52 protein-coding genes and 2 pseudogenes (2 of these 54 running past the window's edge) are annotated in these 56,627 nt (G+C 66.4%); 16 read left to right on the top strand and 38 right to left on the bottom strand.

Translation table 11 applies throughout. From position 1 onward, the window contains the following. From lysS to ACCQ10_RS09805, 3 genes are all read right to left on the bottom strand, one after another. On the bottom strand, positions 1–218 hold the 5' portion of the coding sequence (lysS, locus tag ACCQ10_RS09815) for a lysine--tRNA ligase (protein ID WP_372362949.1). It extends 1,300 nt beyond the left edge of the window; only the first 218 of its 1,518 coding nucleotides appear in the window; its start codon is at positions 216–218; the stop codon falls past the left edge of the window. A gap of 211 nt (positions 219–429) precedes the next feature. Beyond that, positions 430–1,555 (bottom strand): peptide chain release factor 2 gene (prfB, locus tag ACCQ10_RS09810; protein ID WP_104581439.1). Its coding sequence is split into 2 segments (ribosomal slippage): positions 430–1,479 and positions 1,481–1,555, totalling 1,125 coding nucleotides; the frame shifts between segments, so codons are not numbered across the junction. 257 nt (positions 1,556–1,812) lie between these two features. Continuing rightward, the gene (locus ACCQ10_RS09805; RefSeq protein ID WP_372362948.1) at positions 1,813–2,763 is read right to left on the bottom strand and encodes a LytTR family DNA-binding domain-containing protein; all 951 of its coding nucleotides are present in this window, start codon (positions 2,761–2,763) and stop codon (positions 1,813–1,815) included. A gap of 161 nt (positions 2,764–2,924) precedes the next feature. Here ACCQ10_RS09805 and ACCQ10_RS09800 point away from each other — a divergent pair, with 161 nt between their 5' ends. Continuing rightward, positions 2,925–4,136, top strand: coding sequence for an acyltransferase family protein (locus tag ACCQ10_RS09800; RefSeq protein WP_372362947.1), 1,212 nt, complete (start codon positions 2,925–2,927; stop codon positions 4,134–4,136). Positions 4,137–4,221: 85 nt separating this feature from the next. Here the strand turns inward: ACCQ10_RS09800 and recJ are convergent, their stop codons facing one another. The 13 genes and pseudogenes from recJ to ACCQ10_RS09735 all read right to left on the bottom strand — a co-directional run bounded on the left by recJ (position 4,222) and on the right by ACCQ10_RS09735 (position 18,291). Then, positions 4,222–5,961 carry a single-stranded-DNA-specific exonuclease RecJ gene (recJ, locus tag ACCQ10_RS09795; RefSeq protein WP_372362946.1) on the bottom strand — a complete coding sequence of 580 codons (1,740 nt, stop codon included), beginning with the start codon at positions 5,959–5,961 and terminating at the stop codon, positions 4,222–4,224. Continuing rightward, complete coding sequence (locus tag ACCQ10_RS09790; RefSeq protein ID WP_372362945.1) at positions 5,958–6,878, bottom strand: phosphoglycerate mutase; 921 nt, start codon at positions 6,876–6,878, stop codon at positions 5,958–5,960. Before ACCQ10_RS09790 ends, recJ begins: the two co-directional genes overlap by 4 nt. A gap of 16 nt (positions 6,879–6,894) precedes the next feature. Further along, complete coding sequence (greA, locus tag ACCQ10_RS09785) at positions 6,895–7,359, bottom strand: transcription elongation factor GreA (protein ID WP_184442499.1); 465 nt, start codon at positions 7,357–7,359, stop codon at positions 6,895–6,897. Between the two features lie 8 nt (positions 7,360–7,367). Then, positions 7,368–10,610 (bottom strand): carbamoyl-phosphate synthase large subunit, encoded by a 3,243-nt coding sequence (carB, locus tag ACCQ10_RS09780; RefSeq protein WP_372362944.1) that lies wholly within the window; start codon positions 10,608–10,610, stop codon positions 7,368–7,370. Positions 10,611–10,613: 3 nt separating this feature from the next. Next, on the bottom strand, positions 10,614–11,039 hold the full coding sequence (locus tag ACCQ10_RS09775) for a four helix bundle protein (protein WP_068835657.1): 426 nt from the start codon (positions 11,037–11,039) through the stop codon (positions 10,614–10,616). After that, positions 11,039–12,193: a glutamine-hydrolyzing carbamoyl-phosphate synthase small subunit gene (carA, locus tag ACCQ10_RS09770; protein WP_372362943.1), complete on the bottom strand. Its 1,155-nt coding sequence runs from the start codon at positions 12,191–12,193 to the stop codon at positions 11,039–11,041. Before carA ends, ACCQ10_RS09775 begins: the two co-directional genes overlap by 1 nt. 239 nt (positions 12,194–12,432) lie before the next feature. Further along, on the bottom strand, positions 12,433–13,149 hold the full coding sequence (dapB, locus tag ACCQ10_RS09765) for a 4-hydroxy-tetrahydrodipicolinate reductase (protein WP_047696246.1): 717 nt from the start codon (positions 13,147–13,149) through the stop codon (positions 12,433–12,435). A 218-nt stretch (positions 13,150–13,367) separates the two neighbouring features. Continuing rightward, entirely contained in the window at positions 13,368–14,087 is a 720-nt protein-coding gene (locus ACCQ10_RS09760) for an MOSC domain-containing protein (RefSeq protein ID WP_372362942.1), read from the bottom strand. Next, the gene (locus tag ACCQ10_RS09755) at positions 14,084–15,286 is read right to left on the bottom strand and encodes an aminotransferase-like domain-containing protein (protein ID WP_372362941.1); all 1,203 of its coding nucleotides are present in this window, start codon (positions 15,284–15,286) and stop codon (positions 14,084–14,086) included. Before ACCQ10_RS09755 ends, ACCQ10_RS09760 begins: the two co-directional genes overlap by 4 nt. An 85-nt stretch (positions 15,287–15,371) precedes the next feature. Next, positions 15,372–15,871 (bottom strand): annotated as a pseudogene (locus tag ACCQ10_RS09750) (nuclear transport factor 2 family protein). Between the two features lie 59 nt (positions 15,872–15,930). Further along, positions 15,931–16,185 (bottom strand): DUF6587 family protein, encoded by a 255-nt coding sequence (locus ACCQ10_RS09745; protein ID WP_228335396.1) that lies wholly within the window; start codon positions 16,183–16,185, stop codon positions 15,931–15,933. A 1-nt stretch (position 16,186) separates the two neighbouring features. Continuing rightward, complete coding sequence (gene feoB / locus ACCQ10_RS09740) at positions 16,187–18,046, bottom strand: ferrous iron transporter B (protein ID WP_372362940.1); 1,860 nt, start codon at positions 18,044–18,046, stop codon at positions 16,187–16,189. Next, positions 18,043–18,291: a FeoA family protein gene (locus ACCQ10_RS09735; RefSeq protein ID WP_039415340.1), complete on the bottom strand. Its 249-nt coding sequence runs from the start codon at positions 18,289–18,291 to the stop codon at positions 18,043–18,045. Before ACCQ10_RS09735 ends, feoB begins: the two co-directional genes overlap by 4 nt. A 114-nt stretch (positions 18,292–18,405) precedes the next feature. Here ACCQ10_RS09735 and ACCQ10_RS09730 point away from each other — a divergent pair, with 114 nt between their 5' ends. From ACCQ10_RS09730 to ACCQ10_RS09705, 6 genes are all read left to right on the top strand, one after another. Then, entirely contained in the window at positions 18,406–19,203 is a 798-nt protein-coding gene (locus ACCQ10_RS09730; RefSeq protein ID WP_184557432.1) for an enoyl-CoA hydratase-related protein, read from the top strand. Continuing rightward, positions 19,200–19,589 (top strand): VOC family protein, encoded by a 390-nt coding sequence (locus ACCQ10_RS09725; protein ID WP_039410283.1) that lies wholly within the window; start codon positions 19,200–19,202, stop codon positions 19,587–19,589. The genes ACCQ10_RS09730 and ACCQ10_RS09725 overlap by 4 nt, the downstream gene beginning before the upstream one ends. A gap of 109 nt (positions 19,590–19,698) precedes the next feature. Next, positions 19,699–20,595: a hydroxymethylglutaryl-CoA lyase gene (locus tag ACCQ10_RS09720; RefSeq protein ID WP_228313900.1), complete on the top strand. Its 897-nt coding sequence runs from the start codon at positions 19,699–19,701 to the stop codon at positions 20,593–20,595. 134 nt (positions 20,596–20,729) lie between these two features. Further along, positions 20,730–21,500, top strand: coding sequence for an SDR family NAD(P)-dependent oxidoreductase (locus ACCQ10_RS09715; RefSeq protein ID WP_372362939.1), 771 nt, complete (start codon positions 20,730–20,732; stop codon positions 21,498–21,500). 98 nt (positions 21,501–21,598) lie between these two features. Further along, positions 21,599–22,165 carry an elongation factor P-like protein YeiP gene (gene yeiP, locus ACCQ10_RS09710; RefSeq protein WP_047696273.1) on the top strand — a complete coding sequence of 189 codons (567 nt, stop codon included), beginning with the start codon at positions 21,599–21,601 and terminating at the stop codon, positions 22,163–22,165. Then, the gene (locus ACCQ10_RS09705; RefSeq protein WP_372362938.1) at positions 22,165–22,551 is read left to right on the top strand and encodes a hypothetical protein; all 387 of its coding nucleotides are present in this window, start codon (positions 22,165–22,167) and stop codon (positions 22,549–22,551) included. The genes yeiP and ACCQ10_RS09705 overlap by 1 nt, the downstream gene beginning before the upstream one ends. A gap of 98 nt (positions 22,552–22,649) precedes the next feature. Here ACCQ10_RS09705 and ACCQ10_RS09700 read toward each other — a convergent pair whose 3' ends face one another. The 3 genes from ACCQ10_RS09700 to ACCQ10_RS09690 are packed head-to-tail and all read right to left on the bottom strand — an operon-like array spanning position 22,650 to position 26,269. Next, complete coding sequence (locus ACCQ10_RS09700; protein ID WP_372362937.1) at positions 22,650–24,527, bottom strand: DUF7844 domain-containing protein; 1,878 nt, start codon at positions 24,525–24,527, stop codon at positions 22,650–22,652. Then, positions 24,524–24,817, bottom strand: coding sequence for a DUF2388 domain-containing protein (locus ACCQ10_RS09695; RefSeq protein ID WP_115004571.1), 294 nt, complete (start codon positions 24,815–24,817; stop codon positions 24,524–24,526). The genes ACCQ10_RS09700 and ACCQ10_RS09695 overlap by 4 nt, the downstream gene beginning before the upstream one ends. 33 nt (positions 24,818–24,850) lie before the next feature. Beyond that, entirely contained in the window at positions 24,851–26,269 is a 1,419-nt protein-coding gene (locus tag ACCQ10_RS09690) for a D-2-hydroxyglutarate dehydrogenase (RefSeq protein WP_372362936.1), read from the bottom strand. Between the two features lie 208 nt (positions 26,270–26,477). On the opposite strand from ACCQ10_RS09690, the gene serA reads away from it, so the two are divergent. Continuing rightward, the gene (gene serA, locus ACCQ10_RS09685) at positions 26,478–27,719 is read left to right on the top strand and encodes a phosphoglycerate dehydrogenase (protein ID WP_372362935.1); all 1,242 of its coding nucleotides are present in this window, start codon (positions 26,478–26,480) and stop codon (positions 27,717–27,719) included. 592 nt (positions 27,720–28,311) lie between these two features. Here the strand turns inward: serA and ACCQ10_RS09680 are convergent. After that, on the bottom strand, positions 28,312–28,896 hold the full coding sequence (locus ACCQ10_RS09680) for an NUDIX hydrolase (RefSeq protein ID WP_372362934.1): 585 nt from the start codon (positions 28,894–28,896) through the stop codon (positions 28,312–28,314). A 139-nt stretch (positions 28,897–29,035) separates the two neighbouring features. Here ACCQ10_RS09680 and ACCQ10_RS09675 point away from each other — a divergent pair, with 139 nt between their 5' ends. The 6 genes from ACCQ10_RS09675 to ACCQ10_RS09650 all read left to right on the top strand — a co-directional run bounded on the left by ACCQ10_RS09675 (position 29,036) and on the right by ACCQ10_RS09650 (position 36,000). Further along, a complete protein-coding gene (locus ACCQ10_RS09675) occupies positions 29,036–30,508 on the top strand; it encodes an amino acid permease (protein ID WP_047696287.1) in 1,473 nt (490 codons plus the stop codon). Positions 30,509–30,584: 76 nt separating this feature from the next. Beyond that, entirely contained in the window at positions 30,585–32,015 is a 1,431-nt protein-coding gene (locus ACCQ10_RS09670; RefSeq protein WP_039410257.1) for an amino acid permease, read from the top strand. 802 nt (positions 32,016–32,817) lie between these two features. Next, positions 32,818–33,471 (top strand): methylthioribulose 1-phosphate dehydratase, encoded by a 654-nt coding sequence (locus tag ACCQ10_RS09665; RefSeq protein ID WP_039410254.1) that lies wholly within the window; start codon positions 32,818–32,820, stop codon positions 33,469–33,471. A 35-nt stretch (positions 33,472–33,506) separates the two neighbouring features. Then, the gene (locus ACCQ10_RS09660) at positions 33,507–34,073 is read left to right on the top strand and encodes a 1,2-dihydroxy-3-keto-5-methylthiopentene dioxygenase (protein ID WP_039410252.1); all 567 of its coding nucleotides are present in this window, start codon (positions 33,507–33,509) and stop codon (positions 34,071–34,073) included. 2 nt (positions 34,074–34,075) lie between these two features. After that, positions 34,076–34,774, top strand: coding sequence for an acireductone synthase (gene mtnC / locus ACCQ10_RS09655; RefSeq protein WP_372362933.1), 699 nt, complete (start codon positions 34,076–34,078; stop codon positions 34,772–34,774). A gap of 206 nt (positions 34,775–34,980) precedes the next feature. Continuing rightward, the gene (locus ACCQ10_RS09650) at positions 34,981–36,000 is read left to right on the top strand and encodes a C13 family peptidase (RefSeq protein ID WP_372363092.1); all 1,020 of its coding nucleotides are present in this window, start codon (positions 34,981–34,983) and stop codon (positions 35,998–36,000) included. Between the two features lie 384 nt (positions 36,001–36,384). Here ACCQ10_RS09650 and ACCQ10_RS09645 read toward each other — a convergent pair whose 3' ends face one another. The 11 genes from ACCQ10_RS09645 to hisS all read right to left on the bottom strand — a co-directional run bounded on the left by ACCQ10_RS09645 (position 36,385) and on the right by hisS (position 47,612). After that, positions 36,385–37,971, bottom strand: coding sequence for a calcineurin-like phosphoesterase C-terminal domain-containing protein (locus ACCQ10_RS09645; RefSeq protein WP_372362932.1), 1,587 nt, complete (start codon positions 37,969–37,971; stop codon positions 36,385–36,387). A gap of 168 nt (positions 37,972–38,139) precedes the next feature. Beyond that, entirely contained in the window at positions 38,140–38,760 is a 621-nt protein-coding gene (gene hisIE, locus ACCQ10_RS09640) for a bifunctional phosphoribosyl-AMP cyclohydrolase/phosphoribosyl-ATP diphosphatase HisIE (protein WP_372362931.1), read from the bottom strand. Next, positions 38,750–39,526, bottom strand: a complete 777-nt coding sequence (hisF, locus tag ACCQ10_RS09635) for an imidazole glycerol phosphate synthase subunit HisF (RefSeq protein WP_039410238.1) — start codon at positions 39,524–39,526, stop codon at positions 38,750–38,752. Before hisF ends, hisIE begins: the two co-directional genes overlap by 11 nt. Continuing rightward, positions 39,520–40,254, bottom strand: coding sequence for a 1-(5-phosphoribosyl)-5-[(5-phosphoribosylamino)methylideneamino]imidazole-4-carboxamide isomerase (hisA, locus tag ACCQ10_RS09630; protein ID WP_047696296.1), 735 nt, complete (start codon positions 40,252–40,254; stop codon positions 39,520–39,522). The genes hisF and hisA overlap by 7 nt, the downstream gene beginning before the upstream one ends. Further along, positions 40,251–40,853: an imidazole glycerol phosphate synthase subunit HisH gene (gene hisH, locus ACCQ10_RS09625; protein WP_039564180.1), complete on the bottom strand. Its 603-nt coding sequence runs from the start codon at positions 40,851–40,853 to the stop codon at positions 40,251–40,253. The genes hisA and hisH overlap by 4 nt, the downstream gene beginning before the upstream one ends. Continuing rightward, positions 40,850–41,977 carry a bifunctional histidinol-phosphatase/imidazoleglycerol-phosphate dehydratase HisB gene (hisB, locus tag ACCQ10_RS09620; RefSeq protein ID WP_372362930.1) on the bottom strand — a complete coding sequence of 376 codons (1,128 nt, stop codon included), beginning with the start codon at positions 41,975–41,977 and terminating at the stop codon, positions 40,850–40,852. Before hisB ends, hisH begins: the two co-directional genes overlap by 4 nt. Continuing rightward, a complete protein-coding gene (hisC, locus tag ACCQ10_RS09615; protein ID WP_372362929.1) occupies positions 41,974–43,065 on the bottom strand; it encodes a histidinol-phosphate transaminase in 1,092 nt (363 codons plus the stop codon). Before hisC ends, hisB begins: the two co-directional genes overlap by 4 nt. Beyond that, a complete protein-coding gene (hisD, locus tag ACCQ10_RS09610; RefSeq protein ID WP_280297571.1) occupies positions 43,062–44,357 on the bottom strand; it encodes a histidinol dehydrogenase in 1,296 nt (431 codons plus the stop codon). Before hisD ends, hisC begins: the two co-directional genes overlap by 4 nt. Beyond that, positions 44,354–45,268, bottom strand: a complete 915-nt coding sequence (gene hisG, locus ACCQ10_RS09605) for an ATP phosphoribosyltransferase (protein ID WP_039564177.1) — start codon at positions 45,266–45,268, stop codon at positions 44,354–44,356. The genes hisD and hisG overlap by 4 nt, the downstream gene beginning before the upstream one ends. 9 nt (positions 45,269–45,277) lie before the next feature. Beyond that, positions 45,278–45,604 carry a YerC/YecD family TrpR-related protein gene (locus ACCQ10_RS09600; RefSeq protein ID WP_047696305.1) on the bottom strand — a complete coding sequence of 109 codons (327 nt, stop codon included), beginning with the start codon at positions 45,602–45,604 and terminating at the stop codon, positions 45,278–45,280. Positions 45,605–46,202: 598 nt separating this feature from the next. Next, positions 46,203–47,612 carry a histidine--tRNA ligase gene (hisS, locus tag ACCQ10_RS09595; protein WP_372362928.1) on the bottom strand — a complete coding sequence of 470 codons (1,410 nt, stop codon included), beginning with the start codon at positions 47,610–47,612 and terminating at the stop codon, positions 46,203–46,205. Between the two features lie 208 nt (positions 47,613–47,820). Between hisS and ACCQ10_RS09590 the strand changes: the two genes are divergently transcribed. Next, positions 47,821–48,486, top strand: coding sequence for a Crp/Fnr family transcriptional regulator (locus tag ACCQ10_RS09590; protein ID WP_372363091.1), 666 nt, complete (start codon positions 47,821–47,823; stop codon positions 48,484–48,486). Between the two features lie 74 nt (positions 48,487–48,560). Here ACCQ10_RS09590 and ACCQ10_RS09585 read toward each other — a convergent pair whose 3' ends face one another. Continuing rightward, positions 48,561–49,310 carry a murein L,D-transpeptidase catalytic domain family protein gene (locus ACCQ10_RS09585; RefSeq protein WP_372362927.1) on the bottom strand — a complete coding sequence of 250 codons (750 nt, stop codon included), beginning with the start codon at positions 49,308–49,310 and terminating at the stop codon, positions 48,561–48,563. A gap of 102 nt (positions 49,311–49,412) precedes the next feature. Then, on the bottom strand, positions 49,413–50,717 hold the full coding sequence (thrC, locus tag ACCQ10_RS09580) for a threonine synthase (protein WP_228313886.1): 1,305 nt from the start codon (positions 50,715–50,717) through the stop codon (positions 49,413–49,415). A gap of 158 nt (positions 50,718–50,875) precedes the next feature. Between thrC and ACCQ10_RS09575 the strand changes: the two genes are divergently transcribed. Next, positions 50,876–51,190, top strand: coding sequence for an EthD family reductase (locus ACCQ10_RS09575; RefSeq protein WP_104581407.1), 315 nt, complete (start codon positions 50,876–50,878; stop codon positions 51,188–51,190). A 74-nt stretch (positions 51,191–51,264) separates the two neighbouring features. Here ACCQ10_RS09575 and ACCQ10_RS09570 read toward each other — a convergent pair whose 3' ends face one another. The 5 genes and pseudogenes from ACCQ10_RS09570 to ACCQ10_RS09550 all read right to left on the bottom strand — a co-directional run. After that, a complete protein-coding gene (locus tag ACCQ10_RS09570) occupies positions 51,265–52,233 on the bottom strand; it encodes a homoserine kinase (RefSeq protein WP_372363090.1) in 969 nt (322 codons plus the stop codon). 41 nt (positions 52,234–52,274) lie between these two features. Further along, positions 52,275–54,782 carry a bifunctional aspartate kinase/homoserine dehydrogenase I gene (thrA, locus tag ACCQ10_RS09565; RefSeq protein ID WP_372362926.1) on the bottom strand — a complete coding sequence of 836 codons (2,508 nt, stop codon included), beginning with the start codon at positions 54,780–54,782 and terminating at the stop codon, positions 52,275–52,277. A gap of 684 nt (positions 54,783–55,466) precedes the next feature. Further along, complete coding sequence (locus ACCQ10_RS09560; RefSeq protein ID WP_372362925.1) at positions 55,467–55,967, bottom strand: TspO/MBR family protein; 501 nt, start codon at positions 55,965–55,967, stop codon at positions 55,467–55,469. 99 nt (positions 55,968–56,066) lie between these two features. Next, positions 56,067–56,147: pseudogene (locus ACCQ10_RS09555) on the bottom strand (IS5/IS1182 family transposase); the annotation flags it as partial. Between the two features lie 369 nt (positions 56,148–56,516). Further along, on the bottom strand, positions 56,517–56,627 hold the 3' portion of the coding sequence (locus ACCQ10_RS09550) for a hypothetical protein (protein ID WP_372362924.1). 81 nt of this gene lie beyond the right edge of the window; only the last 111 of its 192 coding nucleotides appear in the window; its start codon lies beyond the right edge, outside the window — the gene reads right to left on this strand; the stop codon is at positions 56,517–56,519.

Below are 56,627 nucleotides of genomic sequence, written 5' to 3'. Positions count from 1 at the left end.
GCCATGCGCACCGGGCGCCCGCTGGCCTCCAGCGCCTCTGCGGTCCAGGTCTGCGCATCGGCGAATTCGGCCTGCAGATCACCGGCGAAGTGTTCGCGCACGAAGTCGTTCGGATACGCGATGCCCTGGCCGCGCAACGCGCCCAGTTTCGCGCGACGCTCGGCGATGAGGCTGTTCTCGTCGACGGGAAGTTGCGGCGCGGGGGTCTGTTCGGTCATGGCGGAAATCGGTCTGCGATAGGTCGGGCGCGTGCCCGGTGGGGAGTGAGGAGCCGGCAGCGCTGGCTCCTGTTTTTACAGTGCGACGATGACGGCGGACGATCGACTGGATCGTCCGCCGTAGCGCGGGTGTCGTGCGACCCGGACATAGCGCACAGGCCGCCTCGTCATGCCGCGCCGCCGGCAGCTTGATGCCGACGGCGTACCGCGATCAGGCATCCAGGCGTTTGGAACCCGCTGCCAGACCCGCCTTCAGGCTGGCCTCGACGAATTCGTCCAGATCGCCGTCCAGCACTTTCTGCGTGTCGCTGCGTTCGATGCCGGTGCGCAGATCCTTGATGCGGCTCTGGTCGAGCACGTAGTTGCGGATCTGGCTGCCCCAGCCGATATCGGACTTGGTCGCTTCCAGTGCGTCGCGCTCGACATTGCGCTTCTGCACTTCCAGCTCGTACAGCTTGGCGGCCAGCATCTTCATCGCGTTGTCGCGGTTCTGGTGCTGGCTGCGGCCGGTCTGGCAGGCGACCACGGTGTTGGTCGGAATGTGCGTGATACGCACGGCCGATTCGGTCTTGTTGACGTGCTGACCACCGGCACCGGAGGAGCGATACACGTCGGTGCGCAGATCGGCCGGGTTGATGTCGATCTCGATGTTGTCGTCCACCTCCGGCGATACGAAGACCGAGGTGAAGCTGGTATGCCGGCGGTTGTCCGAGTCGAACGGCGACTTGCGCACCAGCCGGTGCACGCCAATTTCGGTCTTGAGCCAGCCATAGGCGTACTCGCCCTCGATACGCACGGTGGCCGACTTGATGCCCGCCACTTCGCCGCCGGAGACTTCCATCAGCTCGGTCTTCCAGCCGCGCGACTCGGCCCAGCGCAGGTACATGCGCAACAGGATTTCGGCCCAGTCCTGCGCCTCGGTGCCACCGGCGCCGGCCTGGATGTCGACGAACGCATTGGCGCCATCCATCTGCCCGGAGAACATGCGCTGGAATTCCAGCTTTTCCACGTGCGCCTGGTACTTGTCCAGATCGGCGATCACCGCCACCGCGGTGTCTTCGTCCTGCTCGCTGTCGGCCAGCTCGAGCAGATCGCCGGCATCGGTCAGGCCGGCCAGCACGTCGGCGATGCCGATGACGGTCTTTTCCAGCATGGAGCGCTCACGTCCCAGGGCCTGGGCACGTTCGGCGTCGTTCCATACGTCCGGGCTTTCCAGCTCCCGGCTGACTTCCTCTAGACGCTCTTTCTTGGCGTCGTAGTCAAAGATACCCCCTGAGCGAGAGCACGCGATCGTTGAGATCGGTGATGCGCTGGCGGATCGGATTGGTTTCGATCATGACGGACTTCCGGCAAACAAGCTGGTTAGTTTAGCAAGCGGGCGGCGGCGGCGGAACGCGGTGGCGTCTGCCCGGCCATGCCGCGCAACGGGGACGGCGACGCGCACCTGCCCTCTCGCGCCCGCTCGACCAGTGCGACATCGCCAGCGTTGCGCGCCGGTGTCGCAACGGCTGCGACGCCTGGCGCGCGACGCCGGAACCGCTGCGCGATACGCCGTGCGTTCCCGGGCATCTTCCTGCCCAGACCGGGTTGCCGGTCAGCGCACCGGCAGTGGCTCGGTCCTGGACCCGGCCGCGGCCTGCCCGGCGTGCGCGCGCAGCGTGACCAGATGGCTACGACTGCAGGGCAACACGGTGGCGTCGCGCAGGTGCACGCGCGCGTCGCCCGAATCGGCCGGCTCAATGGCCTGAACCTGCCCAAGATTGACCAGATAGCTGCGATGGATGCGCACGAACACGGCCGGGTCCAGCCTGGCCTCGATCGCCGCCATGGTGCTGCGCAGAGGATAGTCATGCCCGCGCACGCGCAGGTTGACGTAGTTGCCCGAGGCCTGGATCCATTCGATATCTGCGGTAGCCACCAAAAAATCCCGACCGAGCTTGCGCACCAGAAAGCGCTCCGGCCGGTCCAACGGCTCCACTGGTGGCCCTTCCTCCGGCGCGGCGAGCAGATGCGCCTCGCCCTGGCGGCGCCGCGCGTACCAGCTCAAGATGTGCTGCAACGCCACCAGCAGGGCAAAGGTGCGCAGATCCTTGGACAGCTCGTACATCCACTGCAGCCCGCCCCCGAAGTCGTAATGGGTACCGGCCATGGCGTAAATCGACTTACGCAACACCACCATGCCGGCCACATGCGCCAACCACCATCCCAGCGCAGCCGCCGCATACAACGGCAGGCGCCGCCGCCAGGCAGCGGCCTCCAGCGGCCATCGGGCACACAGAAAGAGCACTGCCGGCAACAGCAACAGCGCCGCGGTGGCGCTGCTCAACTCCCAGCTCAACACCTGCCACAGCACGATCGCCTCGCCATCGCGGCGCCCTGCCAGCCACGCGCTCAGCGTGTTGCCCAATGCACTCAGGTAGAACACCAGCAACCAGATCGTCACCGCCCAGCGCGTGGTGAAGTGGCGCACTCCGTCCCTAGGTGTCGGCGGGCGTGGCCCGGTCGTTTCCATTGCACACGTCCGCAGTTGGCAGCTGGCGATCATAGAGGCCTGCGCGACGGGGCGAAACCGTCACCCCAGCCGCCCCCGTTCGTCCCTGGGACGGCACAACTGGTCACTGCGCCGGGGCACTTCCACCCCTGACACCTATGCCCTCGCGAGCCGGCGGGCAGGATGCACCCACTTCTCCCGTTACCGACCGCACCATGACCGAGCGCCGCCACGATATCGATGCCTTGCGCGTCTTCGCCTTCGCCCTGCTGATCCTCTATCACGTAGGCATGGCCTACGTGGCCGGCTGGGATTTCCACCTGAAGAGCGCCTACACCACCGACTGGCTGCAGCCGCCGATGATTGCGCTCAACCGCTGGCGGATGCCGCTGCTGTTCCTGATCTCGGGCATGGCAATCGGCCTGGCGCGGGCCGAGCGTGCGCCGTGGCAGTTCGCGTGGCGGCGCTGCGGGCGCTTGCTGCCGCCACTGTTGTTCGGCATGTTCGTCGTGGTGGCCGTGCAGGCCTACTGCCAGGGCGTGAGCAACGGCAAGGTGGTCCCCGGGTTCGGCAGCTTTCTGCTGCGCTACTGGCAGCTGCGGCCGTGGCCGGCCGGCAGCTTCGATGGCTGGGAACATGGCATCACCTGGAACCACCTGTGGTACCTGGCCTATCTGCTGCCCTACACCTTGGTGTTGATGGCGATGATTGCGCTGGGCCGCGCCTTGCCGGTCACCCTTCCGCGCCTGCCCAGCTCCATTGCGGGCCCGGCCGTGCTGCTGGTCCCCATCCTCTGGGAAGCCTTCTGCGTGCTGTGGGTGATGCCGCGCCATCCGCCGACCCATGCATTGGTTGGCGACTGGTTCGTGCATGCCGAATCGTTTCCGCTGTTCGTGCTCGGGTATGTGCTGGCCCATCGCGCACGCTTCTGGGACTGGGTGGTGCAATTGCGCTGGCCGACCCTGATCGCGGCGCTGCTGGCGATCACGCTCGAACTGGGCATCCGGCATCTGGGGCGTACGCTCGATCCTGCACAGCTGTCCGACATGCTGGCGACAGTACGTTGGGACGTGGTGGAACGACTGGCACGTGCAGCCTATACCTGGCTGGCCCTGCTCACGCTGCTGGGCTGGGCAAGACAGCGTCTGAATCGCCCGTTTGCCTGGCTGCCGTACTGCACCCAGGCGGTGTTCCCCTGGTACATCCTGCATCAAAGCCTGATCATCCTGGCGCTGTACTGGCTGGCACCGCTGCACTTGGGCCCCTGGCTGGAGCCGGCGCTGGTGCTGCTTGCCACCGTGGCGGGATGCCTGCTGTTGCACGAATACCTGATCCGCCGCGTGCGCTGGCTGCGGCCGCTGTTCGGCATGACGGCGCGAGAACCACAGGCCGCCACGCCTGCAACGACGCCTGCCTTGGTGGGGTGATGACTGGCAGCGATGCCCCGCCACTGCGGCATGCCGCGCCCGCAGCAGGTTGCATTGCCAACGCCGCCCAGGCCCGGCGGCGCACTCACCCAGATGACGACGCCGGCTCGCAATGTTCGACGATCAACTGCACCGCCGTGCCGCCGCGGTAGTCGTCGCTGACCAGACGGTACGCCAGCCGCACCACGCGCGCGGGCTCGCTGCCGCGCCAGCCGTTGAAGTGGATGGCGTTGAGCGGCTCGGGCCGGCCGGGACAGCGCAAGGTCAGTTTGAGATGGCGCTCCTTGAGCACACGGTATTGCAATACTTCGAACCGACCATCGAACAAGGGCTCGGGAAAGCCCTGCCCCCATGGCCCGGCCACGCGCAGCGCTTCGGCATGCACGTGATCGAGTTCGTGCGCGGCCAGTTCGCCGTCGCTGTGCAATTCGGCATGCAGCAGCGAGGCGTCCACCATCGCCTGCACCTGTGCTTGAAAGGCCTGTTCGAAGGTGGCCAGCGCCGCGTGGTCGATGCTCAGCCCGGCAGCCATCGCATGGCCACCGAACTTCTGGATCAGGCCGGGATGGCGCGCGTCCACCGCCGCCAGCACATCGCGGATGTGCAGGCCGGGGATCGACCGCGCCGAGCCACGCAGCTGGCTGCTGCCGGGCTCCGCTGGCGCCAGCGCGATCACCGGACGGTGCAGCCGGTCCTTGAGTTTGGAGGCGACCAGGCCGATTACGCCCGGGTGCCAGTCGGCATCGAACAGGCAGGCGGCCATCGGCAACGCACCATCGGCATCCAGCACCACCTTGGTGACGGCCTGCTCGGCGTCGTCGGTCATCAGCTGCTGCACCGCACGGCGCTCGGCATTGATGTCTTCCAGCGTGCCGGCAATCTCGCGCGCGCGGCTCCAGTCTTCGCTGAGCAGCAGTTCGATGCCCAGTGCCATGTCCTCGAGCCGACCGGCCGCATTGAGACGTGGCCCGAGCGCAAAGCCGATATCGCTGGCACTCAAGCGTGCGACATCGCGGCCGCTGGCATCGATCAATGCTCGCAGGCCGATGCAGCCCTTGCCTTCGCGCAGCCGACGCAGGCCGGCCGACACCAGGGCACGGTTGTTGGTGTCCAGCGGCACCAGGTCGGCCACCGTGCCGACGGCTACCAGATCCAGCAGTACCGACAGATCGGGTTCACTGCGGTCGGCAAATGCACCGCGTGCGCGCAGCGTGCTGCGCAAGGCCAGCAACACGTAGAAGATCACGCCGACCCCGGCCAGGGTCTTGCTGGGAAAGCTGTCTTCGGCCAGGTTCGGGTCGACGATCGCATCGGCTGGCGGCAACACCTCCCCCGGCAGATGGTGGTCGGTGACCAGCACCGTCCAGCCGCGCGCCTTGGCTGCGGCCACACCGGCATGGCAGGCGATGCCGTGATCGACGGTGACCAGCACATCCGGCTGCAGCGCGGCCAGTTCGTCGACCAAGGCCGGCGACAGGCCATAGCCATGCACCATGCGATTGGGCACGGCGTGGTGCACATCCAGCGCCCCGAGCATGCGCAAACCACGCACACCCACCGCGCAGGCGGTGGCGCCATCGCAATCGAAATCGCCCACCACCAGGATGCGCCGTTGCTGTGCAATCGCATCGGCCAACAGGTTGGCGGCCACATCGCTGTTGTGCAGCAGCTGCGGCGACAGCAGTTGCCCCAAGCGCGGCTGCGCGCCCTGCGCGTCGCGCACGCCGCGCGCGGCATAGAGACGGCGCAGCAGCGGCAGCATGGCATCGGGCCATTGCCCGGCCGGCCCCGCAGGCCGCCGGACGATCCGCGGGCTGGACGTCATTGCGCCAGCTGCAGGCGCGGCGTTCGCCAGAACCGCCAACGTTGCGTGCGTGCCAGCGACAGCGTTTCACCGTCCTGGAAATCCAGCACCAGCCGATCCAGCTCGCCGCGCGCCATTGCCGCCAATAGCGGTGCCACCGCCTCGTCGCCAAACTGCTGCAATGAGCGCAGATGGCGCAGATCCACCAGCGCATCCACGCGCTGTTCGCCGTGCGCATCGGCACCGGCGGCAAGCGCCAACGCACGCAGCAACGACTCGCGGCTGCGCACCTGACGATGCGGCGATGTCACTGCACGCGGCGGCACACCGCCACCCCAGAACCACAGTGAATTGATCGCCGGCTTGCCGCTGGCCACGCGGCCCTCGTTCCAGGGATGCTGATGCAGCAGCACCTGCGCCTCCGTCAGCAAGGCACGCCAGCGCCGGCCTGCATCGCCTGCCGGCAGATGCTCGAACAGGTCGTCGCCGATTGCGACATCCGGCGGCACGAAATCCGGCAACGTCGCGTCCGGGGACAACCGCAGATACCAGCGCGACGGCGTGGGCGCGTCGAGCAGGAAACCGGCATCGCCGAACATCGGCTTGAGGAGCGGCAGCAACACCGCCACATCCTCGGCGGTGGGACCGAGCGCTTCGCCATAGCCCATCAGACGGGCGCCCTGCATGTCCGGCACCACATAGGCTGGGTCGGCACGTACCCAGGTGGCGCCGGCGGCATCGCCCGCATCCAGCTGGCGGGTCAACGCAGCCACCGGCCAATGCGCCGGGGTCAGGGTGAAATGACGCTGCAGCTGCGCCACCTCACCACTTACGGCCTGCTGCTGGTCGGCGCGCGCCAAGGCACGCGCCACCAGCGCATTGCCCAGGGTTCCGGGCAGACGGCGTTTTTCCGGCAGCAGCAGCGTGGCGGTGGTCATCGCGCGGTAGTGCCGCTCAGTCCAGGTACGCGACGCTGACCACTTCGTACTCGCGCTGGCCGGCCGGCGCATCGATGGTGACCGAATCGCCCTCCAGCTTGCCGATCAGCGCACGCGCCAGCGGCGAGGAAATCGCGATCAGGCCCATCTTGATGTCCGCTTCCAGGTCGCCAACGATCTGGTAGCGCTTTTCTTCGTCGGTCTCGGTATCTGCCAGCGTCACCGTGGCGCCGAACACGATCTTGGTGCCGGCCGACAACTTGGTGATGTCGATGATCTCGGCATGCGAGAGCTCGCTTTCCAGCTGCTTGATGCGGCCTTCGATGAAGCTCTGCTGCTCGCGCGCAGCATGGTACTCGGCGTTTTCCTTCAAATCGCCGTGCGCACGCGCTTCGGCGATCGCGTTGATCACCTCCGGGCGCTTGACCGACTTCAACTGCTCCAGCTCTTCGCGCAGGCGCTGCGCGCCCTTCAACGTCATGGGTGCTCTCATGCTTCCAGCTCCTTGTGCAGTTCCTGCAGCGACCACACGGGGCCGGTGCCACGGAATTCCAGCGATTGCACCAGCGCCTTGGCGCCGGCGACAGTGGTCGAATAGGTCACGCGATGCTGCAACGCTTCACGCCGGATCGAGAACGAATCGGAGATGGCAGCGCGACCTTCGGTGGTATTGACGATATAGACGATCTCGCCGTTCTTGATCGAATCGACGATATGCGGGCGGCCTTCGGCCACCTTGTTGACGATCTCGCAGCTCAGCCCGTTCTGCTGCAGCCACGCACCGGTGCCGCGCGTGGCCACCAGGGTGAAGCCACGCTCCACCAGCGCCTGCGCCACCGGCAACACGCGCTGCTTGTCGGGGTCGCGCACCGACACGAACGCCTTGCCCACCGGCGGCGCCTTGATGCCGCCGGCTTCCTGCGCACGAGCGAACGCGGCACTGAAGCTGCGGCCCACGCCCATCACCTCGCCCGTGGAGCGCATTTCCGGCCCGAGGATCGGGTCGACGCCCTGGAACTTGGCGAACGGGAAGATCGCCTCCTTCACCGAGTAGTAATCCGGCACGATTTCCTTGGTGGCGCCCTGCTCGGCCAGCGTCTTGCCGGCCATGCAGCGGGCGGCGATCTTGGCCAGCGGCATGCCGATGGCCTTGGACACGAACGGTACGGTACGCGAAGCGCGCGGATTCACTTCGAGCAGATAGACGATGTCGTCGCCGGCATCGTTGACCTGCACCGCGAACTGGGTGTTCATCAGGCCGACCACGTTCAGGCCTTCGGCCAGCATCACCACCTGGCGACGCAGTTCGGCCTGGGTCTGCGGCGAGAGCGAATACGGCGGCAGCGAGCAAGACGAATCGCCCGAATGCACGCCGGCCTCTTCGATATGCTCCATCACCCCGCCGATCAGCACGTTGCCGTCCTTGTCGGCAATGATGTCCACGTCCACTTCCACCGCGTTGTCCAGGAAGCGGTCCAGCAGCACCGGCGAGTCGTTGGAGACCTTCACTGCATCGCGCACATAGCGTGCCAGGTCGGATTCGCCGTAGACGATTTCCATCGCGCGGCCGCCCAGCACGTAGCTCGGGCGCACCACCAGCGGGTAACCGATCTCGCGCGCCAGCACCAAGGCTTCGTCGGCGTTGCGGGCGATGCGGTTCGGCGGCTGCTTCAGGCCCAGCTTGTCGACCAGCTGCTGGAAACGCTCGCGGTCTTCGGCCAGGTCGATCGAATCCGGGCTGGTGCCGATCACCGGCACGCCATTGGCTTCCAGCGCACGCGCCAGCTTCAGCGGAGTCTGGCCGCCGTACTGCACGATCACACCCTTGGGCTGCTCCAGCTCGACGATTTCCAGCACGTCTTCCAGCGTCAGCGGCTCGAAGTACAGGCGGTCGGAGGTGTCGTAGTCGGTGGAGACGGTTTCCGGATTGCAGTTGACCATGATGGTTTCAAAGCCATCATCGCGCAGCGCCAGTGCCGCGTGCACGCAGCAGTAATCGAACTCGATGCCCTGGCCGATGCGGTTGGGGCCACCGCCCAGGATCATGATCTTGTCGCGATCGGTCGGCAGCGCCTCGCATTCGTCCTCGTAGGTCGAGTACAGATAGGCCGTGCTGGTGCCGAATTCGGCAGCGCACGAATCCACGCGCTTGTAGACCGGCCGCACCTTCAGCGCGCGGCGCAACGTGCGCACCGATTCTTCGTTGCTGCCGATCAGCTGCGCCATGCGCGCATCGGAGAACCCGGCACGCTTGAGCATGCGCAGGCACGGTGCATCCAGCGCCGCCATGCCGTCGTCGGCCAGCTGCTGTTCGTGGCTGATGATTTCTTCGATCTGGTCCAGGAACCAAGGGTCGATGAACGACAGCGCATACACATCGGCCACCGTCATGCCGGCACGGAAGGCATCGGCGACGTAGAACAAACGCTCCGGGCCCGGTGCCTTGAGCTCGCGCTTGAGCGTGGCGATGTCGTCTTCGCTGCTCAGGTCCAGGCCGGTCGGATCCAGGCCGATCTTGCCGGTTTCCAGGCCACGCAGCGCTTTCTGCAGCGATTCCTGGAAGGTGCGGCCCATCGCCATCACCTCGCCCACCGACTTCATCTGCGTGGTCAGGCGCGCATCGGCCTGCGGGAATTTTTCGAACGCAAAGCGCGGAATCTTGGTGACCACGTAGTCGATCGACGGCTCGAACGAGGCCGGGGTCAGACCACCAGTGATCTCGTTCTTCAATTCGTCCAGCGTGTAGCCCACTGCCAGCTTGGCGGCGACCTTGGCGATCGGAAAACCAGTGGCCTTGGAGGCCAGCGCCGAGGAACGCGACACACGCGGGTTCATTTCGATGACGACCACGCGGCCGGTGGTCGGGCTGATGCCGAACTGCACGTTCGAGCCGCCGGTATCCACGCCGATCTTGCGCAGCACCGCGATCGAGGCATCGCGCAGGCGCTGGTATTCCTTGTCGGTGAGCGTCTGCGCCGGCGCCACGGTGATCGAGTCGCCGGTGTGCACGCCCATCGGGTCGAGGTTTTCGATGGCACAGACGATGATGCAGTTGTCCGCGGTATCGCGCACCACTTCCATCTCGAATTCCTTCCAGCCCAGCACCGACTCTTCCACCAGCACTTCGGTGGTCGGCGAGAGCTCCAGGCCGCGACCGACGATCTCGATCAGCTCTTCGCGGTTGTAGGCGATGCCGCCGCCGCTGCCGCCCAGGGTGAAGCTGGGGCGGATGATGGTCGGGTAACCGACCCGGGTCTGGATATCCAGCGCTTCTTCCAGCGTGTGCGCCACTTCGGCCTTGGGGCATTCAAGGCCGATCTCGCCCATCGCCACGCGGAACAGCTCGCGGTCTTCGGCCATGCGGATCGCTTCGCGCTTGGCGCCGATCAGCTCGACGTTGTACTTCTCCAGCACGCCGTGATCGGCCAGATCCAGCGCGCAGTTCAGCGCGGTCTGCCCGCCCATGGTCGGCAGCAGGGCGTCGGGCTTTTCCTTGGCGATGATCTTCTCGACCGTCTGCCAGTTGATCGGCTCGATGTAGACGGCATCGGCCATGTTCGGGTCGGTCATGATGGTGGCCGGATTGCTGTTGACCAGCACCACCCGGTAGCCCTCGTCGCGCAGCGCCTTGCACGCCTGCGCGCCGGAGTAATCGAACTCGCAGGCCTGGCCGATGACGATCGGACCAGCGCCGATGATCAGGATGGTTTTTAGGTCGGTACGACGTGGCATTTTTCAGTAATCCTCAACGTTTTCTGAGATGCGGGACCCGGGACCCGGGACCCGGGACCCGGATTCAAGCCGACGCTGCAATGACTGCTGCAATCTGGAAAGCATTTGGCTGACGCGCTCGCACAGCTCCAGCGCCGCGATCAGTTCTGCGTGTTGCCCCATTCCAAGTCGCTCGACCAGCAACAGTTGCGTCTGCAATTCAGCGCACGAGCCCATGGCAATCGCGACGAAGCGCGCGTAATCCCGGGTGGTGCTGCGTGCGTTGCCTTCCGCGATATTGGACGGAATCGATACCGCCGAACGCTGGAGCTGCGAGGTCAAACCGTAGCGCTCCACCTGCGGCAGCGAGGTGCCAAACGCATACACTGATTCGGCAAGCTGCATCGACAGCTGCCAGACCTCCAGCTCCCGGAAATGGGAGACAGCCATCAGGCTGCCTTTTCCGGGTCCCGGGTCCCGGGTCCCGGGCCCCGCATCAACTCCACGAACCGATCGAACAACGGCCCCACATCGCGCGGACCGGGCGAGGCTTCGGGGTGGCCCTGGAACGAGAACGCCGGTGCGTCGGTCAGCGCGATGCCCTGGTTGGTGCCATCGAACAGCGAACGGTGGGTCACCCGCACATTGGCCGGCAGGCTGCTTTCATCCACTGCAAACCCGTGGTTCTGCGAGGTGATCATCACCCGGCCGCCGTCCAGATCCTGCACCGGGTGATTGGCGCCGTGATGGCCCGTGGTCATCTTCACCGTCTTCGCGCCAGCGGCCAGCGCCAGCAACTGATGGCCCAGGCAGATGCCGAAGGTCGGCACCTTCTGCGCGACCAGCTCCTTGATCGCGTCAATAGCGTAATCGCAGGGCTCCGGGTCGCCCGGGCCATTGGACAGGAACACGCCATCCGGCTGCATCGCCAGCACCTCGGCCACCGGCGTGCGCGCCGGTACCACGGTGACGTCGCAACCACGGTCGGCCAGCATGCGCAGGATGTTGAGCTTGACGCCGTAATCGTAAGCAACAACTTTGTGCTTCAGCTCGGCCCGCACGAACGTGTCGGAGTTGAGATCCAGCGAGCCTTCCTGCCAGCTGTAGCTGGTCTCGGTGGAAACCACCTTGGCCAGATCCATGCCTTTCAGGCCGGGGAACTTGCGCGCGGCTTCCAATGCCTTTTCGATGTCGATCTCGCCGGCCATCAACGCGCCGTTCTGGGCGCCCTTCTCACGCAGCAAACGGGTCAGCTTGCGGGTGTCGATGCCGGAGATGGCCACCACGCCGCGCGCCTGCAGCCATTCCGGCAGGGCCACCTGGCTGCGCCAGTTGCTGGGACGGCGCGGCACATCGCGCACGATCAGGCCGGCGGCCCAGATCTTGCGGGCTTCGTCGTCCTGATCGGTAAAGCCGGTGTTGCCGATATGCGGATAGGTCAGCGTGACCATCTGGCGGGCGTAGGAGGGATCGGTCAGGACTTCCTGGTAACCGGTCATGGCGGTGTTGAACACCACTTCACCGACGGAAAGCCCGTTGGCGCCTACGGATTCGCCCTCGAACACGGTGCCGTCTTCGAGGACAAGGATTGCGGGTTGGGTCACGTGGGGTCTCGCTCTGGCTGCCTGGGACTCCGATGCGCTTCCGGCCAAATTCCGGTTGCAGCAAAGCGCGGACGCGGTGCTGAGGACCGGTCCGACGCTGGTTCGGGCAAGCGAGAATTGTAAAGGCAAGTGCCCCCGCATGCCACCCTGTCGCGCAGCCGAAGCGGCAGACGCCGCGCCGGAGCGGCATGAATGCGCTGCCGCGCCTGGCAACCGTTCACGCGCGGTTGCGTGGCGCGTTACAGCACCAGGTCGCGCACCCGATAGCTACCGGCCGGCCTCCCGATCAGGCGCTTGGCTGCATGCAGGGCGCCGCGCGCGAAAATGTCGCGATTGGTTGCGCGATGCACCAGCTCCACCCGTTCGCCAAGGCCGGTGAACTGCACCGTGTGTTCGCCCACGATATCGCCGGCGCGCAGGCTGGCAAAGCGCGGTTGCGCACCGCTGCCGGTGGCCGCTTCGCCCAGCGTCAGTGCGGTGCCGGAGGGTGCGTCCTGCTTGTGCACGTGATGGGCTTCGATGATGTCGCAGTCCCATCCGGGCAAGGTGCCGGCGGCGCGCTCGACCAATTCGGTGAGCACCGCCACCCCCAGGCTGAAATTGGACGCCCATACCAGCGGAATCTGCCGCGCGGCATCGAGCAAGGCGGCGCGCTGCGCCTCGTCCAGCCCGGTGGTGCCGGAGACCAGCGGCTTGCCGCGCTGCGTGCATAACGCCAGGACCGGCGCAAAGCCCTGCGGCAGGCTGAAGTCGATCGCCACATCGAAGGCCGGCGCACCGCCCAGCTCGCTGGCGGCAAAGAACGGCACGCCGTCGACCACCCGCTGCGAGGGCGAGCGCCCCACCACTGCGCCGACGACATGCAAGCCATCGTCTTCGGCCGCCAGGCGCAACAAGGCCTTGCCCATCCGCCCGGAGGCACCGTGGATCAACACTTTTACAGGAGACGTTGTCATGCCCGCAGGCTAGCGATGCGGTGTGGGTTGCACAAGGTGCTGGGATTCGGGATTCGGGATTCGGGAATCGTAAGAGCGGTGTGCGGTGGCTGAGCCGTTGGTGCGGCTGGTGAGGTTTGGCGGTTGTTGGGTGTGGTGTGGCTGGGAGCGCGGGGGCTTGCGGTGGCGTGGCGCTTGCTTGAGGGATTGCCGCTCACATCGACCGGCGCGATGCTTGCTCAGCCGTCCATGCCGTCCAGACGCTTGGCCCAGCTTTCGACTTCGCTGCGCTGCAGGCGACGCTCGAACAACGCGCGCCACGAGGGCACCAGTGGCAATGTCAGCACATCGGAGATCGCGGCGGTATCGACGGTGCGTGCGTACAGCACCTGCTGCAGTCGGGCCAATGTCCATTGCGGATGCGGTCGCTCCTGCAACGTGAGCATGTCGCCGGCGGCCACCGCGCCGGGTTGCAGCACGCGGTAATACCACCCGGTGCGTCCGCTGCCCTGCACCCGGCGCGCCATCTCGCGCACGCCGAAGCGGTCCGACAGCTTCCAGCATGGCTGGCGCACCTGCGAGACCTCCACTACCGCCGTGCCCAATGTAAAGCGATCGCCAAGACAGACCGTGGCCTCGGTCAGGCCGGTGCTGCTCAGGTTCTCGCCGAAGGCGCCGGCAGCTTCCAGCAGCGCATGCGCGCCAAGCTCGCTGCGCCAGGCGGCGTAGTGGTCGCGCGGATAGTGATGGATCGCCTTGTCCGGCCCGCCATGGACGCGCCGGTCGCCCTGCTCGTCGCCAACCAGACCGTCCACCGCAACCTGCACCGAACCCCGCACCGCGCGCTTGTCGATCGCGCTGCGGCTGCCGGGGCGCGTGAAGTCGCGTGCCACGCCGATGGCGACGCTATCGATCCGCGTTGCGGTCGGCGCGTCCTGCAGCGTAGCGGGCGCGCTCATGCGCCCTGCCCCGGCAGCTCGGCCAGCGCCTCGCGCAGCACCTCGCCGAGCACCTGAATGCCCGCATCGATCTTCTCGCCCGGCACGGTGACGAACGACAGGCGCAGGGTGTTGGCTTGCGGGAGCGTCGCAAAAAACGGTGCGCCGGGCACGAACGCGACATTGCGTGCGATGGCGCGCGCCAGCAGTGCGGTACCGTCCAGCCCGGGCGGCAGGCTCACCCACAGGAACATGCCGCCTTCGGGGCGATTCCATTGCACCTGGGGCGGAAAATGCCTGTCCAGCGCTTCCAGCATCAGGCTGCATTGGCGCGCATACAGCGCGCGGATCTGCGGGATGTGGGTGTCCAGAAAGTCGTCCTGCAGCGTCTGGTAGACCACGCGCTGGGTGAACGACGGTGTATGCAGATCGGCTGCCTGCTTGGCCTGGATCAGTTTGCCCAGCACGGCCTCCGGCGCCACCACATAGCCCAGCCGCAGACCGGGCGCGAGCACCTTGGAGAAGGAGCCCATGTAGATCACGCCGTCCGGATTCATCGACAGCAGGCTCGGTAGCGGCTCACCGCTGTAATACAGCTCGCCATACGGATCGTCTTCGACGATCGGCACACCCGCCTGCGCGGCACGCTCCACCAGCGCCTGGCGCCGGGCCAGCGGCAGACGGCGGCCGGTGGGATTCTGGAAGTTCGGCAGGCAATACAGAAAGCGCGCATCGGCCAGCAGGGCCGAATCCAGCGCGTCCACCACCACACCCTCCTCGTCCGAGGGCATGCCGACGAAGCTGGGCTGGAACAACGAGAACGCCTGCAACGCGCCCAGATAACTGGGCGTTTCCACCAGCACCTTGCTGCCTTCGTCGATGAAGACCTTGCCCAGCAGGTCCAGGCCTTGCTGCGAACCGGTGGTGATCAGCACCTGGCTGGGCCGGACGGCCGCGCCATCGCGACTGAGCCGGGCCGCCACCCATTCGCGCAATGGCGCGTAGCCCTCGGTGGGCCCGTATTGCAATGCGGCCTGCGGTGCATCGCGCAATACCTGATCGCTGGCCGCGCGCATGCGCTCGACCGGAAAGGTCGCCGGCGATGGCAGGCCGCCGGCGAAGGAAATGACCTCCGGCCGCTCGGTCACCTTGAGGATTTCACGAATCGCCGAACTGGTCAGCGCCTGCGCACGTCGGGAGATCTGGAAGGAGGTTGTCATGGCACAAGCATAGCGAACGCCAGCGACTGCGCCGCTGTGCACTGCAGCGATACATTGCTCGCCATTTGCCGGGCGCGACGCCCGCTTACTGGTACGCGGGGCCGACCCAGGCCGTGCCTTCGCTGCGTTCGATCAGGGTCTTCCACCGTTTGCGGATCAATGTGTCGCGCGAGCGGAAGGTCATGCGCAAGCCCGGCAGGCCGAGTGTGGCACGCGTCTCCACCAGCGCCGACCGCGCGTCCGGTGCAATCTCGATCTTGGTGATCGACTGCTTGTAGTCGATCAGTTCTTCCGGCTCAGCCACATGGCGCATCTGGCTGAGCACCTGCGCCCATTCGCCATTGGACTTGCAGTACTTGGCGCGATTGGTGGTCTCGCGCTTTTGATGGGAATCCATGCGGTACAGGACCACCATCTCGAATTCCGGCGCGGTCATCGCACACAGGGCCCACCATCCTGGCCCATCATCGCCTTGTCCTGGGCGGCGTAGAAATCACGCACCTGCTTTTCGTCGAGCGCATTGCCACCATAGTTGTAGAACCCCGCAACGGCGGCCAGCACCGCCAACAACACCAGCAAACGCATCACCGCCCCTTGTTTCGCCGTGTCCTGCGGCCGGGCAAGTGTAGCCGACGTTGGGTGCGTCAGTGCTTGCGCGGCGGCGTCGGGCCGCAGCTATCGCAGCCGCCGCAGGAGGCTGCACCCTGGGTAGCCGGCGGCGCCACGCGACGGCCAACCGCCTGCATCCAGGCAGGTCGCCCGGTGCGCAGCAGCGCGAGCGCGAGCGCGCCGCGTAGCCGGCGCAAGGTGCCGGGGAACTGCTTTTTCATCACCACCCACAGGCTGGCCAGCACCGCGATGGCGATGACCACGTATTGCACCGTGAGCGAAAGATCCATGTCAGCCTGCACCCAACAGGACGGCCAGTTGGTAGGTCACCAGCGAGGCCAGGTAGGCCAGGGCGAACAGATACATCGCGCTGATGGTCATCTGCTTCCACGAGTTGGTTTCGCGCTTGATCGTGGCCAGCGTGGAAATGCACATCGGCGCGTAGATGTACCAGACCAGCAACGACAGCGCGGTGGCCAGCGACCAGCCGTCGCTGATCAACGGCGACAGCGCCTGCGCTGCGGCATCGTCATCGGCGGCCGACAAGGCATAGACCGTGGCCAGCGAAGCCACCGCCACTTCGCGCGCGGCCAGTCCGGGGATCAGCGCAATGCAGATCTGCCAGTTGAAGCCCAACGGCGCGAAGAACACCGCCATTGCGTGGCCGATGCGGCCGGCAAAGCTGTAATCGATGGCCGGCAAGGTTGCATTGGCGGGCGCCGCCGGAAACGACAACAGGAACCAGAGCAGGATGGTCAGCGCCAGGATGATGCCGCCCACCCGCTTGAGGAAGATCCAGGCCCGCTCCCACAGGCCCAGCGCCAGGTCGCGCAGCTGCGGCACGCGGTAGGACGGCAACTCCAGCATCAGCGGATGCTCGCTCTTGTCGCGGCGCCACTTCTTCATGGTCCACGACACCAGCAGCGCACTGACGATGGCCGCCGCATACAGCCCGAACAGCACCAGCCCCTGCTGGTTGAAGATGCCCCACACGGTTTTCTGCGGGATGAAGGCACCGATCAGCAGCGCATACACGGGCAGCCGCGCCGAACATGTCATCAGTGGCGCGACCATGATGGTGGCCAGCCGGTCGCGTGGGTCCTGGATGCTGCGGGTGGACATGATGCCCGGCACCGCACACGCAAAGCTCGACAGCAACGGAATGAACGAGCGCCCCGACAACCCGGCCGCGGCCATCATGCGATCCAGCAGAAACGCCGCGCGCGGCAGATAGCCGGATTCTTCCAGCGCCAGGATGAAGGCGAACAGGATCAGGATCTGCGGCAGGAAGATGATCACCCCGCCCAGGCCGGCGATGATGCCGTCCTTGAGCAGGCTGTTGAGCGGGCCTTCCGGCAAGGTGGCGCCCACCCACTCGCCCAAGGCGGCAGTGCCGCCGTCGATCAGATCCATGACCGGCGTGGCCCAGGCGTACACCGCCTGGAAGATCAGGAACATCACCACCGCCAGCGTGACCAGGCCCCAGATCGGGTGCAGCAGCCAACGGTCCAGCGCGTCGTCCACACGCGAGGTGCGGGTCGGCATGCTGACGGCCGCACTCAGAATTTGGCGCACCTGGGCGTGGTAGTTGCCGTCCGCCGGCGGTGCTGCACTGGGCGCGTGCAGGCTGGCGGCCTGCGCGTCGATGCGCTCGACCAGGGCCTTGGCCCCACCTCGCCGCACTGCCACGGTTTCGACCACCGGCACGCCCAGCGCCTGTTCCAGCGCCGCCAGATCGATGACGATGCCGCGCCGCTGCGCGGCGTCGACCATATTCAAGGCCACGATCATCGGCCGGCCCAGCTCGCGCAGCTCCAGCGCAAAGCGTAGGTGCAGGCGCAGGTTGGTCGCATCCATCACGCACACCAGTACGTCCGGTGCGGGTTCGCCGGGATAGAAGCCACGGCACAGGTCGCGGGTGATCGCTTCGTCCAGGCTGGCCGGCTGCAGGCTGTAGGCGCCGGGCAGATCCAGCACCGCAAAGTCGCGCCCGGACGGGGCACGGAAGTGGCCCTCCTTACGCTCGACGGTGACGCCGGTGTAATTGGCCACCTTCTGGCGGCTGCCGGTGAGCTGGTTGAACAAGGCGGTCTTGCCGCTGTTGGGGTTGCCGACCAATGCCAGCCGCAGCGGAACGCTGGCCGCGTTCATGCCGATACCCCCTCTTGGCGCACCTGTACGCGCGCCGCCTCGCTGCGACGCAACGCAAACCGGGTGTAACCGACCTGCACCAGCAAGGGTTCGCGCCCCACCGGCCCGGTGGCCAGCACGGTCACTTCCTCCCCTGCGACAAAGCCAAGCTCGCGCAAGCGCCGGGCGATCGTGTCGTTGGGAAGACGATCCTCCACAGAGTCCACAATGGCGGCGCGATGCAAGGGCATGTCGGACAGCGTCACAAAGACGGCCTGATTGTTAGGAATGGTTCTCAATTCTAGCATCGACGCACCGCGTCATGGCTCCGACGACCCATACCGCTATGATGGTTCGCATCTCATTCATGGACGTGCGCAATGCAGGACACCGGCTTGATCGTCGAGGACCAGGGACCGGTCCGCACCTTGCGCCTGCACCGACCAACGGTGCATAACGCCTTCGATGCGACCTTGATCGGCGCCCTTACCCAGGCCCTGCAACAGGCAGCCGACGCAGCCCACATCCGCGTGGTGGTGCTGACCGGTGCCGGCGATGCATTTTCCGCCGGCGCAGACCTCAACTGGATGCGCGGCATGGCCAGCGCCAGCGAGGCCGCCAACGCTGCCGATGCAATGGCGCTGGCACAGCTGATGCGCACCCTGGACGAACTGCCCAAGCCCACCATTGCCCGCGTCAACGGCGCCGCGTTCGGCGGCGGCGTCGGCCTGGTGGCGTGCTGCGACATCGCCATCGGCTGCACCGAAGCGCGCTTCGGCCTGACCGAGAGCAAGCTGGGGCTGCTGCCGGCGGTGATCTCGCCGTATGTCATCGCGGCGATCGGCGCGCGCCAGGCGCGCCGCTGGTTCGCGACCGCCGAGATCTTCGACGCCGGCACCGCGCAGTTGCTGGGGCTGCTGCACCAGCTCGTGGCGGCCGACCAGTTGGACATCGCGGTGGAGCGACAGGTGCGCCTGCTGCTGGCCGCTGCGCCACTGGCCGCCAGCAGCGCCAAGACGCTGGTGCGTTCGGTACTGCCGCCTGCCGACCGCGACGCGATCGATGCCGCCAATGCTGCCTGGATCGCACGCCTGCGGGTGTCGCCCGAAGGCCAGGAAGGTCTTGGGGCCTTTCTCGACAAACGGGCGCCAGCATGGGTGCCGGAGAGCGTGGCATGAGCGGGATCGACCACGTTGGCATCGCCTGCGGCGACCTTGCCGCCAGTGTCGCGTTCTATCGCGCGGCGCTGGCCCCGTTGGGCATGACCCTGCTGGTGGAATTGAGCGCGGCCCAGACCGGCAGCCGCGCGCACGCCGGCTTCGGCATCGAGCGTGCAATCGTCTGGCTGGGGTCCGATGCGCAGGCTCCCGGCACCGCGCATTTGGCACTGGCCGCGGCCGATCGCGCCAGCGTGGACGCCTTCCACCGTGCAGCGCTCGCCGCAGGCGGCCGCGATCACGGCGCGCCCGGTCTGCGCCCGCATTACCACCCGCACTATTACAGCGCCTTCGTGCTCGACCCCGATGGCAACAACCTCGAAGCGGTCTGTCACCGCGCCGCATGAGCACCGTTCCGATGTCCTTAGGCACTGTATCTCCCTGCGCGGACGTGGGCGTACATGAGACCGCTGTTGCGTCGGCCGCGCCCGGGCATGCATGCAGGAACGTGGGCGCATGAGCGACTTCGTCCGCATTGTCGAAGTCGGCCCGCGCGATGGACTGCAGAACGAAGCGCAACCGGTCGCCACCGCCGACAAGATCGCGTTGATCGATCAACTCTCGGCCACCGGCCTGCGCAGCATCGAGGCGACCAGCTTCGTCAGTCCGCGCTGGGTGCCGCAGCTGGCCGATGCCGCCGAGGTCTTTGCCGGCATCGGCAAGGCGCCGGGCATCGCCTACCCGGTCCTGGTGCCGAACCTGCAGGGCTATGTGCGTGCCCATGCCGCAGGCGCGCGCGAGGTAGCGGTGTTCACGGCTGCATCGGAAGCGTTCAACCGCACCAACACCAATGCCGGCATCGACGAATCGATCGCGCGGTTCCGGCCCGTGCTGGAGCAGGCCGCCATCGATGGCGTACGCGTGCGTGGCTACGTCTCCACCGTGCTCGGCTGCCCGTACCAGGGACAGGTGCCAGTGGCCGATGTGGTGGACGTCGCGCAGCGGCTGTACACGCTGGGCTGCTACGAGATTTCGCTGGGCGACACCATCGGTGTCGGCACCCCGGCAAAGGCACGCCAGATGCTGGCCGCGGTCGCACAGGAGGTGCCGATGCAGGCGCTGGCCGTGCATTTCCACGACACCTACGGACAGGCGCTGGCCAATATCGCTGCATGCCTGGAACAGGGCGTGCGCGTGGTCGATGCGGCGGTGTCCGGCGCGGGCGGTTGCCCGTACGCCAAGGGCGCCAGCGGCAACGTCGCCAGCGAGGATGTGGTGTACCTGCTGCACGGGTTGGGCATGTCCACCGGCATCGACCTGCCCGCCCTCGCCCGCACCGGCCGCTGGCTGGCGCAGCTGCTCGGTCGCGAGACCGGCAGCAAGACCGGCAAGGCGCTCGCGGCCGCCGGCTGATCAACCGGCACCGCAGCGCGCCGGCAGTCGCCGGCACGCTGGCACAAGGGCTTCGGCTAGAATTGCCGGCCGTCTCGTCCACCGTTCGCGTGCCGTCATCGCTCGGCATCCAACGCATCACAGGGAACCATCGCATGCAGCCGTCTTCTGTTCTTGCCGTTGTCACGGGCGGCGTCTCCGGCCTGGGCCTGGCCGTGGCGCAACGCATCGTGGCCGACGGCGGCAAGGTGGCCCTGTTCGATGTCAACGCGGACAAGGCCGACGCGGCGCTGGCGGCGCTGGGCGTCGGCAATGCGCATTACTTCGCCACCGACGTCACCGATGAGGCGCAGGTGGCAACCAATATCGCGCAGGCGGCGCAGGCGTTGGGCGGGCTCACGCTTGTCGTCAACTGCGCCGGCATCCTGGGCGCAGGGCGCGTACTGGGCAAGGAGGCGCCGATGCCGCTGGCGACCTTCCGCAACACTGTGCTGGTCAACCTGGTCGGCAGCTTCAATGTGGCCAAGGCGGCCGCCGATGTCATGCAGCACAACGCCGCCGGCGACGACGGCGAGCGCGGCGTGATCATCCACACCGCCTCGGTCGCTGCCTACGAGGGCCAGATCGGCCAGGCCGCCTATGCCGCGAGCAAGGGTGGCGTGGTGGGCATGACCCTGCCGATGGCGCGCGAACTCGCCCGCTTCGGCATCCGCGTGATGACGATCGCGCCCGGCGTGTTCTGGACCCCGATGGTCGACGGCATGCCCGAGGCCGTGCAGCAATCGCTGTCCGCTTCGATTCCGTTCCCCTCGCGCCTGGGCCAACCCGACGAATACGCCGACACCGTCGCCTTCATCCTGCGCAACCGCTATCTCAACGGCGAAGTGATCCGCCTGGACGGCGGCGTGCGCTTGGCACCCAAGTAGCCGGGAATCGGGAAACGGGAATGGGGAATCGCAACGGCGCCCTGCTCCCACCCCCGGTCCCTGCGTTTCCGATTCTCCATTTCCAACTCCCGATTCCCATGAAAGCTAACGACATCAAGAAAGGCAACGTCGTCGAATACAACGGCGGCATTTATCAGATCCGCGATATCGAGCGCAGCTCGCCGCAGGGGCGCGGCGGCAATGTGCGCTTCCGCTTCATCATGTACAGCGTGCCCGGCGGCGCCAAGCTGGACGCCAGCTTCGATGCCGACGACAACCTGCCCGAAGTCGAGCTGCTGCGCCGCCTGTCCACGTTCTCGTACAAGGATGGCGAAGCCTTCGTGTTCATGGACGACGAAGATTTCACCCCGTACACGCTGGATGCGGACGTGATCGGCACCGATGCCGGCTACATCACCGATGGCCTGACCGGCATCTACGTGCAGGTGATCGACGACCAGCCGGTGGCCGTGCAGTTGCCACAGACGGTGACCCTGGAAGTGGTGGAAACCCCGCCGGAACTGAAGGGCGGCACCGCCACCAAGCGCCCCAAGCCGGCCAAGCTCAATACCGGCATGGAAATCATGGTGCCCGAGTACATCAGCAACGGTGAGCGCGTGCTGGTCAACACCACCACGGGCGAATTTGCTGGCCGCGCCGACTGATGCGGCGCCTGATCGCAGCCCTGTCGCTGGGGCTGCTGACTGCCTGCACCGCGGAACCGGTACCGACACCCGCGTCGGCGCCGGCTGCGGCAACCTGCACCGACTCCAAGGTGGAGGAAGAATGGCTGCAGCACCCGGCCGGCCTGTGCGGCATGCCCGATGAGGTGCGTGCGCTGGTGGACGACTACGACACGTGCGAGCACTTCGCCGGCGAGGAACCGTATGACGCCGACCGCCGCCACGAAATCGAAGTCGCCGTGGCGCAATTCTGCACACCGGCGCCGGCACGGCTTGCAAAGCTGATGCAGCAGTACCGCAACGACGCGCACATCAGCGAATGGCTGCGCCAGTATGCAGTGCAAGCGGATCTGCAACCCGCCGGCTGAAGCATCCCTTCTCCCCTCGGGACATTGTCCTCCTCACCCCAACCCCTCTCCCGACGGGAGAGGGGCTCTGCTACGCCCCCTTTGCGTAGCCTGGTTCGCTAATGCATCTGCAGAGGCATGCGCACGTCCGACTGCACGTTGTCGGCAGCCGCCTCACCGCGCGCCAGCACACGCAAGCGCGTACGCAAACGCGCCACATTCGCTTCACCCTGCTCCAATCCACTGCGCAGGTTGGCCGGCAAGTGCTGGCGGCCCAAGCGCTGCAGCTGCTTCCAGCCATCGACCAATACGCCGCTGTCCTGCGCAACGCGCTCTGCCAGCTGCCGCTGTTCGTCCGTCTGCGGCAGCCCATAACCGGAGGTGGCCAGCAGCGTCGCCGGGCGACTGAACTGCGCCTGCTGCGCGAATACTACCTGCAGCTGGTCCTGCACCGTTGCGCGGTCGGCCACGCCAGGGCGCAGCAACCGTTTGAGTGCATCGCGCGCCAGCAACTCCTGCCGACGCAGTGCCGCCTGCTCCAGCAACAGCGCCGCTGCGGTTTCGCGCAGGCCGCCCTGGTCGAACCACTGCGCGCGTGCGGCGGGTTGTGCATCGAGCCAATGCGCCACGCTGGTCTGCGGCACCGGGATGCCACGCCGGATCACCTCGAACATGGCCTGGTAATGCGTGGCCGCCGACTCGAAGTAATAGCCCTGGCGGATTGCCTGGGCGTGGTCGTCCAACACCCCGATATCGGCGATACCGGCGCGTTGCAGGCGCTGGCGCAGGCCACGCGGCGTGATCGACGCCAGATCGGCGGCCCCCAGACGCGGCACGCCGTCGTGCAGCAGCTTGTAGGTTTCCACCGCGCAGTTGTTGCCGACGAAGTAATAGCGCCCGTCGTAGCTCCAGTGCACCTGCGCTGCACGCGTGAGCAGCGCGGCGATCTCCTCGGGCGTCAGCGCCAGCGGCACCGACGAGAGCGCGCGCAGTTCCACCTTGGTGTACTCGTCGATGACCTGGTTCAGCGACAACACGAACAGCCGCGACGGATACGACCCGGTCAGCCCGCGCCAGCTGGAAATCTGCACATCGCCCACAAACGCGCGGAACGAGAGCACGCGGTGGTACTGCAGGTCCAGCCGGCAATCCGGTCCGGGCACGCGACCGGGCGCGCAGATCACCAGCCGCAACATGCTGTGGCCCCAACGGCTCATCGGCTGCTGGTTCCCTTCGGCCAGCAGGTAGTCCACCGCATACACGCGGGAAGGATCCAGACTCAGCAGCGACATAGCCCCGGCATCGTTGTCGGCCTGCAGGTAGGGCAGCGCCGGTGCGCACGATGCGACGTTCTGCGGCGGGCCCACCTGTTCGGACAACCACGCCGCCAACGCGGGACGCCGGCAGGCATAGTCCGGGTCCAGCACATAATGTTCGAGATTGACCGCGACGAACTCTGCAGGGCTATGCCGCTCGTAAGCGTCGGGGCTGCGGTCGCTGAAGTGGTTTGCGCCGCGTCCAACCCGCCATGGCCGCACCTGCCAGCCGGCCAGATCGCGCAAGCGGGGGTCACGCGACAGCGCACTGCCCGCGCCACGGTCGCGCACATGCGCCAACTCGTGGATCAACGCCGCCATGGCGGCGCGCGTGGCCGGTGCGGTCACATCGGCGCGCTCACGTGCCGGCTGCGCGCTCCACGACTGCAGCAAGGCGCGGTCGAGCAGGATGTGGTTGCCGATGGCGCGGCCATTCACGCGTGCAGGCAGATCACGGCGCCATTGCAGCTGGATCGGCGCTGCAGGGCGTTGCGCCCAGCCCTGCGGCAGGCGCTGCACGACCTGCTGGACCAGCGCCTGGCTGGCATCGCGTTGCTCCGGACTCAGGTCCGCAGGCATGACGGTAATTTGCAGCGCCGGAGCGAGCTGCGACTGGCCGTACGCCGCCGGTGCGAGTGCTGCGGCCAGCCACAGCCAGCCGCACCGGCGGCGACGACTCACTGCGCCAGAATGGACTGAGCCAATTCCAGGTCGCTGGACAGACGCGCCGCATCGCTGCGGCTACGCAGCTGCAGCAGCGCCGCTTCCAGGCGCGCCCCGCGGATGGCGCCATCGCTGGCAACGAAGCCGGCCGCATCTTCGCGCGCGTCGGCGACCACCTTGTCGTCGCCAGAACTGCTGCTATTGGACGAGCCAGCCGACGATGCGCCGGCCGACGTGCCGGCGAGACTGGAGGCGGCTGCAGCCAGCGGCAGCAGGGTCAACGCACAAAACACCAGGGAGCGCATCATTGGCATGTCGATTCCATGTGAGGTGCCGAAAGACTAACCGGCGTGCGTGACGCCGGGCGCGTCGTCCATGTCGAACAGCTTGCCGGGATTCAGCAAAAGATGAGGATCGAGCACATGTTTGATGCCGCGCATCAGCGCGATCTCCGCGGTTGAACGGGTACTCCACAGATACGGCTTCTTGACCAGGCCGATGCCGTGCTCGGCAGAGATGCTGCCGCCAAAACGCTGCAGCGCATGCGCCAGCACCTTGGTGACCTGATCGCAGGCAGCGACAAAATCGGCCTGGCTGGTATCGTCGGGCTTGAGCACGTTGATGTGCAGGTTGCCATCGCCGATGTGGCCGAACCACACCACATCGAAGTGCGGGTACGCCTGGCCGAGCAAGGCCTGTGTTTCGGCCAGAAACGCCGGCATTGCCGAGATGCGCACCGACACATCGTTCTTGTACGGGGTGTAGCGCGCCACGGCCTCAGTGATGCCCTCGCGTAGCCGCCACAGCTGCGCGGCCTGCGCATCGCTCTGACTGATCACCCCGTCGCTGACCCAGCCCTGCTCCATGCAGGTCTCGAACGCCGCCATCGCCGCCGCTTCCTGCACTTCATCCCCGGCAGCGAACTCGGTGACCACGTAATACGGGTGAACCTCGGCGAACGGCGCCTGCGCGCCATGCGCGAGCACGTGTTCCAGCGCACGGTCGGTAAAGAACTCGAAGGCCTCCAGCCGCAGCTGCGCACGAAACGCTGCAAATACCTGCATCAGCACCTCGAACGAGGGCAGCGCCAGCAGCATCACATTGCTCGGCGGCGGCGGGTCGGTCAGCCGCAGCGTCGCTTCGACGACGATGCCCAGGGTGCCCTCGGAGCCGATCATCAGATGGCGGACGTCGTAGCCGCTGGAATTTTTCACCAGCGCGTTGTTGAGTTCGAGCAGCTCGCCGCCGCCGGTGACCACTTTTAGCCCGGCCACCCATTCGCGGGTGTTGCCGTAGCGGATCACCCGGATACCGCCGGCGTTGGTGGCGATATTGCCGCCGATCGAGCAGGAGCCGCGTGCGGCAAAATCCACCGGGTACACCAGACCCTGTTCGCGCGCGGCGTTGTGCACCGCTTCCAGCGGCATGCCGGCCTGCACGGTCAGCGTGCGGTCCACCGGGTTGAAGTCCAGCGGCTTGTTCAAGCGCTCCAGGCTCAGCACCAGTTCGCCGTTGGCGGCCACCGCGCCGCCGGACAGCCCGGTGCGGCCGCCCGATGGCACCACCGCCACGCCCTGCGCATTAGCCCAGCGCACCACCGCCTGCACCTCATCGACCGAGCCCGGAAGCGCGATGGCCAGCGGGTTGGGCGTCCAGCGCCGCGTCCAGTCGCGGCCGTAATGTTCCAGGTCGGCCGGCTCGGTTTTCAGGCGCAGGGCCGGCACGGCCTGTTGCAACGAAACAATGCGGGGGTCGGTCATGGCACGCGGCGCGGCAGTAGGAACCGCACAGCGTGCCAGTGTGCGCCGGCCTCGTCCAGTTGCGATGCGCCGCGCCGGCGCCGTGTTGGATTCAGCTGAAACCGTTGCAGCACAAGGGCTGGCGCCGCACAAACACCGCATGGCCAGCGCCCTATCGGGCAGCCCATCTGGCATAGTTGCCGACCCGATTGCTGCATTGCGCTCCCCCATGTCGCCGAAGAAAACCTCGTTTCCCAAGCAGGACATCCGCGTGCTGTTGCTGGAAGGCATCAGCCCCACCGCGGTGGATGTATTCCACGCCGCCGGCTACTCGCAGATCGAACTGCATGCCAAGTCGTTGCCGGAAGACGAGTTGATTGCGCGCATCGCCGAGGCGCACATCGTCGGGATCCGCTCGCGCACCCAGCTGAGCGCCGAGGTACTGGCGCACGCCAAGCGGCTGATCGCGGTGGGCTGTTTCTGCATCGGCACCAACCAGGTGGACCTGGATGCCGCCGAGCTGGCCGGGATCCCGGTGTTCAATGCGCCCTACTCCAATACCCGCAGCGTGGCCGAACTGGTGATTGCCGAGGCGATCCTGCTGTTGCGCGGCATTCCGCAGAAAAATGCCGAATGCCACCGTGGCGGCTGGTCCAAGTCGGCGGCCGGCAGCCACGAAACCCGCGGCAAGGTGCTGGGCATCGTCGGTTACGGGCATATCGGCACGCAGGTGGGCGTGCTGGCCGAATCGTTGGGCATGCAGGTGATCTTCCACGACATCGAAACCAAGCTGTCGCTGGGCAACGCGCGCGCGGCGATCGACCTGGACGACCTGCTGGCCCGCGCCGACGTGGTGACCTTGCACGTGCCCGAGACCCCGTCCACCAAGGACATGATCGGCGCGGCGGAAATCGCCCGCATGAAGCCCGGCGCGCATCTGATCAATGCCTCGCGCGGCACCGTCATCGACATTGCCGCGCTGGATGCGGCGCTCACCTCAGGCCAGATCGGTGGCGCAGCAGTGGACGTGTTCCCGATCGAGCCCAAGGGCAATGGCGATGCATTCGAATCGCCACTGATCGCGCACGACAACGTGATCCTGACCCCGCACGTGGGCGGCAGCACGCTGGAAGCGCAGGACAACATCGGCATTGAAGTCGCTGCAAAACTGGTGCGCTACAGCGACAACGGCAGCACCTTGTCGGCGGTGAACTTCCCGGAAGTCACCCTGCCCGAGCATCCCGACAGCCTGCGCCTGCTGCATATCCATCGCAACGTGCCGGGCGTGCTCTCCAGAATCAACGAACTGTTCTCGCGCCACAACGTCAACATCGACGGCCAATTCCTGCGCACCGACCCCAAGGTCGGCTACGTGGTGATCGATGTCAGCGCCAGCGAGGCGCAGGCCACCGCGTTGAAGGAAGGCCTGGCGTTGATCGAAGGCACGTTGCGGACGCGCGTCTTGTATTGATCTGTTGTTGCGCGAGCGCCCTCATCCGGCGCTTTGCGCCACCTTCTCCCGCAAGCGGGAGAAGAAAGTGCAGCTCATCGGTCTCCCGCTTGCCCCCCTTCTCCCGCAAGCGGGAGAAGAAAGTGCAGGTCATCGGTCTCCCGCTTACTCCCTTCTCCCGCAAGCGGGTGAAGAAAGTGCAGCTCATCGGTCTCCCGCTTGCCCCCTTCTCCCGCAAGCGGGTGAAGAAAGTGCAGGTCATCGGTTTCCCGCTTACTCCCTTCTCCCGCGAGCGGGTGAAGAAAATGCAGCTCATCGGTCTCCCGCTTGCCCCCTTCTCCCGCGAGCGGGTGAAGAAAGTGCAGGCCATCGGTCTCCCGCTTACTCCCTTCTCCCGCGAGCGGGTGAAGAAAGTGCAGGCCATCGGTCTCCCGCTTACTCCCTTCTCCCGCAAGCGGGTGAAGAAAGTGCAGGCCATCGGTCTCCCGCTTGCTCCCTTCTCCCGCTTGCGGGAGAAGAATGTGCAGGCCATCGGTCTTCCGCTTACTCCCTTCTCCCGCTTGTGGGAGAAGGTGCCCGCAGGGCGGATGAGGGCGCACACCCTCAGCACCCATCACACGCCTCGGGCCACCCACTTCTCGGCCATGCGCCGCAGCGACGGATCCAGCTCCGGTTCTGCAAGCAGCTCGACGATCGGGCGCCAGGCCAGCGCCAGCGATTCTTCGCTGATTTCGAACGCCTCGTCCGTACCGGCCATCACCACGTAACGCGCATCAAAGTGCCAATGCCCGGCCACCTCGCCGCGTGCCGGGATCCAGTGACGGTCCAGATCGAACAGTGCCGTGTCCGCCAGCCGCAAGCCGCTGAGCCCGGATTCTTCCTCCGCCTCGCGCAGCGCCACCTGGGCCAGATCGCGGTCGCCGTCGGCGTGTCCGCCCAGCTGCAGCCAGCGCTGCAGCTTGCGGTGGTGGGTCAGCAGGGTGCGGCTGCCATCGGCGCTGACCACCCAGGCCGAGCCGGTGAAATGACCTTCGACACGTTCGCGCACGAACGGATCGGTGGCATCGTCCAGCAGCTGCGCAAACTGGTCGGCCACAACGGCCTCGTCCGGCCAGCGTGCGCGGTAGGCAGCCAGTTGCTGCCGCAAGGTTGCATCCACTATCTCTCGTTCCCGGTCGCCCGTCGGCCAAGCGGCCATTATCGCCATTCATGCTGCGTACGTGCTTGTCGTGAGCGTGCAGCTTTGGCAAGGTAGGCCGCTTGCCTGTCCTTCGGGGGCGGCACACACCTTCGCCCGGGCGCGTGCGCCTTTGCTTTGCCACTTAGGGACGTACCGAATGCTGAAATCTCTGTTGAGGGTCAAACCGATCGAGCCCGCCGGCCGCGTCGATGCGGGCGAACCGGTCGAAGGCAGCCTGCAAGGCGAAGCCACGCTGCAACGGACCCTCACCGCCAAGCACCTGATCATGCTCGGCATCGGCGCGGTCATCGGCGCCGGTATCTTTGTGCTGACCGGCCAAGCGGCGGCCAATCACGCCGGCCCGGCAGTGATGCTCTCGTTCGTGTTTGCGGGCATCGCCTGCGCATTCGCCGGGCTGTGCTACGCCGAATTCGCGGCGATGATGCCGGTCTCCGGCAGCGCCTACTCGTATTCATATGCCACGCTCGGCGAAGGCATCGCCTGGTTCATCGGCTGGTGCCTGGTGCTGGAGTATTTATTTGCCGGCTCCAGCGTCGCGGTCGGTTGGTCCGCCTACCTGATCAGCTTCCTGACCGGCACGCTCGGCCTGCCGTTCCCTGCGGAACTGGCGGGTGCGCCACTGGCCTGGGACGGCCACGGCTTTGTCAGTTCCGGCAATATCGTCAACCTGCCGGCAGTGCTGATCGTCGCTGCGGTGAGCATGCTGTGCTATGTCGGCGTCACCCAGTCCGCATTCGCCAATGCGATCGTGGTGGCGATCAAGGTGGTGGTGATCTGCCTGTTCGTCGGCTTCGGCATCGCCTACATCGACCCCGCCAACTGGCATCCCTTCATCCCCGAAAACGCCGGCCCGGGCAAGTTCGGTTGGGACGGCGTGTTCCGCGCGGCGTCGATCGTGTTCTTCTCCTACATCGGCTTCGATGCGGTCTCCACCTCTGCCGGCGAAACCAAGGACCCGCAAAAGAACATGCCGATCGGCATTCTGGTGTCGCTGGCGATCTGTACCGTCATCTACATCATCGTCTGTGCGGTGCTGACCGGCCTGCTGCCGTACACCCAGTTGGGCACCGCCAAGCCGGTGGCCACCGCGCTGGAAGCGCACCCACAACTGACCTGGCTCAAGACCGCGGTGGAGATTGGCGCGATCGCCGGCCTGTCCTCGGTGGTGCTGGTGATGCTGATGGCGCAGCCGCGCATCTTCTACACCATGGCCAAGGATGGGCTGATGCCCAAGCTGTTCGGCAAGGTGCACCCCAAGTTCCACACGCCCTATGTCGGCACGCTCTTTGTTGGTGTGGTCGCTGCGCTGCTGGCCGGTGTGATCCCGTTGAACGTGCTGGGCGAATTGGTCTCGATGGGCACCCTGCTCGCCTTTGCCACGGTGTGCGCCGGGGTGATGGTGCTGCGCTTCACCAAGCCTGAGTTGCCGCGCCCGTTCCGGGTGCCGCTGGCGATGGTGATCTGCCCACTGGGGGCGCTGGCCTGTCTGTTCCTGTTCTTCCAGGCCTTCCAGGAGCACTGGAAGGTGTTCGTGGGCTGGACCGTGATCGGCCTGTGTATTTATTTCGGCTACGGCATCCACAACAGTCGTCTGGCCAAGCGGGCCTGACGCTCTCTCAAGACCGGCGCACAGCGCCGGTCTTCTCGTTCAATGATCGCGCTCAGCGCCAAGCCGGAACTGCTGCATGTTCAAACAACTTTGGGCCACCAAACACCCGCACGCCAGCCATGAGGCGGCCGACGGGCTGGGCCTGCAACGCGCGCTCGGCCCCTGGGGGCTGACCGCACTCGGGATCGGCGCGGTGATCGGCGGCGGCATCTTCGTCATCACCGGCCAGGCTGCGGCCGACCATGCCGGCCCGGCGATCGTGCTGTCGTTCGTGCTGGCGGCGATCTGCTGCGCGTTCTGTGCCATGGCCTATGCTGAATTCGCAGCGATGGTGCCGGTGTCCGGCAGCGCCTACACCTACACCTACGCCACCTTCGGCGAGCTGGCGGCGTGGTTCATCGGCTGGATGCTGGTACTGGAATATGGCGTATCCGCCTCGGCAGTGGCGGTCAGCTGGACCGGCTATTTCCTCAGCCTGCTGGAACACTTCGACATCCACCTGCCGGCCGCGCTGGTCAGTGCACCGCTGGACGGCAAGCTGCAGCCCACCGGTGCGATCGCCAACCTGCCGGCCGCCGGCATCGTGCTGTTGCTGACCTGGCTGTGCTACGTGGGCATCCGCAAGTCGTCGGCAATGAACATGGCGATGGTCATCCTCAAGACCGGCCTGATCATCCTGGTCATCGCAGTGGGCTGGAAGTACGTCGATACCGCCAACTGGCATCCCTTCATCCCGGCCAACGAAGGCCCGGGCAAGTACGGCATGGAAGGCGTGCTGCGCGGTGCGGCGATGGTGTTCTTCGCCTATATCGGTTTCGAAGCGGTGTCGGTGGCCGCGCAGGAATCGCACCGGCCACAACGTGACCTGCCGATCGGCATGATGCTGTCGCTGCTGATCTGCACCGTGCTCTACATCGCCATGGCGGCGGTGATGACCGGTCTGGTGCCCTATACGCTGCTCGGCACCGACGAGCCGGTGGTGACCGCAGTAGCAGCGCATCCGCAGCTGGCCTGGTTGCGCGTGGTGGTCGAAGTAGGCGCGTTGATCGGGCTGTCCTCGGTGGTGCTGGTGATGATCATCGGGCAGCCGCGCATCTTCATGATCATCGCGCGCGACGGATTGTTGCCGTCCATCTTCACCCGTATCCATCCCAAGTACCGCACTCCGCATATCAACACCATCATCACCGGTGTCGGCATCGCCGTGCTGGCGGCCGTGTTCCCGCTGGACGTGCTGGGCGAGCTGACCTCGATGGGTACGCTGATCGCCTTTGCCGCGGTCTGCGCCGGCGTGCTGATCCTGCGCCGCACCCACCCGGAACTGCCGCGCCCGTTCCGCATGCCGGCGGCGTGGCTGATCTGCAGTGCCGGCGTGCTGAGCTGCCTTGCGCTGCTGTCGGCGATGACGCTGCACAACTGGATGCTGATGGGCCTGTGGACGCTGGTCGGGCTGGTGGTCTATTTCGGCTACGGCTACCGTCACAGTCGCCTGCGCGACGGACGCTGAGCGCGCGCGCGCCAGCAGGCACTGACGAACGACCGCCGGCCGATGTATGGCAGAGCGGGTGCCAGGTATTCGGCTCCTGGGCGGCTGATCTGTGACCTGGTTGCAGGACCGTGATCCGCTGATCTGCAACTTGGCTGCAAGGCCCTGATCCGCTGGTCTGCAACTTGGCTGCAGGGCCCTGGTCCGCTGGTCTGCAACTTGGCTGCAGGGCCCTTGCCCGCCCACCATCGCGGGACACGCCGTGAATCCGTCCATGGAGGCTCTTACGCGGCATCCATGCCGCGTAAGGTCCCGCGACGGTGGGCGGGCAAGGACCTGTCGGGATGGTCGGCGTGTGTGTTTGCAAGCAGTGCATGACGTGCTCTGGTTGGATCACTGGGCGTCCGCTCAACCTCTCACCACTTTCCATCGCAAGCCGAGCGGAAGACCAGACTAGAAACGTCCAGTCTGCGCGCCGCAAGCCGAGCAATATGTTTTCAAAAAAACAGCCGGCCAACTGTCTGGTGCGGTGTCCTTGCCGGTTGCGGGACCGTGTGGCGGCATGGATACCGCCACCGAGCCCCCAGGGACGGGTTCAAGGCGTGTCCCGCAAGCGGTGAGGACACCGCGCCCTCGACCGACTAAAGCGTTTCACCTCGCCCTCTGACTGCCCCCGACAAGAGGCGGCTAACAAAAACCACTGCGTTCACCATCTGACGCGCGCGCTTCATCGTTTGTCAGCCATTCGCGACCCGGGCGTGGCAGCAACACCCCCTGCTGCGCTGCACCTGACCGTAATCCGGTGGGGCGGTAGAATAGCCGCATGAATGCGACCACTGCCCCCCTGCCCTATAGCGCCGCCCGCCTGCACGAGCTGGCGCAGTTGTTGATCGGCAATATCCGCGAGCTGGCCCAGGCCGGCTGGACGCCCGCCACCAGCAGCAACTTCTCCCATCGCCTGGACGAGCAGCATGCCGCCATCACCGTCTCCGGCCGCGACAAGGGCCGCCTGGTCGAGGAAGACATCATGGTGGTGGACTTCGATGGCCAGGCCGTTGGCCGTCCGCTGCGACCCTCCGCGGAGACCCTGCTGCACACCCAGTTGTATCGCCGGTTTCCGGAGATCGGCTGCGTGCTGCACACGCATTCGCCAGTACAGACGATCGCCTCGCGCCTGTATGCCGGCCCCGGCGTGATCCGGCTGGAAGGCTACGAGCTGCTCAAGGCCTTCGACGGCAACACCACCCACGAGACCGCGGTGGAGGTGCCGGTATTTGCCAATACCCAGGACATGCAGGTGCTGGCCGCGCAGGTCGAGGCCTTGCTGGACAAACAGAGCATGTGGGGGTATCTCATCGAAGGACACGGGCTGTATGCCTGGGGCCGCAACATGGCCGAGGCACGTCGTCATCTGGAGGCGTTCGAATTCCTGCTGCATTGCGAGCTCGAACTGCTGAAATTGCGCGGCCCGCGCTGATCATCGTCCGTCCCCCATTCGTGAGCCAAACCGCCATGAGCCGACTGCGTATCTTCGCCGACACCAACCCGACCACCCCGGAATTCGACAGCCGCGACGGCGATGCGATCGCCGCCGAGCTGGTCAAGATCGGCGTCACCTTCGAGCGCTGGCACGCCAGCGAACCGGTGGAGCCAGGCGCCACGCCCGAACAGGTGATGGCGGCCTATCGCGCCGACATCGACCGCATCAGTGCCGAGCGCGGCTTCAAGACCGTGGACGTGGTGAGCATCGCGCCGGATAACCCCAAGCGCGAGGAAATGCGCGCCAAGTTCCTGGACGAGCACTTCCACAAGGAAGACGAGGTGCGCTTCTTCGTCGCCGGCTCGGGCCTGTTCACGCTGCACGTGGACGACAAGGTCTACGAGATCGAGTGCGTCAAGGACGATCTGATCGCCGTGCCCGACAGCACCCTGCACTGGTTCGACATGGGGCCGGAGCCGCACTTCGTGGCGATCCGCTTCTTCACCGAGCCGGATGGCTGGGTCGGCCACTTCACCGGCACCGAAATCGCCAAACAATTCCCCCGCTACGCCCCCGAGAAACCTCACAAGGCCAGCTGACGATGACACGACCGCACGCGATCCTCACCGATATCGAAGGTACGACCAGCAGCATTTCGTTCGTCAAGGACGTGCTGTTTCCGTATGCACGCCGCGCCATGCCCGCGTATGTACGCGAGCACGGCAATCATCCGCAGGTGCGCCACTGGCTCAACCAGGTGGCCGACGAGATCGGCGAGGACGTGCCGGACGACGTGCTGATCACCACGTTGCAGACCTGGATCGACGAGGACCGCAAGCACACCGCGCTCAAGGCCCTGCAGGGGCTGATCTGGGGCGATGGCTACAAGACTGCCGATTTCACTGCGCACATCTACGCCGATGCGGCGATCCAGCTGCAGGCCTGGCATGCGCAGGGCATCCCGCTGTACGTGTATTCGTCCGGCTCGGTGCCGGCGCAGAAGCTGTTTTTCGCGCACAGCGACGCCGGCGATCTGAGCGGCCTGATCACCGACTGGTTCGACACCGAGGTGGGGCCCAAGCGCGAGAGCGCCAGCTACCGCCGGATTGCCGAGCGCATCGGCGTGCCGGGGCCGGAGATCCTGTTCCTGTCGGATGTGATCGAAGAACTCGACGCGGCCAAGCGCGCCAGCATGCGCACCGCGTTGCTGGACCGCCTGGAGGACTACCCCACGCCGCGCTCGGCCGACGATGTCGGCAGCCACCAGCGCGTGGAGAGCTTCTCGCAGCTGGTGTTCTGAAACGTGGCGTCATTGCGCACACCGGCTGCTCGCAATGCAGCCGGCGTGCGCAAGGCCGATTCCGCTTGACGCAGCAGTTGGGCGACAAGACGCCTTGGTCGAGCGCTGTGTCCATCCGTCTTCGAGAGGCATCGGCGTTGTTTGTGAGAGTCCATTTCCTGCCGCCGGCGCACCGCTTGCTTCGTCGGATCTTGGCCCTGCTGGCCATGGCCGTCCTGGTGGCCGGGTGCCACCCCGATGCCGGCGCGGCCTTGCCGCCCGCGGCCGCGAACGCGGCAGCCGAGGCGGACCCGATCGACCAGGCCGCACTTGCCAAGGCGCTGGCGGCGGTGCAGCCGCAGCGCCCGGGCGTGACCGATCTGTACGTGGTCGGCTTTGCCGGCGATGCCAGCGACGATGTCTTCCGCAACGAAACGCTCTACCTCAAGCAACTGTTCGAGCAACGCTTCGACGCACGCGGCCGCGTGGTCACGCTGGTCAACAACCCGGACAACCTGGGCGAGCATCCGTACGCGCCACTGGCGACCTACGACAACCTCTACGACACGCTGGCTGCGATCGGCAAGCGCATGGACCGCAAGGAAGATGCGCTGCTGCTGTTCGTGACCACGCACGGCACTGAAGACCACACGCTGTACGTGCAGGTGGACCAGAATGAAGAAGACTTCATCAGCCCGCAGGATCTGCGCACCGCACTGGACGATGCCGGCATCGGCAACCGCATCATCGTGCTGTCGGCCTGTTATTCGGGCGGATTCATCCCGGCGCTGCGTTCGCCGGACACCGTGATCCTGACCGCCGCGCGGGCGGATCGGCCGTCCTTCGGCTGCGGCAATACGTCCAACGCCACCTACTTCGGCCAGGCCTGGCTGATCGATGCGATGAACCGCAGCGACGACCCGCTTGCGGCCTTCGACATGGCCAGGGCTGCCATCACCGCGCGCGAAAAGCAGGACGGCGAATTACCCTCGTTGCCGCAGCAATCGCTCGGCAAGCGCATCGCACCGGTGTTGGCGCACTGGCGTGCAGGGTTGCGACTTGGGCCTGCCCTCGCCTATCCGTATCCGCCGGTCGACATCGATCCGGATGCCGACGCCGAGCCGGCCAACGACGGTGACCCGGGCAGCGGCCGCAGTCCGGACACCAGCAGCAACGTCGGCAAGGGGACGACCCCGCCGACGTCTGCTCCAACGGCCCCATCGCCACCTTCGGCCACGAAAGGCTGAGACTAATTCTCATTTCGTCGGCGATTCGACGGCCTCGCTACACTCGCCGGGCCAGCCAGCTTCTGCCAGCCAGCACAGACCCCCGCCAGCGCGCCGACGCTTGCCAGCCCGGGTCCTGAGACGCCTCCCTTGTGGAGGCGTTTGTGTTTGTGCCACCGGGGTGGTGCCTGCCCGTTGGCTGCACAGGCGCAGGCGCGCGGCCAACGGAGCGCTGCGTCAATGCTCTCGCGCAGCCGGCAACACAGGCCTCACCGCGCTGCCTGACCGGTCCGCACGATGCAACGCACGTACCCGACCTTACGGTGTCACGTGCGGGCGCGCGATCGGCCGCACGCGTGACCACGAACCAACGCACATCGGTGCGCCAGCCCACCGCACCGGCATTTACGGATCGGCGCGTTGCAGGCGATAGACCGTGTGGGCGCTGTACTGCCCGGTGGGCAGGTGCGCGCGCACGTCCACGCGGTGCTCGCCCACCTCCAGGGTGGTCGGCAACACGCCGCGCCACAGATGTGTGGAGGGGGTCGCTTCCGGCGAACGGTCGTAACCACGTAGCCGGTCAGCGCTATCGTCGCGCGCGTTTTCGGCCAGCAGCCGCGGGTCGGCGCGCTCCTGTCGTTTCATCGGTTGCCATGCGCCGTTGTCGATGCGCATCTCCACGCGGGTATCGTCCTGCCCCATGAACACATTGGCGTAGATGCCCCAGGCCGGATATGCGCCCTGTCGCAGCACCTTGGGCGCATGCAGCAGCAGTTGCGCGTCGTCGGCTGCGCGTGCCGCGTGGTAGGCCAAGGTGTAGTTGCCATCCGGCGCTACGTTCAGCACCGCATAGCCGTTGGGCGTGCCGTCGCTCATGGTCGCATCGGGGATGCCGTCGGCGTCCTTGACCCCCGACCAGAACGCACCGCAGGCCGCACCCACGTTGTATTCGTGCAGCGGGCGTGCGCCGTGCCAGCCTTCGTCGGCGCCGTGATCGACGTGCCGCTGGGTGTGGCTGTGCGCACTGAGCACCAGCACATGCGGGAAATCCTTCAGCAGCGCGAACAGGCGGCCGCGATCGGCATGCCGGAAGGTCTCCTGCCCCGGCGCCGCATCGAACAGCGGGATATGCATGCCGAGCACCAGCAGCCGCTCGCGCGACACCTGCGCCAGGTAGTGCTGCAGGAACACGAACTGATCCTCGCGCAGGCCGCCGACATACGCCGGCTTGCCGCCAGGGGTGTAGATCACGTCGTCCAGAAACACGAAGCTCGCATTGGCTTCTTCCACCGCATACGTGTCCGGGCCATAGACCGCGCGCCAGCTGTCCAGCGACTGCAGATCGTCGCCGGCATCGACGTTGAGGTCATGATTGCCGGGCACATGGAACCAGGGCACGCCCAGTTGGGTCGTGACCTTGTTCAGGACCGGATACAGGCTCAGATCGTCGTTGACGATGTCGCCGAGTGTGGTCCCCAGGCGCACGGACGTCTTGCCGACCAGAGGTGCCACGATATCGCGCTGGTAATAGCCCACATCGGCGAGGCTGGCGGTCTGGCTGTCGGCGAACACCAGCATATCGAAACCGTTGCCGCCAACTTCCGCACGCGGCGTCAGTGCGAAATCCCAGCCCTGCGTGGTGCGGCCGGTGGATGCGATGCCCTGATACTTGTGGGTCACCGAACCGCGCGGCGCATAGTGGCGCCAGAACCCGGGCAGCCCGTCGGCGGCAGGGACAAATCGGCGATCGCCCGGCTTGATCACGAACACCGTCTGGCCATCGCGCACCGGCAGGCGGTAGTGCCCCTGTACATCGGTGCGCACGATCTGCTCACCGTTGGACACTGCAATACCGGCAAGACCCGGCTCATCCGCACTGCGGCCGGCACGCCCGTCGCGCTCTTCGTAGACGGTGCCATCGATCATGACGTCGCGTGCGTACGCGCTGCCCCCAAGCAACCCCAGGGCCAATAGAGCGAAGCGAAGCTGCATGTGGTGTACCGCGGCAAGACCGGCGGAAATTGTACCCGCCGGCCCGCCACGCGCGGTGCAGGCCCGGAAAATCGCGCGTCCTGCAACGCACCGTAGGAGCGCACCCGGGCGCGACAGGGCTTTACCAGCAAGCCCCGTCGCGCCCAGGTGCGCTCCTACGGCGCTGTGTTAGTTGTGCCGCGACTCCAGCAGTGCTACCGCGTCGCTCAGGCCCAGCCCACGCGCGCGGAGCAGCACGATCAGGTGATACAGCAGGTCGGCCGATTCGCCGAGCAGTTCGGCATCGCCCTGCACCACGCCTGCCAATGCGGTTTCCACACCCTCCTCGCCCACCTTCTGCGCGATGCGGCGAATACCCTGCTCGAACAGCTTGGTGGTGTAACTGCCATGCGGGCGCTCGTGCTCGCGCGTGGCAATCAGCGCATCCAGGCTGCCCAGGAATTGCCCCGGCGCATTCGGGAAGCAGCTGGGACGGCCCAAGTGACAGGTCGGCCCGTGCGGATGGGCCAGCACCAGCAAGGTGTCGGCGTCGCAATCGGCTTCGATGGCCACCACGCGCAGCACATTTCCCGAGCTCTCGCCCTTGGTCCACAGCCGCTGCTTGCTGCGGCTGAAAAAGGTCACTTCGCCACGCTGCTGCGTCACCGCCAGCGCTTCGGCATTCATGTAGCCCAGCATCAGCACACGCAGGGTGTCGGCGTCCTGCACGACGACCGGCAACAGCCCGTCGCCCTTGCGCCAGTCCAGCGCCTGCAAGGCGTCGCCGGTTGTCACGGAGTCACTGTCCATCACGTACCTCGATCTGTTGCGCGCGCAGGAACTGCTTGAGTTCCGGGATGGGAATGGCCCCGCTATGAAACACGCTGGCGGCCAGCGCGCCGTCTACATCGGCCTGGTCGAAGACGTCGGCGAAATGCTGCATCTCGCCGGCGCCGCCGGAGGCGATCAACGGCACCCGGCACAGCGCACGCACCTGACGCAGCTGGGCAAGGTCGTAGCCGCGGCGCACGCCGTCGTTGTCCATGCAGTTGAGCACGATCTCACCGGCGCCCAGGCGCTGCGCTTCGGCAACCCAGTCCAGCGTGCGCATGGGCAAGGCCTGCGTCTTGCTCGGGTCGCCGGTATAGCGACGCACCCGCCATTGGCCGTCTTCCTCGCGAATGGAGTCGATGCCCACCACCACGCACTGCACGCCAAAGGCGTCGGCCAGTTCGGAGATCAGCTGCGGGCGCCCGAGTGCCGGCGAGTTGATGGAAATCTTGTCGGCCCCGGCGTGCAGCACCGCACGCGCCGTTTCCACATCACCAATGCCGCCAGCAACGCAGAACGGGATATCGATCAGCCGCGCCACGCGCTCGACCCAGGTGTAGTCGACCGAGCGGCCTTCCGGGCTGGCACCGATGTCGTAGAACACCAGCTCATCGGCGCCCTGTGCGCGATAGCGCAAGGCCAGCTCGACGATGTCGCCCATGTCGATATGGTCGCGGAACTTGACGCCCTTGACCACGCGGCCATCGCGCACGTCCAGGCATGGAATGATGCGGCGGCTCAGCATGCCAATGCCTCGTTGAGATCCAGGTGTCCTTCAAGCAAGGCCTTGCCCAGCACGATGCCGGCGCACCCGGAAGCCTTGGCAGCGACCACGTCGGCCAGATGGCGTGCACCGCCGGACACCTGCACCTGCAGCTGCGGTACCAGCCCGCGCAGGTGCGCGTACAGCGCCATGTTGGGGCCGGACAACATGCCGTCGCGCGCGATGTCGGTGCACAGCAGGTGCTGCAGGCCGGCCTGCGCGTAACGCACCGCCAGGTGATCCAGCGTGGCGTCGGCCGCTTCGGTCCAGCCGTGTACCGGCAGTTGCCACACGCCGTGCGCGTCCTGGCGCGTATCCAGCGCAATGGTCAACCGGTCGGCGCCGAACTCCTGCAGCCAGCCGATCACGGTGTCGCTCTCGCGCACCGCCAGCGAGCCGATGACCACGCGCGCCGCGCCGGCATCGAGGATGCGTGCCACATCGTCACGTGAACGGACGCCGCCGCCGGTCTGCACCTGCAGGCCGGTCTGGCGCGCGATCTCGCCCAGGGTTGCTGCCAGGGTGTAGCCGCCGGCCTTGGCGGCATCCAGATCGACCAGATGCATCCACTGCGCGCCGGCATCGGCAAACGCCTGCGCGCGCGGCAACACGTCGTCGCCGTACTGCGTTTCGCGTGCGTAATCGCCCTGCAGCAGGCGCACCACGCGGCCGTTGCGGATATCCAGCGCCGGATAGACGGTAAAACTCATGGGAAACTCATCTCAAGAAAATTACGCAGGATGCGTGCACCGGTGTCGGCCGAGCGCTCGGGATGGAACTGCGCGCCGCACCGCAAGCCCTGCTGCACGACGGCGGTAAACAGGCCTCCGTGATCGCAGGCGGCCACGGTATCGGCCGTCACCGGCGCGGCGTAGCCATGCACGAAATAGGCGCTGGCGCGCTCCGGCAGGCCGGCAAGCAGCGCCGAGTCGCGCATTGGCACCAGCTGGTTCCAGCCCATGTGCGGGACACGGATGCCCAGCGCCGGGGTCATATGGCGCACGATGCCCGGCACCAGCCCAAGGCACTCCACATTGCCTTCTTCGGAGCGCTCGAACAGCAACTGCATGCCCAGGCAGATACCGATCAAGGGCACCTGCAGCTGCCGCAATGGCTCGACCAAGCCTTGTGCGCGCAGGCGCTTCATTGCTTCCGGCGCGGCGCCCACGCCCGGCAGGATGACCCGCTCGGCGCCTTGCAGGCCCGCCGCATCGCGCACCAGCCGCGCCTCCACGCCCAGCCGCTCCAGCGCATAACGCACCGAACCCAGATTGGCACCACCGGCATCGATCAATGCGACATCGGTCATAGCGCACCCTTGGTGGACGGCAGCGCGTTGCCTTCCCGGCGGATCGCCTGACGCAATGCGCGTGCAAGTGCCTTGAAACAGGCTTCCACTTTGTGGTGATCGTTCTCGCCACGCACGCTCAGATGCAGATTCAAGCCCGAGGCATCGCAGATGGAGCGGAAGAAATGCGGTACCAGCTCGGTGGGCATGTCGCCCACGCGCTCGCGCTTGAAGTCGCCTTCGAACACGAAATACGGCCGGCCACTGAAGTCGAGCGCGGCGCTGGCAATGGTTTCGTCCATGGGCAGCGTGAAGCCATGCTGCGCGCCCGGCCCTGCTGCAAGCCAGGGGCTTTCGGCCGGATCGAACCCATACCGGCCGATCCCGCGCTTGTTGCCCAGCGCCTCGCGCAGCGCCTGGCCCAATGCCAGGCCGGTGTCTTCGATGGTGTGGTGCTCGTCGATATGCAGGTCGCCGTCGGCGCGGATGTCCAGCGCAAAACCGCCATGCTTGCCGATCTGCTCCAGCATGTGGTCGAAGAACGGCAGGCCAGTGGCGGTGTGCGGTTCGGCGACGCGGTCCAGGTCCAGCTCGACGCGGATCCTGGTTTCCTTGGTGTTGCGCTGAACCACCGCGCGCCGCGGCGCATCGGCCAGCTCATGGGCGATGCCGGGCCAGTCCCATTCGCCGCCGAATTCGTCGGTACGCAGCTGGAAACCGCGGATATTGAGGTTCTGCGCGAACTGGATGTCGGTGATGCGGTCGCCGACCATCGCCGAGCGTGCCCAGTCGATCGTGCGGTCCTGCAGATACGGCACCATCAGGCCGATGCCGGGCTTGCGCGTGGGGGCGTTGTCGGCCGGCCAGCTGCAGTCGATCAACACGTCACGGAACTCGATGCCCTGGCTGGCGAAGATCTGCAGCATCAGGTTGTTCGGGCTGTCGAAGGACGCACGCGGGTAGCTTTCGCTGCCCAGGCCGTCCTGATTGGTGACGATGACGAACTGATAGCCGGCGTCGCGCAACTTGAGCATGGCCGGAATCACGTTGTCGACGAAGCGCAACTTTTCGTAGGCGTCGATCTGGTAGTCGGCCGGCTCGGTGATCAGCGTGCCGTCGCGGTCGACAAAAAGAATCGGGGTCATGCGGCAGCCTCCTGTGCGGTATGCAGGGCCGTCAGCACGCGCACGTTCTGTTCCGGCGTGCCCAGGGTTATGCGCAATGCATCGTGCAGCTGCGGCACTGCGCGTTGATCGCGCACCACCACGCCCGCCTCCAGCAGCGCCTGGAATGCGGCTTGGGCATTGTCGAAGCGCACCAGCAGGAAGTTGCCCTGCGAGGGGTACACCTGGCGCACGCCGGCGAGCTGCGCAAGCGCCTTGTGCATACGCTCGCGTTCACCACGAACCTCCGCGATGCGTCGACGTGTGACCTCCAGCGCTGGTGCAGACAAGGCCTGCTCGGCCATCGCGGCACACGGCGTCGGCACCGGATACGGCGCCTGGCAGCGGCGTAGCAAGGCGATCAACTCGGCATTGGCGATCAGCGTACCGATACGCGCCGCCGCCAACGCGTGCGCCTTGGAGAGCGTACGCAGCACCGCGAGATTGTCGTAGCGCGCAAGCAGGCTCACTGCGGACGGCACATCGGAAAACTCGCCGTAGGCTTCGTCGACCACCACCAGCGCCTTGCCTTGCAATGCCTGCAAGGCGGTTTCGATCTCTTCGAGGCTGATCGCCGAACCGGCCGGGTTCGAAGGCGAACACAGGAACACCAACTTGGCACGCGCGGCCAACGCTGCCTCGATGATTGCCGGGATATCGGCGTGGAACCCGTCGGGCCCATCGACCAGCGGCACGTCGACCAACGGCGCGTTCTGCAGCCGTGCGCACACGGCATACATGCCGAACACCGGCGGCGTCACCACCACCGCATCGCGCTCCGGCACGCACAGTCCGCGCACCAGCAGATCGATCGCTTCGTCGCTGCCACGGCCAATCAGCAGCTGCTCGGGCGCACAGCCGTACAGCGCGGCCAGCGCGCCACGCAGGCCGTTGGGTTGCGGGTCGGGATAGCGTCGCGTGCTGCCACCGGGATCGGCCGGGTTCTCCCAGGCCGATTCATTGGCATTGAGCCAAACATCGCCCTGCAGCGCACTGGTGCGCGCCGACGAATACCCGACAAATGCGCGCAGGTCCTCGCGCACCAGATCCAGAATCGAGGACGTGCTCATGCTGCCACTCCCATGCGCAGGGCCACCGCATTGGCATGGGCATCCAGGCCTTCGGCGCGCGCAAGAATCAATGCGCACTCACCGATGCCGTCGATACCGGCCTTGCTCGCGGCCTGCACGCTCACCATGTTCTGGAAGCTGGCAACGCTGACACCGCTGTACGCGCGCGCCGCGCCGCTGGTCGGCAGGACATGGTTGGTGCCGCTGCAATAGTCGCCGAGCGCTTCCGGCGTGTAATCGCCGAGAAAGACCGAGCCGGCCGCTTCGACCTGCGCCAGCCATGCGCGCGGTTCGCGTAGCGCAAGGATCAGATGCTCGGGTGCATAGCGGTTGCTGATCGCAAAGGCGTCGTCCAGCGTCTGCACCTTGATCAGCCGCGACTGCGCCAAGGCCTGGCGTGCGATGTCGGCACGCGAGAGCTGGGCCAGTTGCGCGTCCAGCTGCACCTGCACCGCATCGATCAAGGCGTCGCTGTCAGACAGCAGCAACACCTGCGAGTCCGGGCCGTGCTCGGCCTGCGACAGCAGGTCGGCCGCAACGAACGACGCCTGCGCGCCGGCATCGGCAATCACCAGCACCTCGGAGGGACCAGCCGGCATGTCGATCGCGGCTGCGCCGGATTGGGCCACCTGCTGCTTGGCTTCGGTGACAAAGCTGTTGCCCGGGCCGAACAGTTTGTCGCAGCTCGGCACCGACTCGGTGCCATGCGCCATCGCCGCGATCGCCTGCGCACCGCCCAGCTTGAACACGCGGCGCACGCCGGTGAGCTGCGCGGCCACCAGCACCGCCGGGTCCACGCTGCCGTCCTTGCGCGGCGGCGTGCACAGCACGACCTCGCGGCAACCGGCCAGCCGTGCGGGAACGCCCAGCATCAGCGCCGTCGACGGCAACGGTGCGCTGCCTGCCGGCACATACAACCCGACCCGCCCGATCGGGCGCACGATCTTTTCGCAGACCACGCCAGGCGCAGTTTCCACGGCGTAGCCGGCGCTCATGCCGGCGCGGTGGAAGGTGTCGATCCGCGCCACCGCGTCCTGCATGGCCTGGCGCAGTTCGGGGGCAACCGCGGCCTCGGCAGCGGCGAATTCGGCCTCGCTGACGATAAAACTCTGCAGCGACACGCCATCGAAGCGTGCGGTGATCTCACGCAATGCGGCATCGCCACGTGCGCGCACATCGGCAATCAGTGCAGCCACCGCGTCGCGCGTCTGTGTGGCCACGGTCTGCACGGGGCGCGTCAATGCGTCGGTGCGCGCGGCGCTGTCGAGTTGGGACCAATCGAGAATGTTCATGCCAGCGAGCGCTCCACCGTCAACACCATCAAGCCTTGCGCACCTGCGCGTTCGAGCTCTTCCAACCGTTGCCAGGTCACCGCGCCGTGGCACATGGTCTGCAGCCGCAATGCGCCGTTGCCGTCGTCGGGCAACTGCACCAGCGGGTCGGCGTCGGGCAGTAGCCGGCGCAGCGCATCCACATGGGTCTGCTCGGCGCGGAACATCAGCAACTTGCTATCGCGCAACTTGAGCACGCCGTCCATGCGCCGCAGCAGCATCGCCAGCAGCGCTGCGCGTGCGTCCGCCGGCTCGCGCACGGCGCCAGCCAGTACCGCCTCGCTTTCCATCACCAGCTCCACCGGCTTGAGCTGGTTGGCCGCCAGGGTGGCGCCACTGGAGACCAGATCGCAGATCAGATCGGCGGTACCCAGCCGCGGCGCGATTTCCACCGAGCCGGACAACTCCACCACCGCCGCATCGATGCCCTGCCGCTCCAGCCAGTCGGCCAGGATCGCCGGATAGCTGGTGGCGATGCGCTTGCCCGCCAGTTGCGCCACGCCCTGCCACTCCCAGTCTTCCGGCACGGCCAGCATCAACCGGCACTGGCCGAAACCGACGCCGCGCACCGCGTGGTAGGCGGCCGGCAACCCAGCGCGACGACGCGCCGAGGCCTGCTCGTCCAGCTCGTTCTGGCCGACGATCCCCAGGTCGCAGACGCCATCGGCGATCAGGCCGGGGATGTCGTCGTCGCGCACCAGCAGCAAGTCCACCGGCAGCGATTCGCCGTAGCAGAACAACTTGTCGCGGCTCTGCCGCCAGCTCAGCCCGCAGGCGGCCAGCAGGCTGCGCGCCGGCTCGGCCAGACGGCCGCTCTTCTGGATGGCGATACGCAACCGGTCACGTGCCGGTGCTGCCGTGGAAGCACTCATGTTGTTCTCTCAGTGGGATTCGACAGGGCGCGACGATTGCTCGCGCAGGGCCTCGGCGTAGCCGCCGGCGCCATGTTCCAGCGTGCGCGCAACGCGCCCGATGGTGGTCACGCTGACCTGGGTCAGCTCGTGGATCTCGCGATACGGCACGCCCTTGACCAGCAAGGGCACCACCCGCCAGCGGTCGCCCATGGCTTCCAGTTCGGCGGGTGTGCACAGATCGCGCAGGAAGGCTTCGACCGCGCCGGGCTCGGTCAGGCAGGCCAGTGCGTCGGCCAGCATCTTGAGGGAGGCGGCGACGTCGGTACTTTCGCGGGGGGCTGGTCGTTGTTTCATCGCGTTAATGTAATAGCGTGTTAGTACATTAACGCAAACGGTGGCGCTTGTCACCTGCTGCGGCGGTGACAGTAGGACAGTTCGGTTGGTGTCCCGTCATGCAGCGTTGCGCTTGTCTGCCCTCGCGTTGCTGCAAGGAGGGCCGAACAAGCTGCCCTTGCCCACCTGCGAGGAAGGCGCCCTCGTTGCTGCCTGGGTGAGGCGCTGTGCCCCGGCCTCTCAGCTAAGTTGCAGGAAAGCCCCAACGCCCCTCATCCGGCGCTGCGCGCCACCTTCTCCCGTCAACGGGAGAAGGGAGCAATCCATGGCGCCTCGGGCGCGGCGGAGGACACCCGCTGACCTTCTCCCGTCAATGGAAGAAGGGAGCAAGGCAAGGCGCCTCGGATGCGGCGGAGGACACCCGCTGCCCTCTTATGTCCACCGGAGAAGGGAGCAACGCAAGCCGTCTAGACCGCGGCGGAGACCCGCTGCCCTTCTCCCGCCTGCGGGGGAAGGTGCCCGTAGGGCGGATGGGGGCGAGACCTGTGCAGCACCGCCCTCAGTTCACATGCTGAATTGCGTGCGCCGGCCATCGAAAAACCAGCGACGACCACCTGCCTTACGGCATCACCTTGGCCTGCTCCAGCTCCACCTGCAAGGTGCTCGCCAGCTCGTCGCGGGCAACGTCGAACTGCTGCTCGCGCACCAGGTCCTTCACCGCCACCACGCCGCGCGCCAGCTCGTCGTCGCCGGCCAGCACCACGAAGCGGATGCCGGCACGCGCGGCGTACTGGAACTGCTTGCCGACCTTCTTCGGCTCCATCTGCACTTCGGTGTTGATGCCACCGATACGCAGCCGGCGCGCGATATCCAGCGCGTCGTCCAGGCGGGTTTCGTCCATCAGCGCCACCATGGCCTGCACGCTGCTTTCGGCGATGCCCTGGATCAGGCCGGCCTCGCGCAGCTGCCAGAACAGGCGGGTCAGGCCGATCGAGATGCCCACGCCCGGCAATCTGGACTTGGTGTAATGGCTGGCCAGGCTGTCGTAACGGCCGCCCGAGCAGATCGAGCCGATCTGCGGGTGGTCGGTGAGCGTGGTTTCGTAGACGGTGCCGGTGTAGTAGTCGAGCCCGCGCGCGATGGAGAAATTCAGGCAGTACGCGCTCTCCGGCACGCCCAGCGCCTTGACCAGCTCGAGCACTTCGCGCAATTCGACAATGCCCTCGCCCAGCGTGGCACTGGCACCGACCGAGGCTTCCAGCGCCTGCAGCTGCGCCAGCGCATCGGCGTGCCCGTTCGAGCGCACCGCCACGAAGGCGAGAATCTTGGCAACCTGCTCGGCGGCAATGCCGAAGCCCTTGCCCGTCAGCGTGTCGCGCACGTAATCGGCGCCCCGCTTGTCGATCTTGTCGACCTCGCGCAGCACCGCCAGCTGCAGCTCGCCCTCGGCCACGCCCAGGCTTTCGAAGAAACCACGCAGCAGCTTGCGGTTGTTCAACTGCACCTTGAAGTCGCCGATGCCCAGCTCGGCGAACACCGCGTGGATCACCGCCAGCACCTCGGCGTCGTAGCGGATGCTCAGCGCGTCCTTGCCGATGACGTCGATGTCGCACTGGTAGAACTCGCGGAAACGCCCGCGCTGCGCACGCTCGCCGCGATACACGCGCTGCATCTGGTAGCGGCGGAACGGGAAGCTCAAGTCGTGCTCGTGCTCGGCCACGTACCGCGCTAGCGGCACGGTCAGGTCGAAACGCAGCGCCAGCTCAGGCAGCCCGCCCTCGCCGCCTTCGTCGGCCGCAGCGGCGGCATTGGCCAGCGCACCGGTGGACTGCACGAAGTACACCTGGCGCTCGGTTTCTCCGCCGGATTTGGTCAGCAACACATCGGACAGCTCGAACACCGGCGTTTCGACCGGCAGGAACCCGAACCGCTCGTAATTGCGGCGGATGACGTCCAGCATGCGCTGGAACGCGATCTGCTCGCGTGGCAGCAATTCCATGATGCCGGGCGGCGTACGGGGCTTGATCACGAGCGAAACTCCTGCATGACGACTGGGGGGCGAGCCGGCAATTCTACCGGTTGGGCGGCCGCACTGACCGCATGGCGTATCATTCACACGCGTCCCAGGCAGTGCGTGACCCATGTACCGGCAGCTTTCAGACCCCAGCGTGACCTGCCCGACCCCAAGCGCGGCGGCCGGCAGCGACGCACGTCATTCCGATTGCACGCTGTGTGCGGTGCGCGGCCGCGCGGTCTGCGCGGCCTTGTCGGCGCAGGAAATGGACGCACTCGAGCAAGTCACCAGCGCCTCGGGCTATTCCCCGGGCAGCACCCTGGTGCGTGCCGGCGAGGCGCGCCACTACGTCTACACCGTCACCTCCGGCGCCCTGCGCATGGTGCGCACCCTGGCCGACGGGCGCCGCCAGATCACCGGCTTCGTGCTGCCCGGCGACTACGTGGGGCTGACCGAGACCCCGCAGCACCGCCACGACATCGAGGCCATCGTCGAGACCCGCGTGTGCCGCACGCCGCTGGCGCAGATGCGGCAGTTGCGCGATCGCTACCCGCAGCTGGAGCGCAAGCTGCTGCAACGCGCCAGCATGGAACTGGCCGCCGCACAGGACACCGGCCTGCTGCTGGCACGCCTGCAGCCCAGTGAGCGGCTGGCGCACTTTCTGCTCCGCCTGGCCGCACGCTCCACCCAGCCCGGCGCCAGCGGCGACACCGTGGCGCTGCCGATGAGCCGCGGCGACATCGCCGACCATCTCGGGCTGACCATGGAAACGGTGAGCCGCACCTTCACCAAGCTGCGGCAGCAGCAGCTGATCGCGCTACCGCAGCTGCACCTGGTGCAGATCCTGGATTACGCCGCGTTGCGCAGCCTGGCCGGCGATACGGTGTGAGCGCTGACGGACAGAACTGCTGCGTCTCACCCTGATCGCAAGCCGCCTGCCGCTGTCACCCCGCACGCCATCAGTCAGCGCCCGGCCACCGTCCCCGCCACCGCCACCGACCCGCCGCAGCCGCTGCTGAGCAGTTGCGATTGACGCAACCAGGCGCGGTCCGGGTAGTAGGCAAACACGAAGGCACCCTCGCGCAAGGTATCGATCAGTTGCCTGGCCACCGCCGGCCGCACGGCCGGGCAGCCCAGGCTCCGGCCGAGCCGGCCCTGGCTGCGGATGATGGCTTCGCTGACGTAGGGCGCGCCGTGGATGACGATGGCGCGGTCGCGCGCATGGTCGTTGAAGCCCGGTTCCAGGCCCTTGAGCCGCAGCGAGTAGCCGTTGTGGCCGGTATACGACTCCTGCGCGGTGAATGCGCCCAGGCTGGACTGGAAACTGCCGTCGGCATTGGAAAACTTCGCCGCCAGGTTCTCGCCCGTGTTGCGCCCGTGCGCCACCCACTCCTGGAACAACAAGCGTTGCTTGTCCAGATCGAACACCCATAGGCGGCGTTCGGTCGAGGGCCGGCTGTAATCGATGACGCTGAGCACCCGCTCGGCGCCCACCTGCTGGCGCTGCCGCGCGCACTGCAAGGCCTCGGTGGCCAGCGCCAGCACCTGGCGGTCCAGCGATGGCGCCTGACGCGCTAGGGCATCGATCAGGCCGGCACGCAGTGCACCCAACGGCGGCACCGCAGAGCCAGACATGGCATCGGCCGCCATGGCCGTCCCCGCCGTTGCCCACCCGCACAGCGCGGCGACAACGGCAATCACTCGATAAGACATGCAGCAACCCACATCAGACGCGGCACCACGCCGGGGCCGCACCCGCTACAAATAGCCCCAAGCGCGGCACTTTCCAACCCCGACCGGCTGAACGCGTTTGGCTCAGGCCACGTCCGCAAGCAGACGCTGCCGGAACGCCGCGTAGTCCGGCGGCAGCGCCTCGGCATGCGCCGGGCGTTGCAGCAGCGCCGCCAGCGCCGGCGGAACCTCGACCCCACGGCCGATCAGCGGCTCCACCACGGCCTCGAACTTGGCCGGATGCGCCGTGGCAGCCACGGCCCAGTCGCCCGTCACGCCCTCGGCTCCCTCCGCGCGCAATTGCTCCAGCACATGCACCGCAGTGGCGGTATGCGGGCAATGCACCTCGCCATAGCGCGCGTAGCGTTGCTGGATGGTGTGGCGGATGGCCGCATCGTCCACCGACAGGGCACGGAACGCCTCGCGTAGCGCGGCGTCGTCGCCGCGATACAGCCAGCGCAGGCGCTCGAAGTTGCTGGGCGCTCCTACGTCCATGGCATTGGCCAGGGTCGCCACGCTGGGCTGCGGAGCGTAGTCGTCGCCGGCGAAGTAGTCCGGCAGCACGTGGTTGGCGTTGGACGCCAGCGCGATCGTGCCCAACGGTACCCCAAGCGCACGCGCCAGGATCGCGGCCAGCCCGTTACCCAGGTTGCCGGTGGGCACCACCAGATTCAGCGCGCCACCAGAGGCCGCATGGTGCTGCAGGGCCGCATGCGCGTAGTAGCTCATCTGCGGCAGCAGCCGGCCCAGGCTGATGCTGTTGGCCGAACTCAGCGGCACCTGCGCCTGCAGCGACGCATCGTTCAAGGCCTGCTTGACCATCGCCTGGCAGTCGTCGAACGAGCCGGCCACGCGCAGGGCCTGGATGTTGTCGCCAAAGCAGCCCAGCTGATGCGCCTGCCGCGGCGACACCCGGCCATCCGGGTACAGCACCACCACGCGCAGGCCCGGCTGCCGATGAAAGGCCGCCGCTACTGCCGCGCCGGTGTCGCCGGAGGTGGCCACCAGGATGGTGAGCGGACGATCTTCGTGCCGGCGCAGGCGGGTCAGGCAGGCGGCCAGAAAGCGTGCCCCGAAATCCTTGAACGCGGCGGTCGGCCCGTGGAACAGCTCCAGCGCGTAATCGCCGGGCGTGGCCAACGGCACCAACGGCGCAGGGAAATCGAACGCCTCGGCGCAGATGGCCGGCAGTTCCGCCGCCAGCGCATCGCCTTCGAAAAATGGCTGCAGCAGCGTGCTGGCAGTGGTCGCCAAGTCGACGCCCGCCGTCAGCGTGCGCGCCGGCGGCAGCGACTGCGGCACATACAGGCCGCCATCGGGCGCCAGCCCGGCAGCGATGGCCTGGCTCAGGCTTGCGGCAGGCGCGCCGCCACGGGTGGAAATGAACATCAGCGTGACTCCAGGCAAAAGGGAGACCGGGCGCTGCCCGGCGACAACAGAGATGAGGAAAGACGCGGGAGCGGCGCAGTGCGGGTGCGTGTCCTGCGCGTCATCCGCCCCCACGGGCGCGGCGCTATGCTGCGCGCACCTTTCCGTGGAGCCGGCAGATGATCAAGGTCAGCGTGATGTACCCCTACCGCGAAGGCGCGCGCTTCGACCACGCCTACTACCGCGACCAGCACATGCCGCTGGTGAGCGCGCGCATGGGCGCGGCCTGTCTGAAATACACCGTGGACAAAGGCATCAGCGGTGGCGAAGCCGGCAGCCCCCCGGCCTTCATCGGCATGTGCCACATCTATTGCGACTCGGTGGAGACCTTCAACGCCAGCTTTGGCCCGCACGCGGCCGAGATCCTCGGCGATATCGCCAACTACACCGACCTCACGCCGGTGACGCAGATCAGCGAAGTGGTGGTCGACTAAGTCGCAGATCACGAGCAGCAGGTCAGACCTGTTGCGCGGTACCTGCGGCATGTTGTCATTGCGGGCGTGCTGATTCATCCGAGCAACCGCGCCGCAGGACTGGCGATGGGCGACACCCACGCCTGGCTATCGAAACCGGCGGCAGCAAACCCGGCCTGCACTGCCGGTGCTGCCGCGTCTGCAGCGGCACGCGATTCGAACCAGGCAAACACGCTTGGCCCGGCGCCGGAAATGCTGGCGCCCAACGCGTCGTACTCCAGCGCCGCCTGCTTGGCCTGCGCGAAGCCGGCAATCAAGGGTGCACGACGCGGCTCGATCAGCACATCGCGCAGGCCGGCGCGTACCAGACTCGCGTCGCCGGCATGGCAACCGGCCAGCACCAGGGCCAGGTTGGTGCTCTGCGCGACAAACTCGCGCAGCTGATACGCCCCGGCCAGGGCCTCTCGCGCGCGCCGCGTTTCCAGCGCTGCATCCGGATGCACCAGCAAGCTATGCCAGGCTGCCGGTACCGCGATCGGCACCAGACGTTCCAGCGTGCACAGCACCAGTCCGCCCAAAAACAGCGGCCCCAGGTTGTCGCCGTGGCGGCTACCGCTGGCCACTGCTTCGCCATCGAGCGCGTATTGGTAGAGCTGGTGGTGGTCCAGCGGCGAGGCCAGCAGCGCGTTTGCCGCCACCAACGCCGCCACGCACGAGGCAGCAGAGCCGCCCATGCCCGAGCTCAGCGCAATGCCCTTGTCGATCTCGATTTCAAACCCGTAAGGCAGCTGTAAGGCGGCGCGCAGCGACATCAACGCAGCGCCTGCGGTATTGCGTTCGGCATCCAGTGGTAGTGCCACGGTCGTGCCGCGAATCGCCGCGATGCGTACTGTGGGTTCTTCGATGCGGCGCACGGTGACGGTGTCGCCGACGCCATCGATCGGGTAACCGAGCAGGTCGAATCCCACCGCCACGTTCGCAACCGATGCCGGCGCGAAGGCGCGCGCTTCGTGCAGCCCGTGCTTGCCGACAGAAGCGCGATCACTGTCGTGCGCATGCGCCACCGTTGCTGGGCTCAGGCCGGTCTGGCCGACAACTGCCTGCGTCACAGCCGCGCGCCCTCGCCCGCCGCCACGCGCAGCAGATCGGCGAACACGCCGGCTGCGGTCACTTCCGGACCGGCGCCCGGGCCCTGCACCACCAACGGGTTCTCGCAATAGCGGCGCGTGGTGAACTGCACCACGTTGTCGGTCAGACGCAGGTTGGCGAATGCGTGATCGGCCGGCAGCTCGACCAGGCCCACGCTGGGCGCGCGGTCGGGCGGCAGTTGCGCCACATAGCGCAGCACATTGCCGCGTGCACGCGCATCGGCCAGACGCTGCGCAAAGGCCGCATCCACCTCGGGCAGGCGCGCGATGAAATCATCCACACTGGCCTGGCGCAGTGCTTCCGGCACCAGGCTTTCGACCTGCACGTCTTCCAGGCTGATCGCACGCCCTGCTTCGCGCGCAAGGATCACCAGCTTGCGTGCCACATCCACGCCGGACAGATCATCGCGCGGATCAGGTTCGGTATAGCCCATGCCGCGCGCCTGCGTCACCAGTTCGGCGAACGGCACGCTGCCGTCGTATTTGTTGAACAACCAGGCCAGCGTGCCGGAGAAGATGCCTTCGATCGAGGTCACCGCATCGCCGGTGTCGACCAGATCGCGCAGCGTGGTGATCACCGGCAAACCGGCGCCGACGGTCGCCTCGTAACGGAAGCGCGCACCGCTGGCATCGGCCGCTGCGCGGATCGCCTCGTAGCGCGCCAGCGGGCCGGAACCGGCCTGTTTGTTCGGCGTCACCACATGGATGCCGGCCGCCAGCCAACCCGCGTAGCGATCGGCCACTTCAGCGCTGCCGCTGCAATCGATGATCACCGTGTGCGGCAAATGTGCGGACAGCAGATGCGTGGTGAAGCGCTCCAGGTCGGTCGGCGTAACGGCCGATGCAAACGCATCGCGCCAGTCGCCGACCAGACCGCGCTCATCCAGCAGCATGCGCCCGCGCGACACCACTGCACGCAGGCGCAGATCCAGGTTGGCCTTGCCCAGCAATTGCGGTTGCGCGATGCGCAGCTGATCCAGCAACGCCGCGCCGACATTGCCCGGCCCGATCACGCCCACCGAAAAGGTCTGTGGCGACAACCAGAAACCGGCGTGCGCCGCGCGCAAGGCCTTGGTCGCATGCGCTGCACCGATGGCCACCGAGATGTTGCGCTCTGATGAGCCCTGCGCAATCGCCAGGATATTGACCTGCGCGCGCCCCAGCGACTCGAACAGGCGCGCCGCAACGCCCGGCTGCCCCGCCATGCCATCGCCCACCGCCGCCAGCACGCTGATGCCGGTGGTGAGCTGCACGCGCTGCACCTGGCCGACCGTGAGCTCGTGCGCAAACGCCTGCAACAACGCGTTGCGTGCACGCTCGGACTCGTGCTGCTTGACCACGCAACAGATCGAATGCTCCGAGGAGCCTTGCGAGATCATCACCACCGAGACCTGCGCCGTGCGCAGCGCTGCAAACACGCGCTCGGCCGTGCCCGGCACACCGATCAGGCCGGTGCCTTCCAGATTGAGCACCGCCAGATCGGGGCTGAGCGTCAGCCCCTTGATCGGCCCGCTCACCGCGCTGCTGGCGGTGATGCGCGTGCCCGGATGTTCGGGCTGGAAGGTGTTGCGGATGATGATCGGCAAGCCGCGCTCGATGGCCGGCGACATCGTCTGCGGGTGCACAACCTTCGCACCGAAATACGCCAGCTCGCAGGCTTCGTCGTAGCTCAGGGTTTCCAGTTGTACGGCTTCAGGCACCACGCGTGGATCAGCCGAGAGCACGCCATCTACGTCGGTCCAGATATGCAGCTCATCGGCATTGAACAGCGCCGCAAAGATTGCACCCGAGTAATCGCTGCCGTTACGCCCCAGCGTGGTGATACGGTCGGCACGATCGCGCGCCACAAACCCGGTCACCACCACCCGCGTTTGCGGATGCGCCTGCCGCCACGTGGCAAGGCGCTGCGTACTGACGTCCCACTCGACATCCACGCCCAGTTCGCCGCGATTGACCACCAGCACGTCGCGCGCGTCCAGCACCGCGCAGTCTTCGCCGATGGCGCGGAAGTGGTCGCCCAGCAATTGCGCCGAATACACCTCGCCCAGGCCTTGCACGCGGTCCAGCACCTCGCGTGGCAACTCGCCGATCACCGCAAGCGCACCCAGGATCTGCGACAGATGCTCGAAGCGCTCGTCCAGCCATTCCACCGTCGGCCCGGAATGCTCGCCGAGCAAGGCCACCGCCGCACCACGATGGCGCGCACGGGTTTCGTGCCAGCGCTCGCGCCATTCGGGGCGATCTTTTGCGGCCAGCTCGGCCAGCTCGATCAAGGCATCGGTCACGCCCTTCATCGCCGACACCACGGTGACCTGCACCGTCTCGTCGCGGGCGAGCAACAACTGCGCCACATGCCGATACCGCTCGGCATCGGCCACGGAGGTGCCGCCGAACTTGTGCACCACGGTTCGGTGGGATGGCGCGGGCGCGGCGGCAGGGTCGAGCGAAACAGCAAGCGATGACATCGACAGACCTCGTTAGAGAGGCCCCGTCCGCTTCAGATGAGAGGGAGGCCCCCGCATCCTGATCCGGGTGCGGGGCCGTTGTTTTCGGAAGTTACGCGAAGACGACGGACCGCACCGGGCAAATGGTGACGGTGGTAATGGTGGTGGTAATACCGGCCACGCCAGTCCCTGCCCACAACAGCGGCTGGCAGAGAAGCGAAACAGTGGCGGAGGCGTTACCCATGACTGCAAAAGACATCAGCGGGCCGAGGCCTGTCAAGCGTTGCGTGAATGGGCAGGCACACGCGCACGACACCGGCAACAGAAAACCTTGCCGCTCAGGGATTTAGCCGCCGCGCTCGCAAGTAATTGATTGCCATGGAAACTTTTACGGCAACCTCGACGGGCCGCCGTGCGCAGCCTTGGAACACCTGGCAGCGCCGCGCGGCAGGAAAAGTTTAATTCACATCGTTAGCGCCCACACTCGGTTAGCGCCTATCCACGCGTGTGAACCTGTCTGGTCAGCGCGGACATCCGAGGCGGCTCGGAGGCCGTCATTTCCCCTGAACACCCGGTCCCTTCGGCGCTGCCGACATACTGCTCCCCACAACGAATCCTCATCGCACCACTAAGATGAGCGTCGTCCTGCGTTCCGAGCCAGCAAACAAGGCAGATCCAGCCAACTGCCTGTGTCACCTCACAGGATCAGCCCAGCACCTGAGGATTGAGTTGCCAGACCGAGAAATTAAGCGCCGCCGCAAAGCTCACCCATGCCAGATACGGCACCAGCAACCACGCCGCCAGCGCCTGCCTCTTCGCGAACGCCGCGATCGTGGCCACCAGCAACAGCCACAACGCCACGATGTCGGCAAATGCCAAGGCTCCCATGTGCCACGCAAAGAACAGCCAGCTCCATAAACCATTGAGCGCCAGTTGCATCACGAACAGAGCCAATGCCACCCGCGCCTCAGTCCAGCCGCCGCGCCGCCACACCAACCACACCGATATCGCCATCATCCCGTACAACACCGTCCACACCGGCCCGAATAGCCAGCCCGGCGGTGCCCAGACTGGGCGCTGTAGCTCCGCGTAAAAGCTGGCCGCCTGGATCGATGCCGCCGCGCCCAACCCGGCGATTGCATAGCACAGCGCCAGCCAGCCGATAAGGCCGAACCATTGCGATTTTTTTGAAAGACGGTGCGTCATGAGAGTGGTGGCGAGTTATCAACGTTCGCCAGGTTGCCACAGCATCTGTGCAAGCGATGACTACACAAGCACGCGAGCTTGCGGGGAACTTATATCCCTTTTTGGGAAAGGCTTGATTTGCGGAATCAGTGACTCGAAGCGCTTCCACAGCGCAATTGGGATCTCGTTGCGATGTGTCATGCCGAAAATGATGCCGCCGGCTCGGCAGAATTCAAGGATTTGTTAGCCGCTCCAAATCGTCCACCGGGCTCGTTGATCGATTGCTGCAGATCAGGCTGCTTTGTTCAGATGTTCACTAAGCAACCACTTTGTCGGAGCCATTTAATAACCTAAAAAAAACCCCTGTCATACCAGCACATTCAAATCTCATCTTCACATCACATCCTCGCTAACAATCAACACCCCCAGGCGCCGCTTTAACCTAAATGTATGTCTCCCATTAATCTTTTCCGGCAATATAACAAGGTTAAAAACTTCGATAATTTCCAGCCAAGTCCGGACGCACCGGATCATCTTCGGTATAAATTGAAAAATCAGACCTTCCCTCGTCTACGCAATCAATTTGCGCCCCCCCGCTATCATTATAAAATAATTGCCTCCTCCTAAACTCCTGTTTTCAATTTCAACAGGAGCAAAAACATTACTGTATAGCTCATCAAC

Origin of the sequence: Xanthomonas sp. NCPPB 1325, assembly GCF_041477645.2 — a bacterium.
Taxonomy (GTDB): Bacteria; Pseudomonadota; Gammaproteobacteria; order Xanthomonadales; family Xanthomonadaceae; genus Xanthomonas; species Xanthomonas cannabis.
This window is presented reverse-complemented; position numbering and strand designations above follow the sequence as displayed.

Excerpts from the sequence above, each read along its gene's own strand:
- ACCQ10_RS09805 (WP_372362948.1), bottom strand. The coding sequence starts at position 2,763 with ATGATCGCCAGCTGCCAACTGCGGACGTGTGCAATGGAAACGACCGGG.
- ACCQ10_RS09800 (WP_372362947.1), top strand. The coding sequence starts at position 2,925 with ATGACCGAGCGCCGCCACGATATCGATGCCTTGCGCGTCTTCGCCTTC.
- recJ (WP_372362946.1), bottom strand. The coding sequence starts at position 5,961 with ATGACGTCCAGCCCGCGGATCGTCCGGCGGCCTGCGGGGCCGGCCGGG.
- ACCQ10_RS09790 (WP_372362945.1), bottom strand. The coding sequence starts at position 6,878 with ATGACCACCGCCACGCTGCTGCTGCCGGAAAAACGCCGTCTGCCCGGA.
- greA (WP_184442499.1), bottom strand. The coding sequence starts at position 7,359 with ATGACGTTGAAGGGCGCGCAGCGCCTGCGCGAAGAGCTGGAGCAGTTG.
- carB (WP_372362944.1), bottom strand. The coding sequence starts at position 10,610 with ATGCCACGTCGTACCGACCTAAAAACCATCCTGATCATCGGCGCTGGT.
- ACCQ10_RS09775 (WP_068835657.1), bottom strand. The coding sequence starts at position 11,039 with ATGGCTGTCTCCCATTTCCGGGAGCTGGAGGTCTGGCAGCTGTCGATG.
- dapB (WP_047696246.1), bottom strand. The coding sequence starts at position 13,149 with ATGACAACGTCTCCTGTAAAAGTGTTGATCCACGGTGCCTCCGGGCGG.
- ACCQ10_RS09760 (WP_372362942.1), bottom strand. The coding sequence starts at position 14,087 with ATGAGCGCGCCCGCTACGCTGCAGGACGCGCCGACCGCAACGCGGATC.
- ACCQ10_RS09755 (WP_372362941.1), bottom strand. The coding sequence starts at position 15,286 with ATGACAACCTCCTTCCAGATCTCCCGACGTGCGCAGGCGCTGACCAGT.
- ACCQ10_RS09745 (WP_228335396.1), bottom strand. The coding sequence starts at position 16,185 with ATGGATCTTTCGCTCACGGTGCAATACGTGGTCATCGCCATCGCGGTG.
- feoB (WP_372362940.1), bottom strand. The coding sequence starts at position 18,046 with ATGAACGCGGCCAGCGTTCCGCTGCGGCTGGCATTGGTCGGCAACCCC.
- ACCQ10_RS09730 (WP_184557432.1), top strand. The coding sequence starts at position 18,406 with ATGCAGGACACCGGCTTGATCGTCGAGGACCAGGGACCGGTCCGCACC.
- ACCQ10_RS09725 (WP_039410283.1), top strand. The coding sequence starts at position 19,200 with ATGAGCGGGATCGACCACGTTGGCATCGCCTGCGGCGACCTTGCCGCC.
- ACCQ10_RS09720 (WP_228313900.1), top strand. The coding sequence starts at position 19,699 with ATGAGCGACTTCGTCCGCATTGTCGAAGTCGGCCCGCGCGATGGACTG.
- ACCQ10_RS09715 (WP_372362939.1), top strand. The coding sequence starts at position 20,730 with ATGCAGCCGTCTTCTGTTCTTGCCGTTGTCACGGGCGGCGTCTCCGGC.
- yeiP (WP_047696273.1), top strand. The coding sequence starts at position 21,599 with ATGAAAGCTAACGACATCAAGAAAGGCAACGTCGTCGAATACAACGGC.
- ACCQ10_RS09705 (WP_372362938.1), top strand. The coding sequence starts at position 22,165 with ATGCGGCGCCTGATCGCAGCCCTGTCGCTGGGGCTGCTGACTGCCTGC.
- ACCQ10_RS09695 (WP_115004571.1), bottom strand. The coding sequence starts at position 24,817 with ATGATGCGCTCCCTGGTGTTTTGTGCGTTGACCCTGCTGCCGCTGGCT.
- ACCQ10_RS09690 (WP_372362936.1), bottom strand. The coding sequence starts at position 26,269 with ATGACCGACCCCCGCATTGTTTCGTTGCAACAGGCCGTGCCGGCCCTG.
- serA (WP_372362935.1), top strand. The coding sequence starts at position 26,478 with ATGTCGCCGAAGAAAACCTCGTTTCCCAAGCAGGACATCCGCGTGCTG.
- ACCQ10_RS09680 (WP_372362934.1), bottom strand. The coding sequence starts at position 28,896 with ATGGCCGCTTGGCCGACGGGCGACCGGGAACGAGAGATAGTGGATGCA.
- ACCQ10_RS09675 (WP_047696287.1), top strand. The coding sequence starts at position 29,036 with ATGCTGAAATCTCTGTTGAGGGTCAAACCGATCGAGCCCGCCGGCCGC.
- ACCQ10_RS09670 (WP_039410257.1), top strand. The coding sequence starts at position 30,585 with ATGTTCAAACAACTTTGGGCCACCAAACACCCGCACGCCAGCCATGAG.
- ACCQ10_RS09665 (WP_039410254.1), top strand. The coding sequence starts at position 32,818 with ATGAATGCGACCACTGCCCCCCTGCCCTATAGCGCCGCCCGCCTGCAC.
- ACCQ10_RS09660 (WP_039410252.1), top strand. The coding sequence starts at position 33,507 with ATGAGCCGACTGCGTATCTTCGCCGACACCAACCCGACCACCCCGGAA.
- mtnC (WP_372362933.1), top strand. The coding sequence starts at position 34,076 with ATGACACGACCGCACGCGATCCTCACCGATATCGAAGGTACGACCAGC.
- ACCQ10_RS09650 (WP_372363092.1), top strand. The coding sequence starts at position 34,981 with ATGGCCGTCCTGGTGGCCGGGTGCCACCCCGATGCCGGCGCGGCCTTG.
- ACCQ10_RS09645 (WP_372362932.1), bottom strand. The coding sequence starts at position 37,971 with ATGCAGCTTCGCTTCGCTCTATTGGCCCTGGGGTTGCTTGGGGGCAGC.
- hisIE (WP_372362931.1), bottom strand. The coding sequence starts at position 38,760 with ATGGACAGTGACTCCGTGACAACCGGCGACGCCTTGCAGGCGCTGGAC.
- hisF (WP_039410238.1), bottom strand. The coding sequence starts at position 39,526 with ATGCTGAGCCGCCGCATCATTCCATGCCTGGACGTGCGCGATGGCCGC.
- hisA (WP_047696296.1), bottom strand. The coding sequence starts at position 40,254 with ATGAGTTTTACCGTCTATCCGGCGCTGGATATCCGCAACGGCCGCGTG.
- hisH (WP_039564180.1), bottom strand. The coding sequence starts at position 40,853 with ATGACCGATGTCGCATTGATCGATGCCGGTGGTGCCAATCTGGGTTCG.
- hisB (WP_372362930.1), bottom strand. The coding sequence starts at position 41,977 with ATGACCCCGATTCTTTTTGTCGACCGCGACGGCACGCTGATCACCGAG.
- hisC (WP_372362929.1), bottom strand. The coding sequence starts at position 43,065 with ATGAGCACGTCCTCGATTCTGGATCTGGTGCGCGAGGACCTGCGCGCA.
- hisD (WP_280297571.1), bottom strand. The coding sequence starts at position 44,357 with ATGAACATTCTCGATTGGTCCCAACTCGACAGCGCCGCGCGCACCGAC.
- hisG (WP_039564177.1), bottom strand. The coding sequence starts at position 45,268 with ATGAGTGCTTCCACGGCAGCACCGGCACGTGACCGGTTGCGTATCGCC.
- ACCQ10_RS09600 (WP_047696305.1), bottom strand. The coding sequence starts at position 45,604 with ATGAAACAACGACCAGCCCCCCGCGAAAGTACCGACGTCGCCGCCTCC.
- ACCQ10_RS09585 (WP_372362927.1), bottom strand. The coding sequence starts at position 49,310 with ATGTCTTATCGAGTGATTGCCGTTGTCGCCGCGCTGTGCGGGTGGGCA.
- thrC (WP_228313886.1), bottom strand. The coding sequence starts at position 50,717 with ATGTTCATTTCCACCCGTGGCGGCGCGCCTGCCGCAAGCCTGAGCCAG.
- ACCQ10_RS09575 (WP_104581407.1), top strand. The coding sequence starts at position 50,876 with ATGATCAAGGTCAGCGTGATGTACCCCTACCGCGAAGGCGCGCGCTTC.
- thrA (WP_372362926.1), bottom strand. The coding sequence starts at position 54,782 with ATGTCATCGCTTGCTGTTTCGCTCGACCCTGCCGCCGCGCCCGCGCCA.
- ACCQ10_RS09560 (WP_372362925.1), bottom strand. The coding sequence starts at position 55,967 with ATGACGCACCGTCTTTCAAAAAAATCGCAATGGTTCGGCCTTATCGGC.